General features: G+C 60.2%; 55 protein-coding genes, 1 tRNA gene and 6 pseudogenes (2 of these 62 cut by a window edge). 40 read left to right on the top strand and 22 right to left on the bottom strand.

The window, feature by feature from the left end; all coding sequences use genetic code 11:
* The 5 genes from frc to U5805_RS03005 form a co-directional block, all read left to right on the top strand.
* On the top strand, positions 1-33 hold the 3' end of the coding sequence (frc, locus tag U5805_RS03025) for a formyl-CoA transferase (RefSeq protein ID WP_322101952.1). 1,218 nt of this gene lie to the left of the window's left edge; only the last 33 of its 1,251 coding nucleotides appear in the window; its start codon lies off the left edge, out of view; its stop codon occupies positions 31-33.
* Between the two features lie 127 nt (positions 34-160).
* A complete protein-coding gene (locus tag U5805_RS03020) occupies positions 161-595 on the top strand; it encodes a PAS domain S-box protein (RefSeq protein WP_322101951.1) in 435 nt (144 codons plus the stop codon).
* A 16-nt stretch (positions 596-611) separates the two neighbouring features.
* Positions 612-875, top strand: coding sequence for a hypothetical protein (locus tag U5805_RS03015; RefSeq protein WP_322101950.1), 264 nt, complete (start codon positions 612-614; stop codon positions 873-875).
* 302 nt (positions 876-1,177) lie between these two features.
* Positions 1,178-2,728: a Re/Si-specific NAD(P)(+) transhydrogenase subunit alpha gene (locus U5805_RS03010; protein WP_322101949.1), complete on the top strand. Its 1,551-nt coding sequence runs from the start codon at positions 1,178-1,180 to the stop codon at positions 2,726-2,728.
* 9 nt (positions 2,729-2,737) lie between these two features.
* Complete coding sequence (locus U5805_RS03005) at positions 2,738-4,132, top strand: NAD(P)(+) transhydrogenase (Re/Si-specific) subunit beta (RefSeq protein ID WP_322101948.1); 1,395 nt, start codon at positions 2,738-2,740, stop codon at positions 4,130-4,132.
* A gap of 68 nt (positions 4,133-4,200) precedes the next feature.
* Here the strand turns inward: U5805_RS03005 and U5805_RS03000 are convergent, their stop codons facing one another.
* Entirely contained in the window at positions 4,201-4,527 is a 327-nt protein-coding gene (locus U5805_RS03000; protein ID WP_322101947.1) for a hypothetical protein, read from the bottom strand.
* Positions 4,528-4,730: 203 nt separating this feature from the next.
* Between U5805_RS03000 and U5805_RS02995 the strand changes: the two genes are divergently transcribed.
* Positions 4,731-5,504, top strand: coding sequence for an alpha/beta hydrolase (locus tag U5805_RS02995; RefSeq protein WP_322101946.1), 774 nt, complete (start codon positions 4,731-4,733; stop codon positions 5,502-5,504).
* Positions 5,505-5,595: 91 nt separating this feature from the next.
* Here U5805_RS02995 and U5805_RS02990 read toward each other — a convergent pair.
* Both U5805_RS02990 and U5805_RS02985 read right to left on the bottom strand, forming a co-directional pair.
* Positions 5,596-5,682, bottom strand: a tRNA-Leu gene (locus tag U5805_RS02990).
* 592 nt (positions 5,683-6,274) lie between these two features.
* Positions 6,275-6,558 (bottom strand): annotated as a pseudogene (locus U5805_RS02985) (winged helix-turn-helix transcriptional regulator).
* A 126-nt stretch (positions 6,559-6,684) separates the two neighbouring features.
* Here U5805_RS02985 and U5805_RS02980 point away from each other — a divergent pair.
* From U5805_RS02980 to U5805_RS02970, 3 genes are all read left to right on the top strand, one after another.
* The gene (locus U5805_RS02980) at positions 6,685-7,308 is read left to right on the top strand and encodes a glutathione S-transferase C-terminal domain-containing protein (RefSeq protein WP_322101945.1); all 624 of its coding nucleotides are present in this window, start codon (positions 6,685-6,687) and stop codon (positions 7,306-7,308) included.
* 274 nt (positions 7,309-7,582) lie between these two features.
* Positions 7,583-7,903, top strand: a complete 321-nt coding sequence (locus tag U5805_RS02975; protein WP_322101944.1) for a nuclear transport factor 2 family protein — start codon at positions 7,583-7,585, stop codon at positions 7,901-7,903.
* A gap of 35 nt (positions 7,904-7,938) precedes the next feature.
* The gene (locus U5805_RS02970; RefSeq protein ID WP_415914529.1) at positions 7,939-8,184 is read left to right on the top strand and encodes a helix-turn-helix domain-containing protein; all 246 of its coding nucleotides are present in this window, start codon (positions 7,939-7,941) and stop codon (positions 8,182-8,184) included.
* A 294-nt stretch (positions 8,185-8,478) separates the two neighbouring features.
* Here U5805_RS02970 and U5805_RS02965 read toward each other — a convergent pair.
* Positions 8,479-8,706: pseudogene (locus tag U5805_RS02965) on the bottom strand (MFS transporter); the annotation flags it as partial.
* On the opposite strand from U5805_RS02965, the pseudogene U5805_RS02960 reads away from it, so the two are divergent.
* Positions 8,637-9,521: pseudogene (locus U5805_RS02960) on the top strand (IS110 family transposase); the annotation flags it as partial. The pseudogenes U5805_RS02965 and U5805_RS02960 sit on opposite strands and share 70 nt — an antisense overlap.
* Before the next feature lie 2 nt (positions 9,522-9,523).
* Positions 9,524-9,745 carry an alpha/beta hydrolase gene (locus U5805_RS02955; protein WP_322101943.1) on the top strand — a complete coding sequence of 74 codons (222 nt, stop codon included), beginning with the start codon at positions 9,524-9,526 and terminating at the stop codon, positions 9,743-9,745.
* An 85-nt stretch (positions 9,746-9,830) separates the two neighbouring features.
* Here U5805_RS02955 and U5805_RS02950 read toward each other — a convergent pair whose 3' ends face one another.
* Positions 9,831-10,883, bottom strand: coding sequence for a LacI family DNA-binding transcriptional regulator (locus tag U5805_RS02950; RefSeq protein WP_322101942.1), 1,053 nt, complete (start codon positions 10,881-10,883; stop codon positions 9,831-9,833).
* Between the two features lie 175 nt (positions 10,884-11,058).
* Here U5805_RS02950 and hisD point away from each other — a divergent pair, with 175 nt between their 5' ends.
* Both hisD and U5805_RS02940 read left to right on the top strand, forming a co-directional pair.
* On the top strand, positions 11,059-12,372 hold the full coding sequence (hisD, locus tag U5805_RS02945) for a histidinol dehydrogenase (RefSeq protein WP_322101941.1): 1,314 nt from the start codon (positions 11,059-11,061) through the stop codon (positions 12,370-12,372).
* 97 nt (positions 12,373-12,469) lie between these two features.
* Entirely contained in the window at positions 12,470-13,354 is an 885-nt protein-coding gene (locus tag U5805_RS02940; protein ID WP_322101940.1) for a sugar phosphate isomerase/epimerase family protein, read from the top strand.
* Positions 13,355-13,368: 14 nt separating this feature from the next.
* Here U5805_RS02940 and U5805_RS02935 read toward each other — a convergent pair whose 3' ends face one another.
* Positions 13,369-14,073 (bottom strand): GntR family transcriptional regulator, encoded by a 705-nt coding sequence (locus U5805_RS02935; RefSeq protein ID WP_322101939.1) that lies wholly within the window; start codon positions 14,071-14,073, stop codon positions 13,369-13,371.
* A gap of 212 nt (positions 14,074-14,285) precedes the next feature.
* The gene (locus tag U5805_RS02930) at positions 14,286-14,618 is read right to left on the bottom strand and encodes a hypothetical protein (protein WP_322101938.1); all 333 of its coding nucleotides are present in this window, start codon (positions 14,616-14,618) and stop codon (positions 14,286-14,288) included.
* Here U5805_RS02930 and U5805_RS02925 point away from each other — a divergent pair.
* The 11 genes from U5805_RS02925 (at position 14,596) to U5805_RS02875 (ending at position 26,022) form a co-directional block, all read left to right on the top strand.
* Positions 14,596-15,804: an MFS transporter gene (locus U5805_RS02925; RefSeq protein WP_322101937.1), complete on the top strand. Its 1,209-nt coding sequence runs from the start codon at positions 14,596-14,598 to the stop codon at positions 15,802-15,804. The genes U5805_RS02930 and U5805_RS02925 overlap by 23 nt on opposite strands.
* A gap of 67 nt (positions 15,805-15,871) precedes the next feature.
* On the top strand, positions 15,872-16,975 hold the full coding sequence (locus tag U5805_RS02920) for a sugar ABC transporter substrate-binding protein (protein ID WP_322101936.1): 1,104 nt from the start codon (positions 15,872-15,874) through the stop codon (positions 16,973-16,975).
* Positions 16,976-17,014: 39 nt separating this feature from the next.
* The gene (locus tag U5805_RS02915) at positions 17,015-17,980 is read left to right on the top strand and encodes an ABC transporter permease (RefSeq protein ID WP_322101935.1); all 966 of its coding nucleotides are present in this window, start codon (positions 17,015-17,017) and stop codon (positions 17,978-17,980) included.
* The gene (locus tag U5805_RS02910; protein ID WP_322101934.1) at positions 17,977-19,491 is read left to right on the top strand and encodes a sugar ABC transporter ATP-binding protein; all 1,515 of its coding nucleotides are present in this window, start codon (positions 17,977-17,979) and stop codon (positions 19,489-19,491) included. Before U5805_RS02915 ends, U5805_RS02910 begins: the two co-directional genes overlap by 4 nt.
* Positions 19,488-20,495 (top strand): ABC transporter permease, encoded by a 1,008-nt coding sequence (locus tag U5805_RS02905; RefSeq protein ID WP_322101933.1) that lies wholly within the window; start codon positions 19,488-19,490, stop codon positions 20,493-20,495. Before U5805_RS02910 ends, U5805_RS02905 begins: the two co-directional genes overlap by 4 nt.
* Before the next feature lie 54 nt (positions 20,496-20,549).
* A complete protein-coding gene (locus U5805_RS02900; RefSeq protein WP_322101932.1) occupies positions 20,550-21,425 on the top strand; it encodes a fumarylacetoacetate hydrolase family protein in 876 nt (291 codons plus the stop codon).
* A 12-nt stretch (positions 21,426-21,437) separates the two neighbouring features.
* Positions 21,438-22,466, top strand: a complete 1,029-nt coding sequence (locus U5805_RS02895; RefSeq protein WP_322101931.1) for a VOC family protein — start codon at positions 21,438-21,440, stop codon at positions 22,464-22,466.
* 20 nt (positions 22,467-22,486) lie between these two features.
* On the top strand, positions 22,487-23,293 hold the full coding sequence (locus tag U5805_RS02890) for a glucose 1-dehydrogenase (RefSeq protein WP_322101930.1): 807 nt from the start codon (positions 22,487-22,489) through the stop codon (positions 23,291-23,293).
* 39 nt (positions 23,294-23,332) lie between these two features.
* Positions 23,333-23,737 (top strand): cupin domain-containing protein, encoded by a 405-nt coding sequence (locus U5805_RS02885; protein ID WP_322101929.1) that lies wholly within the window; start codon positions 23,333-23,335, stop codon positions 23,735-23,737.
* A gap of 35 nt (positions 23,738-23,772) precedes the next feature.
* Positions 23,773-24,810 carry an inositol 2-dehydrogenase gene (gene iolG, locus U5805_RS02880; protein ID WP_322101928.1) on the top strand — a complete coding sequence of 346 codons (1,038 nt, stop codon included), beginning with the start codon at positions 23,773-23,775 and terminating at the stop codon, positions 24,808-24,810.
* Between the two features lie 66 nt (positions 24,811-24,876).
* On the top strand, positions 24,877-26,022 hold the full coding sequence (locus tag U5805_RS02875) for a Gfo/Idh/MocA family oxidoreductase (protein ID WP_322101927.1): 1,146 nt from the start codon (positions 24,877-24,879) through the stop codon (positions 26,020-26,022).
* A gap of 246 nt (positions 26,023-26,268) precedes the next feature.
* On the opposite strand, the pseudogene U5805_RS02870 reads toward U5805_RS02875, so the two are convergent.
* Together U5805_RS02870 and U5805_RS02865 are read right to left on the bottom strand one after the other, a co-directional pair.
* Positions 26,269-26,906 (bottom strand): annotated as a pseudogene (locus U5805_RS02870) (IS3 family transposase); the annotation flags it as partial.
* Positions 26,907-26,955: 49 nt separating this feature from the next.
* Positions 26,956-27,870, bottom strand: coding sequence for a LysR family transcriptional regulator (locus tag U5805_RS02865; RefSeq protein WP_322101926.1), 915 nt, complete (start codon positions 27,868-27,870; stop codon positions 26,956-26,958).
* A 150-nt stretch (positions 27,871-28,020) separates the two neighbouring features.
* Between U5805_RS02865 and U5805_RS02860 the strand changes: the two genes are divergently transcribed.
* Entirely contained in the window at positions 28,021-28,797 is a 777-nt protein-coding gene (locus U5805_RS02860) for a hypothetical protein (RefSeq protein ID WP_322101925.1), read from the top strand.
* Positions 28,784-29,659 (top strand): dienelactone hydrolase family protein, encoded by an 876-nt coding sequence (locus U5805_RS02855; protein WP_322101924.1) that lies wholly within the window; start codon positions 28,784-28,786, stop codon positions 29,657-29,659. The genes U5805_RS02860 and U5805_RS02855 overlap by 14 nt, the downstream gene beginning before the upstream one ends.
* A 33-nt stretch (positions 29,660-29,692) precedes the next feature.
* On the opposite strand, the gene U5805_RS02850 is transcribed toward U5805_RS02855, so the two are convergent.
* From U5805_RS02850 to U5805_RS02820, 7 genes are all read right to left on the bottom strand, one after another.
* Positions 29,693-30,157 carry a hypothetical protein gene (locus tag U5805_RS02850; RefSeq protein WP_322101923.1) on the bottom strand — a complete coding sequence of 155 codons (465 nt, stop codon included), beginning with the start codon at positions 30,155-30,157 and terminating at the stop codon, positions 29,693-29,695.
* Between the two features lie 116 nt (positions 30,158-30,273).
* Positions 30,274-31,017, bottom strand: a complete 744-nt coding sequence (locus U5805_RS02845) for a TetR/AcrR family transcriptional regulator (RefSeq protein WP_322101922.1) — start codon at positions 31,015-31,017, stop codon at positions 30,274-30,276.
* A gap of 89 nt (positions 31,018-31,106) precedes the next feature.
* Positions 31,107-31,766, bottom strand: coding sequence for a TetR/AcrR family transcriptional regulator (locus U5805_RS02840; protein WP_322101921.1), 660 nt, complete (start codon positions 31,764-31,766; stop codon positions 31,107-31,109).
* A 48-nt stretch (positions 31,767-31,814) separates the two neighbouring features.
* A complete protein-coding gene (locus U5805_RS02835) occupies positions 31,815-32,768 on the bottom strand; it encodes a PDR/VanB family oxidoreductase (RefSeq protein ID WP_322101920.1) in 954 nt (317 codons plus the stop codon).
* A gap of 108 nt (positions 32,769-32,876) precedes the next feature.
* On the bottom strand, positions 32,877-34,034 hold the full coding sequence (locus tag U5805_RS02830) for an aromatic ring-hydroxylating dioxygenase subunit alpha (protein ID WP_322101919.1): 1,158 nt from the start codon (positions 34,032-34,034) through the stop codon (positions 32,877-32,879).
* A gap of 6 nt (positions 34,035-34,040) precedes the next feature.
* A complete protein-coding gene (locus U5805_RS02825) occupies positions 34,041-34,952 on the bottom strand; it encodes an SMP-30/gluconolactonase/LRE family protein (protein WP_322101918.1) in 912 nt (303 codons plus the stop codon).
* Positions 34,953-34,999: 47 nt separating this feature from the next.
* Positions 35,000-35,761: an enoyl-CoA hydratase/isomerase family protein gene (locus tag U5805_RS02820; protein ID WP_322101917.1), complete on the bottom strand. Its 762-nt coding sequence runs from the start codon at positions 35,759-35,761 to the stop codon at positions 35,000-35,002.
* A 472-nt stretch (positions 35,762-36,233) separates the two neighbouring features.
* Here U5805_RS02820 and U5805_RS02815 point away from each other — a divergent pair, with 472 nt between their 5' ends.
* Both U5805_RS02815 and U5805_RS02810 read left to right on the top strand, forming a co-directional pair.
* The gene (locus U5805_RS02815; protein WP_322101916.1) at positions 36,234-37,604 is read left to right on the top strand and encodes an MFS transporter; all 1,371 of its coding nucleotides are present in this window, start codon (positions 36,234-36,236) and stop codon (positions 37,602-37,604) included.
* A 70-nt stretch (positions 37,605-37,674) separates the two neighbouring features.
* Positions 37,675-38,046 carry an NAD(P)-binding domain-containing protein gene (locus U5805_RS02810; protein WP_322101915.1) on the top strand — a complete coding sequence of 124 codons (372 nt, stop codon included), beginning with the start codon at positions 37,675-37,677 and terminating at the stop codon, positions 38,044-38,046.
* Positions 38,047-38,540: 494 nt separating this feature from the next.
* Here U5805_RS02810 and U5805_RS02805 read toward each other — a convergent pair.
* Together U5805_RS02805 and U5805_RS02800 are read right to left on the bottom strand one after the other, a co-directional pair.
* A pseudogene (locus U5805_RS02805) lies at positions 38,541-38,809 on the bottom strand (transposase); the annotation flags it as partial.
* Between the two features lie 144 nt (positions 38,810-38,953).
* Positions 38,954-39,613, bottom strand: a complete 660-nt coding sequence (locus U5805_RS02800; RefSeq protein ID WP_322101914.1) for a TetR/AcrR family transcriptional regulator — start codon at positions 39,611-39,613, stop codon at positions 38,954-38,956.
* A gap of 266 nt (positions 39,614-39,879) precedes the next feature.
* On the opposite strand from U5805_RS02800, the gene U5805_RS02795 reads away from it, so the two are divergent.
* From U5805_RS02795 to U5805_RS02765, 7 genes and pseudogenes are all read left to right on the top strand, one after another.
* Positions 39,880-41,100: an MFS transporter gene (locus U5805_RS02795; protein WP_322101913.1), complete on the top strand. Its 1,221-nt coding sequence runs from the start codon at positions 39,880-39,882 to the stop codon at positions 41,098-41,100.
* Positions 41,101-41,495: 395 nt separating this feature from the next.
* A complete protein-coding gene (locus U5805_RS02790; RefSeq protein WP_322101912.1) occupies positions 41,496-42,446 on the top strand; it encodes an alpha/beta hydrolase in 951 nt (316 codons plus the stop codon).
* Between the two features lie 63 nt (positions 42,447-42,509).
* Positions 42,510-42,806 (top strand): EthD family reductase, encoded by a 297-nt coding sequence (locus tag U5805_RS02785; protein WP_322101911.1) that lies wholly within the window; start codon positions 42,510-42,512, stop codon positions 42,804-42,806.
* Positions 42,807-42,825: 19 nt separating this feature from the next.
* Entirely contained in the window at positions 42,826-43,836 is a 1,011-nt protein-coding gene (locus tag U5805_RS02780; RefSeq protein ID WP_322101910.1) for an alpha/beta hydrolase, read from the top strand.
* 15 nt (positions 43,837-43,851) lie between these two features.
* Entirely contained in the window at positions 43,852-44,682 is an 831-nt protein-coding gene (locus U5805_RS02775; protein WP_322101909.1) for an oxidoreductase, read from the top strand.
* Between the two features lie 63 nt (positions 44,683-44,745).
* The gene (locus tag U5805_RS02770) at positions 44,746-45,597 is read left to right on the top strand and encodes an NAD(P)-dependent oxidoreductase (RefSeq protein WP_322101908.1); all 852 of its coding nucleotides are present in this window, start codon (positions 44,746-44,748) and stop codon (positions 45,595-45,597) included.
* 26 nt (positions 45,598-45,623) lie between these two features.
* Positions 45,624-45,707, top strand: a pseudogene (locus tag U5805_RS02765) (LysR family transcriptional regulator); the annotation flags it as partial.
* A 12-nt stretch (positions 45,708-45,719) separates the two neighbouring features.
* On the opposite strand, the gene U5805_RS02760 reads toward U5805_RS02765, so the two are convergent.
* From U5805_RS02760 to U5805_RS02750, 3 genes are all read right to left on the bottom strand, one after another.
* Positions 45,720-47,468 (bottom strand): ABC transporter permease subunit, encoded by a 1,749-nt coding sequence (locus tag U5805_RS02760; protein ID WP_322101907.1) that lies wholly within the window; start codon positions 47,466-47,468, stop codon positions 45,720-45,722.
* A 118-nt stretch (positions 47,469-47,586) separates the two neighbouring features.
* Complete coding sequence (locus tag U5805_RS02755; protein ID WP_322101906.1) at positions 47,587-48,645, bottom strand: ABC transporter substrate-binding protein; 1,059 nt, start codon at positions 48,643-48,645, stop codon at positions 47,587-47,589.
* Between the two features lie 16 nt (positions 48,646-48,661).
* Positions 48,662-49,846, bottom strand: a complete 1,185-nt coding sequence (locus U5805_RS02750) for an ABC transporter ATP-binding protein (RefSeq protein ID WP_322101905.1) — start codon at positions 49,844-49,846, stop codon at positions 48,662-48,664.
* 447 nt (positions 49,847-50,293) lie between these two features.
* Here U5805_RS02750 and U5805_RS02745 point away from each other — a divergent pair, with 447 nt between their 5' ends.
* The 5 genes from U5805_RS02745 (at position 50,294) to U5805_RS02725 (ending at position 55,447) form a co-directional block, all read left to right on the top strand.
* Positions 50,294-51,334, top strand: coding sequence for a TauD/TfdA family dioxygenase (locus U5805_RS02745; RefSeq protein ID WP_322101904.1), 1,041 nt, complete (start codon positions 50,294-50,296; stop codon positions 51,332-51,334).
* Between the two features lie 152 nt (positions 51,335-51,486).
* Positions 51,487-52,587 carry an ABC transporter ATP-binding protein gene (locus U5805_RS02740; RefSeq protein ID WP_322101903.1) on the top strand — a complete coding sequence of 367 codons (1,101 nt, stop codon included), beginning with the start codon at positions 51,487-51,489 and terminating at the stop codon, positions 52,585-52,587.
* On the top strand, positions 52,584-53,501 hold the full coding sequence (locus tag U5805_RS02735) for an ABC transporter permease (protein ID WP_322101902.1): 918 nt from the start codon (positions 52,584-52,586) through the stop codon (positions 53,499-53,501). The genes U5805_RS02740 and U5805_RS02735 overlap by 4 nt, the downstream gene beginning before the upstream one ends.
* Entirely contained in the window at positions 53,494-54,324 is an 831-nt protein-coding gene (locus U5805_RS02730; RefSeq protein ID WP_322101901.1) for an ABC transporter permease, read from the top strand. Before U5805_RS02735 ends, U5805_RS02730 begins: the two co-directional genes overlap by 8 nt.
* Before the next feature lie 94 nt (positions 54,325-54,418).
* Positions 54,419-55,447 carry an extracellular solute-binding protein gene (locus U5805_RS02725; RefSeq protein ID WP_322101900.1) on the top strand — a complete coding sequence of 343 codons (1,029 nt, stop codon included), beginning with the start codon at positions 54,419-54,421 and terminating at the stop codon, positions 55,445-55,447.
* A 58-nt stretch (positions 55,448-55,505) separates the two neighbouring features.
* Here the strand turns inward: U5805_RS02725 and U5805_RS02720 are convergent, their stop codons facing one another.
* On the bottom strand, positions 55,506-56,533 hold the 3' portion of the coding sequence (locus U5805_RS02720; RefSeq protein WP_322101899.1) for an isopenicillin N synthase family dioxygenase. 1 nt of this gene lie beyond the right edge of the window; the window shows 1,028 of its 1,029 coding nt (coding positions 2-1,029); only part of the start codon is in view: it crosses the right edge, with 2 bases visible at positions 56,532-56,533; its stop codon occupies positions 55,506-55,508.

The raw sequence follows: 56,533 nt of genomic DNA, 5'->3' as shown, positions 1-56,533 counted from the left end.
ATCGCGGCACTGCATGAAACGCGGGCGGTTTAACGTCTCGCGGTAGTAGCGAGCAGGAACGGACGCGGCGCGACCGCGTTCGAGCAGGACGACGCGCGGCGCGGGCCGAACATCCCGCACCGCGCGGCGCATACCAACGTCTTCCCACCCGGGCACGCCCATGTCATCCGCCATCGATTTCGAACAGCTCGTCGACGCAGTCGGCGACGCCATCATCATTTCCGATGCCGCCGGCGACATCACGCTATGGAATCCGGCCGCCGCGCGCATGTTCGGCTATACGCAGGAGGAAGCGCTCGGCAAGACGCTCGATCTCATCATTCCGGAACGTTTGCGCGGGCGTCATTGGGACGGCTATCACAAGACCATGGCGACGGGACAAACGCGCTACGGCCACGACCTGTTGCGCGTGCCGGCCGTCGACAAGGCGGGACGCGCGCTGTCGATTGCTTTCACGGTCGCGCTGCTGCATTCGCCACAAGGCGAGATCACGGGCATCGTGGCCGTGATTCGCGACGAGACGGCGCGCTTCCAGGAGGAGCGCGCGCTCAAGAAGCGCATCACCGAACTCGAAATGCAAGCTCAGCAATCCTGATCAATGGGAGACGTCGATGCATACCGAACAACTCGGTCACTACGAGGTCGAGCTCTCGGCCCGGCAATTGATTCACAACGGCGGTTGGGCCGGATTCGCGTCGGTTCATACGCGCGCGCCCGCGCAGGACGCCGATAATGCGGCGTTCTCCCGCGAATGGATGATCGACGAAACCGTCTTCGCGAGCGAGGCGGCGGCGATCGAAGGCGCGCGCCAGTCAGCACTCGATTTTCTCAGGAGCGGCAATATTTTTGGCGCGCGAATCATTCAGGATAGCTAACGGTAGCAGATCGGCGGGTTAGCCAATCGGTGGGTTAGCCGATCGGTGGCTGGCCGGAGACAAGCGAATCGCACTACCGTCGCGGCGCGTTCCGCGCGCGACTTCTCTACAGAATTCAAACATCAGGCCCGAGAAAGACGCTGGCGCGTCGACGAGGGCCGACACAGGAGACGTTTCATGAAATGGCCTCGCTGCCGGCGCACCAGGTTTCCTGGCGCGCCGTCGATCTCGTATTGTCCCGCGCATGACGCGCGTCACGTCTCGCCCCATGCTTCGCCCCATGCTTCGCAGGGAGGTGCGTCATGCCGATGACGATTGCCGTTCCGCGCGAAATTCACGAAGGCGAGCGGCGCGTCGCGGCGACGCCGGAAAGCGTCGCGCAACTGATCAAGCTCGGTTATGCGGTCGAGGTCGAAACCGGCGCGGGCGCGCTCGCCTCATATACGGACGACGCGTACGTCAAAGCCGGCGCGCGTATCGTCGGCGATGCGCAAGCGCTGTGGCGCGAAGCCGATATCGTCATCAAGGTGCGGCCGCCGGCGCTCGATGAGGTCCAGGCGCTCAAGCCGGGGGCGACGCTGATCGGCTTCGTGTGGCCCGCGCAAAACGCGGCGCTGCTCGATGCGCTGGCCGCGCGCGAGGCCACCGTGCTCGCGATGGATTGCGTGCCGCGCATCTCGCGCGCGCAAAAGCTCGACGCCTTGAGTTCGATGGCGAACATGGCCGGCTATCGCGCCGTGATCGAAGCCGCGCAGCATTTCGGCCGCCTTTTCACGGGACAAATCACGGCGGCGGGCAAGATGCCGCCCGCGAAGGTGCTCGTGATCGGCGCGGGCGTCGCGGGGCTGGCGGCGATCGGCGCGGCGCGCGGGTTGGGCGCAATCGTGCGCGCCTTCGACACGCGTCCCGAAGTGGGGCAGCAGGTCGAGAGCATGGGCGCGGAATTCCTGAGCGTCGATGTGGAGGAGGAAGGCGGCGGCACGGGCGGCTACGCGAAGCAGATGAGCGCGAAATTCATCGAAGCCGAGATGGCGCTGTTCGAGGCGCAGGCGCGCGAAGTCGACATCATCATCACCACGGCGCTGATTCCCGGCAAGCCGGCGCCGCGTCTTATCGACGCGAAAATGGCGGCATGCATGCGCGCGGGCAGCGTGATCGTCGACATGGCGGCCGAGCAGGGCGGCAACTGCGAACTCACGCGCGCGGGCGAAGTGGTGAGCGTGAACGGCGTGACCGTGATTGGCTATACCGATCTGCCGAGCCGCATGGCGAATCAGTCGAGCCAGTTGTATGCAACCAATGTGCGCCATCTGCTCACCGACCTCACGCCCGCGAAGGACGGCGTGCTTCAACTCAATATGGACGACGTCGTGCAGCGCGGCACCACGGTGATGCAGCATGGCACCGTGTGCTGGCCGCCGCCGCCCGTGCAGGTCACGGTGGCGCCGCAAACGGCCGCGCCGTTGAGCGTGGCCATTGATAAGGATGCCGAAACGAATGCGCGCCGCAGCGGCGTGGGACCGCTCGTGGCGCTCGCCGTCATCGCGCTCGGTTTGCTGGCGCTGGGCGGCGTGGCGCCGCCGTCGTTCGTCGCGCACTTCACGGTGTTCGTGCTGGCGGTGTTCGTCGGCTATCAGGTGGTCTGGAACGTGACGCCCGCCTTGCATACGCCGCTCATGAGCGTGACGAATGCGATCAGCGGCATCATCGTGATCGGCGCTCTGCTGCATCCGGGCAACGCGAGTGCGGTCGTGAGCGTGCTGGCGGGTATCGCGCTGGTGGTCGCGACCATCAACATCGCCGGTGGCTTTCTCGTCACGCAGCGCATGTTGAAGATGTTCCAACGAACCTGAGGAGACGTCATGCTTAACGGAATCGGCAACATGGCGTGGCTCGGTGCGGCAACGCTCTTTATCCTCAGCCTGCGCGGCTTGAGTCATCCCGCGAGCGCGCGGCGCGGCAATCTATACGGCGTGTGCGGCATGGTGATCGCCGTGCTGGCCACGCTGCTCGTGACGGGCGGCGCCGGGCTGGAGATCGCGCTGGCCGCGGCGCTCGTGGGCGGCGGTCTCGGTGCATTGCTTGCGAGGCGTGTGGAGATGACGCAGATGCCGCAACTCGTCGCGGTGCTGCATAGCTTCGTGGGTCTCGCGGCCACGTTGATCAGCTTTGCCAACTATCTTTCGCCCGCCACGGCGATGAGCGGCGTGGAGCGCGCGATCCACGAAACCGAAATATTCGTGGGCGCGTTTATCGGCACGGTCACGTTCAGCGGTTCGATCGTCGCGTTCCTCAAGCTGCAAGGCACGGTGAGCGGCAAGCCGCTCGTGCTGCCCGCGCGGCATCTGCTCAATGCGGTCGTGCTGGGCGCGTGCGTCGTGCTCGGCTATCGGTTCGTGAGCGCACCCGACGGCGCCGACGCGCTCTATGCGCTCATCGTGATGTGCGTGCTTGCGGCGGCGCTGGGCGTGCATCTGGTGATGGCGATCGGCGGGGCGGACATGCCCGTGGTCGTGTCGATGCTCAACAGCTATTCGGGTTGGGCCGCGGCCGCGACGGGCTTCATGCTCGACAACGACTTGCTCGTCACGACGGGTGCGCTGGTGGGATCGAGCGGCGCGATTCTCAGCTACATCATGTGCCGGGCGATGAATCGCAGCTTTGTTTCGGTGATTCTGGGCGGTTTCGGCGCGGTGAGCGCGGCGGCGAGCGCGACGCCGCAAGGCGAGGTGGTGGCGACCACCGTCGACGAAGTGGGCTCGCTGCTGCGCGACGCGACGGAAGTGGTGATCGTGCCGGGTTACGGCATGGCGGTCGCGCAGGCGCAAGGCACCATCAGCGAGATCACGCGGCGGCTGCGCGCGCTCGACATCCGCGTGCGCTTCGGCATTCATCCCGTGGCGGGGCGCTTGCCGGGCCACATGAACGTGCTGCTCGCCGAGGCGAAAGTGCCGTACGACATCGTGCTCGAAATGGACGAGATCAACGACGACTTCACGAGCACCGACGTCGTGCTGGTGATCGGCGCGAACGATATCGTGAACCCCGGCGCGCAGGAAGACGCCGCGAGTCCCATCGCGGGCATGCCGGTGCTCGAGGTGTGGAAGGCGCGCACCGTGGTCGTTTCGAAGCGCAGCATGGCGACGGGCTATGCGGGCGTCGACAATCCGCTCTTTTATAAGGACAACACACGAATGTTGTTCGGCGATGCGAAGGGCAGCGTCGACGCGTTGCTGAGGCAACTCGAAGCTGCGTGAGCGTAGCGGGAGGTTAGAGGCGGGAAGAAAGGAGGGAAGAGAGAAGCACGCAAGTGAAAGACGCGCGCTTAGGCGCGCGTTTTCTCATTGTGCTCCATCAGCGTGCGATCGCCGCAATGGCCGCGATCGCGATGGCGCAGCGTGCGCATCATCTGCGCGGCACGCTGAAAATGCCAGCGCGCGCGAGCGCGGCGCACGCGCCGGACCTCGGTGCGCGCTTGCGCGCGGCGCGAGTCCGCTTCCTCAGGCGCGGTGTCGTCGACGCCAAGATGCGCATAGCGGCCTTCGTTGGCGCTATGTTCGAGCCAGCTCGCGGGCAGGCGCGTTGCCAGCAGCCAGGTCGCGGCGGCGCCGAAACTCACGGCGATGATCGCGGCGACGACAACGATTTCCATCCGGGTCTCCCTCATTGCACTTTCATGGTACTGGCGCGCATGCGGCGTGCCTCCGGCGGCGCGCCCAGTGCCTTGCGCCATGCCGAAAGCAATGTATACCATGAAATATAACGATGGGCATCAGTTACGGGTGGCGGCACGGGCGGCGGCACGTGGCGTGCGGGACTAGCGCCGGAGAGGCGGTGCCGAGGAGGGCGCGACGCATGGAATTCGTGGAAATCGACGGGCGTCGTCTCGCGTATCTGGCGAGCGGCGCGGGCAGCCCGAGCGTGGTGCTGGAAACCGGCCTGGGCGCGCAAAGCGCGGACTGGCAGCCGGTGCAGGCCGCGCTCGAACGCACCTGCCGTGTGTTTCGCTACGACCGCGCCGGGCGCGGCGAAAGCGATCCGGTCCAGGGACCGCGCGACGCTACGCAAATCGTCGATGAACTGCATGCGCTGCTTCAGGCCGCGCGCGTGCCGGCGCCTTATCTGCTCGTCGGTCATTCGTTCGGCGGGTTGCTGGCGCGGCTTTTCGCCCAGCGATACCCCGAGATAGTGTGCGGTCTCGTCCTGGTCGAGCCGATGCACGAGGCGCAGTTCGAGCGCCTCGGCCCGGCGTTTCCCCCGGCGGCAAGCGGCGATCCGGCGGCGCTCGTGCGCATGCGGGAGCTATGGACGCGCGGTTGGCGCAACCCCGCGACGACGCCCGAATCGATCGACTTTCCGGCGAGTTTTCGTGCTGTGCGCGCTGCTGCCTTGCCGCCGGATTTGCCGCTCGCGGTGATGACGGCGGGTTCGTTTCAGAACGCGTCGATTTTGCCGCCGGAGCGACGGCCGGCGATGCAGCAGGCTTGGGAGCGCATGCATGCGGAATTGCTGGCGCTTTCGGCGCGCGCGAGGCACGTCAGTCTGCCGGCGTGCGAGCACTTCGTGCAGCGCGAGGCGCCGGAGGCGATCGTCGAGGCTGTGGAAGCGATGGCGAATGCGCGCGATTGATGCGCAAGGAGCGGTGCGGATGATGCGCCGCTGGAAAACAAAAAAGCCCGCGATTGCGGGCTTTTTTGATAAATCTTTAGCAGGAAGAGCGTGGTGCCCAAGAGAGGACTCGAACCTCCACAGTGTCGCCACCGCCAGGACCTGAACCTGGTGCGTCTACCAATTCCGCCACCTGGGCACGTCTTCAAGCTAGAAGAAGATTATGTTGCGAATTCAGCATCCTGTCAACAGATGTTTTCAGAAAACGCCCGAAGAGGAAACCAGCGTGCGAAATCCGGCGACAAGTATCCGGCAATGAGTTATCCGGCGATAAATCGTGGACTTGACGTGCTGACTCGCGCACTACGATCGCGCTGGCAAGTTTCGGATGATGCCGTACAAGGTACGGCGCCACGCGCGGCGCAAAAACAAAAAGGCCGGCGTAAAGCCGGCCTTTTCTGAATCTTGGTGCCCAGGAGAGGACTCGAAAAGAGCATATAAGTTGTTGATTAATAAAAGATGTGGCCAGAACAGGTGGTCGTCATGTACTTGCTGATGTACTAAGCTGTAGGACGAGACCTTCAATGTGATCGCATTTCTCGCTTACCCAACACGTGGTGTTGCGCACGCGCAACACGACTAGGCAGGCCGGGGGCGGCGGCGCTGGCATCTGACAATCACAAGTCCACCGCAAATTCCGGATGATATGGAGGAGCATCTCGCCTCATCCGCACTGTCGGCCCGGCTGTCAGGAGTCGGTGAAGTGCCGATCGTTGGGATCACCGCGAACCTCAGTGATGCCCGTCGTAGCGTGATCGGTTGTCCTGAATCGTCGTACGATGCGCACGAGCCCATTCAGCCAGTTGCCGGACCCGCTCGGCAAGCGATCGTCCAACCGCGGTCAACGCATACTCGACGTGTGGCTGTGCTGTCGTACGGACTGTGCGCCTGACCACCCGTCGCGCTCCAGCGTCTTCAGGGTTCGCGTCAACATCTGCGGCGAGAGCCCGTTCACGTTGCGCCTGATGTCGTTGAAGCGCCTCGGCTGGTCGCGAAGCGCTACCACTACCTGCATCGTCCATTTTTCGCCGATCTGGCCACGGATTTCGCTGACGTTGCGGCAATCGCGCGGCTCGTCGGGAGTCATGGTCATATCCGTATGACTAGGTCCTGAAAATATGCGTTTTCGGCAAACGGCGACATGTCGGATACTGAGTGTCCATCCGCCTTCCGCACGACAACTCGACGATATCATGAAGCTTTTCTATCATCCCGGCGCCTGCAGCCTTGCCTAATCGAGGGTGGACTGCCGTTTGAACGCGTCAGTATCACCCGCGACAAGCGCACCGCCGACGGGCGGGATTTCCTCAGTCTCAATCCGCACGGCTTCGTCCCGACTCTTGAACTTGACGACGGAATCGTGCTGACCGAAGCGCTGGCCAATCTCGTCTATATCGCCGAGCGAACCGGAAAGCTACTGCCGAAAGACGGTCCGATCCGCTGGCATGCAATCGAAGCGCTGTCGTTCATGACGACCGAACTTCATGGCGACTTCAAGCCGCTGTGGAAGCGTGCACCGGAGGGCGAGCAGAGCGCAGCGAAGCAACTGCTGACACAACATTTCGCTGTGCTGGCCCTCCAGTTGGGCGACAAACCGTTCGTCACAGGCAATGTGATTACCGTCGCAGACCCGTATCTGTTCGTCATGCTCAGATGGGCAGACAAACACCATATCGATGTGCCGAGGCGGCTCAACGCTTACCTCGAGCGAATGCAGAAGGTGGCCTCGGTCGCTCGCGCGCTAGCCGAAGAGGGGCTTGGCTAAGGCGGCCATAAAGAAGCCTCTCTCGTCGGCAGACATCACCGCGTGAAAAACGTACGCGCACGATTTTCAGCAAGGCTGCCTAACGGCGTAACTCTCCCACCCGAGTTTAAGAGGCAGGACACCTTTGTGCATCGCGACGCGCGGCTGTTCGGCGCCGCTTGCGTGCGGTCGATTGCCGCCATATTCGTCTTGCTCGTGATGACGGTGAAGCCGGATGAACGCATGCGGAACGAGTAGCAGGTCAGCGCGTCGCTTCCACTTGCACCGGCAGCGGATGCGCGCGCTCTATCAGGGCGAATTTGACGAGACTGATCGACATTTCGGTTCGGACTTCCGTCAGCGTGCAAACGGAAACTGGGACGACGGTTCTACTTTTCTGGCGCGTATTGCCCGGGTTCGAGAGGTCATCGAACATGCCACGATCACCGTTCTGGATGAGGTGAGCAATGGCAATCGCTATGCCGAACGTTTCGTCATCGACCTGTTGAAGTACGACGGGGCGCGGATTACGCAAGAAATATATGTCTCCGCGGAGCGGGACCTCGACGGGCGCTTTGTTCGAATCGAGGAGGGGACAGTCTTGCTCGAACAATGATCAGGTCGATCCCAATCTCATCGTGAGGATTCGTCATAGACCAGTGGCGCAGTGGTGGACTTGCCGGTCTGCATGATGAAGTCCGTCCAGGGCGGCCTCGCACGCATGATGACGAAACAGTAGCGGAATTGCTGGCGAGGATACTGCGGGCGAAGCCGGACCGGGCAAAGCACTGGAGCGTGCGGTCCGCTGCTGCACAGATAGGGATTTCGAAGAGTTCGGTGGCCCGATATCTGTCGTTGTGTACAGCCTCATCGGCCAAAAAGCTTCAGGCTGTCTAATGATCCATACTTCGTAGAGAAGGTGCGCGACATTGCTGTATTGTTCGGGTCTCTTTATAAAAAGTCTTATGAGTCAATGGTTTGGGTTTAATTTAACCACGAAAATATCGTCTGGCTACCCATCCGGTGCGCGATGAGATGACGGGACTATAGATCGCATGATAGCGGTTCATCCATGTCAAGCGCTTGCCGCAGAGTGTCCGCTTTGGCCGGGGGATTCACGTGTCTCGCCCATTCTGTCCGGGCGGTAATACACGCCGCCTTGCGAGGCCAGCGAAGTCGTGTCGTTCAATATTAGCGGGAGGCGTTCCCCTTGTGAAGATCGTCCCGCCGCGGCCGATGAATCTGCCGCGTCATGGTGTATAGGGCTACGAAGGCCGCGGCGATGCCCGATGCCGCGCCGACGCCAAGCGCCCAGCGTGGACCCAGATGGTTCGCCACCCACACGATCAGTGCACCGATCGGCATACCCCCGAGTGCGATGGCCACGCGCAGTGCCATCAGCCGTGCACACGGTAGCGGAGCCACAAGCGGTATCCCGCCTGCAGGCCGTGCTAACGTTGATCGGGCAGCAAAAGGAGAAATGGGCACTCCCAGCGGATGCACGAGTCGTCGTCAGCTATGAAGCGGGTCAGGACGCGTTCTGGATCTTTCGCGCGCTACAGGCTTGCGGGATCGAATGTCATGTCGTCGATCCTGCAAGTATCCCGGTTGAACGCCACAAACGGCGCGCGAAGACTGACCGGCTCGATGCGATCAAACTTGTCATCAGTCTGAGTGCGTGGTTGCGCGGCGAACGTGACCGCATGCGGGTGATCCGGGTGCCATCGGCGCAGGATGAAGCATCCCGCCATCTGATGCGCGATCGTGGGCAACTGCAGAAGGAAGTCCTCCAGCACCGTGACCGCATGCGCAAGTTGCTGGTCACGCTCGGTTGCTGGGATGAGGTCGATAGTAGAAAGTTCGCCGGCCGACTCGCCCGCGGGGAGTTACGGTGTCACGACGGCGCGCCACTCCCGGCCGAGCTCCACGAACGGTTGCTTCGCGAGTGCGCGCGGCTGACACTTGTTGAGCAACAACTGGTCACCTTGGAGAAGACGCGCGAAGCCAGTCTGCCCGAGCCTGCGCGTGAGCGGATCGATCGCCTCACGCGCCTGAGCGGCATCGGGCCGGTTGGTGGATCAAGACTGGCGTTAGAACTGTTCTGGCGGCAATTCAGCAACCGCCGTCAGGTCGGTGCATGCGTTGGCCTCGCGCCGCAACCCTTCGACAGCGGCGAGAGCCGTGTGGATCAGGGCATCAGCAAACAGGGCAACCGGCGAGTGCGTGCGTTACTGGCGTGATCGACAACAAGGAACTCGCCAGGCAGAAGATCGAAATCCCGATGCTTGCGATCGGCGGCGGCGGGAACGGCGGCATGGGCGAATACGAGAAGCGGGTCGTGAGCCGCTACGCGGATCATGTCACTGGGATGGCGCTGCCCGACTGCGGCCACTGGCTGCCCGAGGAGTGCGCTGCTCCGTTGAACGCGATGGTGATCGATTTCCTCGACAAGCGGTAAGGCGAAGATGCTGGCCCTTCGGCATTTTGCCGGAGCATCGGGCGTCTGAGCTTGCACCGTCTGCAGCGGTACGCGAGGCGTACCGCTATCTGTCTGCTCCCAACGCTGGCGCGGTCGACCCTCTGTCGACCAGCGTAATCGGCAGGATATCGTGACTGGGCAATTGTGGGACGCTATGCTGTATGCGCGCGATTAACCTGCGCGCGGCGATGCGTGCCATCATTTCGACGGGCTGGCGGATCGACGTCAGCCTGATTAACGTCGACGCGGCGAGCGGCACGTCGTCGAAACCGACTACCGACAACTGAGCGGGCACGCTGATCTTTCGTTTCCTGGCCGCATCCAGTACTCCCAGCGCGATGGTGTCGTTGCCGGCAATGATGCCGGTGACCGGCGAAGGTGCGTCAAGCATCGAGAGAGTGTTGGCGTAACCCGATTCGGTCGTGTAATCACCCCAGCGCACGCGGATCGACGTGTTTGAAGTTCCTTTTTCTGATAACCAGCGCCGGATGCCTTCCACGCGATCCCGGCTTGTCGATGTATTTTCCGGTCCCATAACCACGCCGATATGGCGATGCCCGAGCCCAAACAGATGCTCAACGGCCGTCGAACCCGCACGCGCATTGTCGATTTCGACGATGTCCACATTGAGGTTGTCGATTTTGCGCACGACGAGGACGAGCGGGATACCGCGTCGATGCATTTCCGGGACCACAGCTGAATCGAGCGTTGCAGTTGCGAAGATCAGACCGTCCAGGTAACCCTCGATCAGCGGACGAAAGGCGACCAGGTTTCTCGCATCGTTCATTGGATCGATCACCAGAGTCATCTGATAGCCGACGGACTGAAGTTCGTCGTGCAGGCAGGTCAGCAACTGAGTCATGAAACTGTTGTGCAGCGCGCCCACGACAACTCCGATCAGTCTGGTTGCCGACTTGCGAGGTTTTCTTCCAATCGATGGTAAGCGGAAGCCCATATCCGCGGCTGTGACCTGCACAGCCTGTCGCGTTGTTTCGCTGATGGCAGTGTGTCCACTCAAGGCGCGCGAGACGGTTGATATCGACAGCCCCAGTTTCATGGCGATATCGCCCAGCCGTACGCGATGGGAGGACCCATGGCCAATGTGTTTAACGGACATGCTCGGCTCCTGCGAGACACCGTTTTTTCACGTTTTCTGCAATCGATTTTCGATAGGGAAAGTCACTAGTTTTTGCATGAGGTTTGCAGAGTCCGCCGATGATAACTTTCGTACATCGATCTATATGCGACATCAACTTGCATACAGATCCAATCGCAACTGGATGGAAAAAACGATGGCAATTCAATTTCTCAAACATGGCCGTAGTGCGGAGAGTGCTGCGGAAGACGCCGCGAAAGTACGCGATGTAGTGACCCGAATTCTGGCGGACGTGTCGAAACGGGGCGATGCCGCCGTGCGCGCTTTCTCGGAGCAGTTCGACAAATGGTCGCCAGCCTCCTTTCGTCTCAGCGACGACGAGATCGCAGCCTGCATTCGGCATCTCTCGCCGGGCCAGCTCGAGGACATCAGGTTCGCGCAATCGCAGGTCCGCAACTTTGCCCAGGTGCAACGCGAGGCCATCCGTGATGTCGAGACTGAGACGCTGCCGGGTGTGGTCCTCGGGCACAAGAACATGCCAGTCGATAGTGTTGCGTGTTATGTGCCAGGTGGAAAGTTCCCATTGGTTGCGTCCGCGCATATGGGCGTGGTAACGGCAAAAGTCGCCGGCGTGTCCCGCATTCTGGCTGCGTCGCCGCCAGTCCAGGGTGAGCCGAATCCAGCCGTCGTTGCAGCGATGCATCTCGGCGGTGCGGATGAGATCTATACCTTCGGTGGCGTGCAGGCGATCGCCGCCATGGCGCTCGGCACCGAATCGATCGACCCCGTCGCGATGGTGGTCGGCCCCGGTAATGCTTTCGTTGCCGAAGCCAAGCGCCAGCTGTTCGGACGTATCGGTATCGATCTGATCGCCGGACCCTCGGAGACCCTCATCATCGCGGACGACAGCGTCGATGCGGAAATGTGTGCAACCGACCTGCTCGGCCAGGCTGAACATGGCTTCAATACGCCGGCGATCCTGCTGACGAACTCGCTCAAGCTGGCTCGGGAGACCATCGCCGAAGTCGAGCGACTGCTCAGGGTACTGCCGACGGCCAACACCGCCGGCGTGTCCTGGCGTGACTACGGCGCCGTGATCGTCGTTGACACAGTCGATGAGCTGGTCAGCGAGGCGGATCGCATTGCTTCCGAGCACGTGCAGGTCATGACGCGTGATCCGGATTATTTCCTCACGCACATGAAGAACTACGGCGCGCTGTTTCTCGGGCCGCGAACAAACGTGGCCTTCGGCGACAAGGTGATCGGTACGAATCACACCCTGCCAACGGGGCGCGCGGCGCGTTATACCGGCGGCCTCTGGGTCGGCAAATTCATCAAGACCTGCACGTACCAGAAGGTCCTTACCGACGAGGCAAGTGCGCTGATCGGCAGCTATTGCTCGCGCCTCTGCGCTATCGAAGGCATGGTCGCACATGGGGAGCAGGCGAATCTGCGCGTGCGTCGGTATGGTCATCAGGACGTCCCGTATGCGGGTGTCGCAGCGCGATGACGCGGCGGTGATGACCAACGCGCGGCATCAGTGAATTATCGTTGACAGATCGGGGCGCATTCGAAAGCGCCCTCGAACGGCAAGAGAGTAGAACTTCATGAATTCGACTATAGATTTCGTGTTTTGGCCTGCGCCGATCCGACATTTGCGATTCCACGATCACGTCGCTGCTGCGGCGGCGGGCGGATTTTCCAGCGTGGCGATTTCGCCCATCACTTATCTCGACGAGCTCGCCCATGGTGAAAGCGCTCGCGATCTCCGCGACTACGCCGAGAGCAACGGGGTGTCTGTTCGGCATCTGGACTCGCTGACGGGCTGGGCGCCGAGCGGAAAGATGGAGGGCTACGACGACGAAATGCGCGCGCGCTACATGATCTCGCTCGATCAGTCGATTCAGATCTGTGAGGAGATGGGCATCGAGAGCATCCTTGCATGCGCCGCTTTCGAAGCCGGCATGGTGCCGCACAGCGTGGTGGTCGAAGGCTTCGCTGATCTGTGCCGGCGGGCGGGCGATCTCGGCATTTGGGTTGACCTCGAACCGATGCCATTTCTTGGGGTGCCAGACTTGCAGGCTACGCTCACGATCCTCGACGCGGTGGGCGCACCCAATACCGGCATCGTGCTCGATACGTGGCACTTCAGCCGCGGAAATCCGGATTTCGCACTGCTGCGTTCGTTGCCACCGGGCAAGATTACTACCTTGCAGATCAGCGATGCACTCTACAAGCTGCAAGCTCCGACCATGATGGAAGACACGCTGCGCTTCCGGCGCTTCGCAGGCGAGGGCGAATTGCCTATCACAGCCATCCTTGAGGTGCTCCGGGAGAAGGGGGGATTGACGCGGGCGGGCGCGGAAGTGTTCTCCGATGTGGCCGCTACCTTGAGTCCAGCGGAAGCCGGACGAAAAAGCGCGTTGTCTGTACGGCGCGCGATGGAGCTGGCTGGCTTCGACCTGAGCGGGACCAGCCTGTTCGCGGGTTGACGGCATATCGGCGGCTAGGCAGTCACGGCCTGCCTGCCAGTCGCATCGCTGCCGAGAAGCGCTTGTAAGCCTTGGACGAGGATGGTCGACGTCATACGCAGATGGTCGGCCATCAGCGTGGTGGCCTTATCCGAGTCGTGCTCAAGTGCTGCGGTCACGATAGCGGAATGTTCCGCGTGGACATCGCGGTCCTGGTGGTATAGCGGCACGGACAGACGGCGATAGCGTTCGCCCTGCTCATACATCTGCGCACGAACGCGCAGCAGGCGCTCGCTGCCACAAGCCGAGACAAGCGACTCGTGCAAGGAATAATGTGCGTCCACCCACAGGTCGCTAAGGCGTGATGGATCGTCGGCTGTGCGGTAACTGGTTCGTCCGAGCCGATGCATGGCGGCAACGACGCGTGTTTCCCAATCGATGGTGCCTCGCGCAATCGATCTGGCAAGGCAAAGCGTCTCGAGTTCGATGCGCGTTTCGGTCAAGTCCGCGAGATCTTCCAGCGAAACGGGCGCGACCCTGAAGCCACGCTGCGGCTCCGAGATCACCAGGCCCTCGGCGGAGAGTCTGGACAGCGCTTCACGGACTGCGGGGAGGCTGACCTCGAATCGCTCGCAGAAATCACTGATGCGGAGTCGTGTGCCGGGTGCAAGACGACAACTGAGGATATCTGCTCTCAGTCCGTCAAAGACAGTCTCCGACAAGGTCTTTTTTGTAGCCATGAAAGTAATCCGCATGTGAACGCGCCGACCTCGTGTGCTTCCGATCGCCACGCATGGAAAATATATTTTGAAAGAAAATTGTACATCATGCTGTTATGAGCGGGCAAACAGCCGGGTTTCCCCTACTTAATGTATTCTTACATGAATAATATATTTTAACCCTCGCGTCAGCCATCATGTCGGAGGCGATCGTGTCAACGGTACCGTCAGACTCAGGAAAACAGCGGAACAGCAGCCCGGGAAGCGCCGCTTGCCGCATGCTCGCCCACGCGATAGAAGCGGCTCAGCTGGCGCCCGGTACCGCCTTGGACGTGCGCGTCCTCGCTCATGTCGGCGCGTCGAATCTGCCCGACGAGCGCGAACTGGCGGCGCTTGTTGACCATGGCCTGCTCGAGAACACAGGGCGAGGACTGACGGTGGCTCGCGCCGGCATCGACAGCATCGTCCACTTTCTTGCTTCTTCGCATGATGTGCCCGGAATCCGGCCCCACAGATCGGCTCGGTGAATCGGAGGCGTTGGCAATGACCGCTTCAAAACGAAACATTGAATCGGCCTATACGCTGGCCGAAGCATCGCTGGCGCTGGGCGCGCTTGCGATAGGCGTCGGCGAATTCGCTTCGATGACAATCGTCCCGGCCGTTGCAAACACGATGGCCATATCGCTCTCAAAGGCGGCGACCATCGTGAGCGCTTACGCTTTGGGCGTGGTCGTCGGATCGCCGGTCCTTACCATACTGTTTCCTCGCGTCGAACGGCGCACGCTACTTGTCGTGCTTATGTTCGCGTACGCCCTGGGCAACCTGATGAGCGCACTCGCTCCGGGTTATCGCTCGCTGCTAGGCGCGCGGCTGATTGCTGGTTTTCCGCATGGAGCCTATTTTGGAGTCGCTTCACTGGTTGCTGCCGGCATGGGTCCGCGGGAACGTCGCGGCCGCGCGATCGCGCATGTCATGCTGGGATTAACCGTCGCGAATATCGTTGGTGTGCCGCTGGTCAACTGGGTCAGTCAACTGCTGGGATGGCGCATCGTGTATGTGCTTGTCGCAACGGTTGCGCTAGCGACATGCGTCGCGATCGTGGTCGCCGTCCCTCGATCGCAGTCGGACACGTCCACAGTTAGAGGTGAGTTGACGGCATTCCGCAACGTGCAGGTGTGGCTCACGCTGAGCATCATCGCTGTGGGGTTTGGCGGCATGTTTGCGTTTTATACGTACCTCACACCCATCCTGACTGGCGTCACCGGCGTGTCGCCGCTTGCCGTTCCATGGTGTCTCGCCCTGCTGGGCGTGGGAATGACTGTTGGCTCGCTGATTGGCGGCCGACTTGCTGACTGGTCCACCGATATCACGATCGCGTCCTCGCTGATCTTTGGTGCGACTGTCCTAGCGGCCTTTTCGGTAACCAGCACGCGTCTATTCACAGCGATCCCAAACATCTTCGCGATAGGCGGTTTTCTTGCCATTGTTCCCGCAGTGCAGGCGCGTCTCATGGACGTCGCTGGACGTGCGCAGACCCTTGCGTCGGCGCTAAATCATTCGGCGTTCAATATCGCCAACGGCTTGGGCGCATGGCTGGCGGGCGTTGCCATAGCGTCGGGCTTCCGGTTGGTCAGCGCCGTATGGATCGGTGCGGCGCTGGCCCTCTGCGGCTGCATTCCGCTTGTCATTTCGATTGCCCTGCGTTCGCGAACGGGGCTGCGGCCTTGCACATCGACCAGAAACGTCTGTTAGGCCGATGGGGGCAGAAACACGAAATCTTCCCGAACAAAAGAACCAGATTCCATCAAGGAGACACCAAATGAAGACCAGTCCTTCATCGCTGAAGCAGCACCACCAAAAGTTGATCAAGCGCTTGCTCTACGTCGCGCTGGCGGTCACGGGCGTCGCGCAACTACCCGCGTTCGCCGCGAAAGTGCCTGGTATCTATTACGGCATTGCGACCGAGTCGAGCGAATACTGCAACGCGCAGGTGCAGGGCGCGAAGGCAGTCGCGGATTCGGTCAACACCAAACTCACCGTTCTCGTCAGCGAGTTCCAGGGGCAAAAGTTCTTGCAGGACTATGGCGCAATCTTTTCGGCTGGATGCAAGGACTGCGTGGCGATGATGGACCCTGTTTCCAACGCCTTCACCAAGGCGATCGTGGATCGGGCCAGCCGGGCGGATGCGAAGGTAATCACGTTCTGGAACAGACCGGAGAACATTCATCCATGGGATACGGACCCGCAGAGCTGGGTCGCTCACATTTCGTTCGACGGGGTGGATTCCGGATATCAGAACGGAATGGCGCTGTGCAAGGCAATCGGAGGCAAAGGCGGTGTGCTGGTGCTACAGGGTGTTGCCGACAATCCGCCTACGAAACAGCGCTTCGCCGGCTTTCAGCGCGCGGTCAAGGAATGCCCCGGGATGACGATCCTCGATAACCAATACGCCGACTGGGGGCAAACGAAAGCGCAAACCATTGTGCGAGGGCAACTCGCCAAGTACGGCGATCAGGTTAAGGGCATCTTCTCGGAGAACGACCTCATGGCGCTCGGCGCGCTGGCAGCGCTTCGCGAAAAGGGCCTTGCGGGGAAAGTGCCTGTGACGGGCAGCGACGGTCAGTCCGATGTCCTGCAGCTCATCAAGTCCGGAGAGATGGTGTCGACGATGAAAGTCGACGGTGCGGCGCTCGGCGCGGTGTCGACGGCGCTGGCCTATGGCGTAGCGACGGGTGATATCGACCTGTCGAAGCTGACTCACGCACAGCGCAATTTCTATCTCAAGCAGACGCTGGTTACGAAAGCGAACGTCGACCAGTTTCTTGATCAGAAGTTTGATCCGGCGAGGTTCACATACCAGAAGCTGAAAAGCGACATGTGGACCTATTCGTCCGGGCCCATCACGGATTCGCCGTCGAAGTAGGCATAGGGTTCTCGAGTTGACCGTTGAGCAGGAAGGATCATGTCACCCAAAATCACTTTTTCGGTTCGCAACGCTGGACCTCTAGTCGCGCTTGTGGCACTCGTTGTGTTCTTCAGCTTGACGGGCAGCAATTTTGCCAGCGTTGCGAATTTTATTGCGATCGTCGAGTCCAGTGCCATTCCCTGCATTGCCGTAGTGGGACTCACGTTCGTCATCGTCCAGGGGTCCATCGACTTGTCGATCGAAGGCGTTGTCTCGCTGTCCTGCATCCTGACAGGTCTTTTTGTAGCTAACTCCGTCAACGCTCACGCCAGTCTGGGCACCGCGCTGATCCTGGCGGTGGGAAGCGGCCTGGCCGTTGGACTGTTCAACGGAATCGTGTACGCAAAAGTCAAAGTGCCTTCGTTGATCGTGACCCTCGGCACCTGGTTTGCCGCGCGAGGTCTGGCAACGATGTTGTTTCCGTCGATGCAGCCGCAGATCAAGGACGCCGCGTTCCTCTCTATCGCACTGGACAAACATCTCGGCCTCAGCGGAATCGTCTACTGCGCGATCTTCATTGTTCTGGTGGGCCTGTTGATTGAGAAACGGACCACCCTCGGACGTGTGAGCTACGGCATCGGCGGAGACGAAAACCTGTGCCGCCTGGGCGGGCTGCACGTCGATCGGATGAAGATCGCTGTCTTCGCGATCTCGGGTGCGCTCTCTGGTGTATGCGGCGTTTTGCTCGCAGCGCAGCTCGGAGTGGGTAGTTCTCAGGCGGGTGAAGGTCTGCTCTTCCCGTCGATCAGCGGCGCTGTCATCGGCGGCACGCTTTTGAGCGGCGGCAAAGGCGGCATTCTCCAATCGCTGACGGGCGTGCTCATTCTTAATGTTATTCAGAATGGCCTGCTTCAGGTCGGGGTTGACCCATTGATTACGCAGGTCGTAGAAGGCGCCACGATCATCCTCGCTGTCATTGGCGGCTCGTGGAGCTTGCGAGAAAAGTTGAGGGTTGCCAAATGACGAACGCAGTCTACGAAGTCAGGAACCTGAGCAAGCGGTTCGGTCCTGTCACAGCGCTCGAAGACGTAAGCCTGAGCTTGCGCCGCAACGAGGTCGTGGGCCTCATCGGTCAGAATGGCTCGGGCAAGTCGACGCTAATGAAAACGATGGCGGGCGTTCAGCGCCCCGATACCGGCAACATGGTCCTCAGGGGACAGGCGGTCTCGTTCAGGTCCACGGTCGATGCCGCAAAGAGCGGCGTCGGACTGGTGCATCAGGAGCAATCACTCATTCCCAATCTGACGGTCGCGGAAAACATTTTCATCGACAAGTCGGCATCGTATGTCCGGAGCGGCTGGTACAGGTGGCGGGAGCTGCTTAACGCAGCCCGCCGGCAACTGGACAAGATCGAGCTCGATATTCGTCCCGATACGCCGGTGGAAAAGCTTTCGTTTGGGCAGCGCCAGATGGTGGAGCTGGCCAAGGTGCTTGCGCTGGAGGAGATGATGGAAGAAGACCTGGTCATCATGTTCGACGAACCCACGTCCATGCTGACATCCAGGGAAATCGATGACCTCTTCAAACAGATCAACCGCATTCGTTCGCGCGCGTCGATCGTATTTATCAGTCACCGGATGGACGAGGTGCTGACGTTGTCAGACCGCGTATACGTAATGAGCGACGGGCGTCGTGTCGCCGAGCGGGAACGCGGCCAGGTCGACGCGGACGAGCTCTATGAGCTGATGGTCGGCAAGCAGCGCAGCACGGCGACGCGCGAGGACGAAATGCCCCGTTCGTCGAAGCCAAGGCTCGTTCTCGATCGTGCCCGGTTCAACAGGGATGTGGGCCCTTTCTCTATTACCGTTAACGAGGGCGAAATACTCGGACTGATCGGTGTGCAGCGATCGGGCGCCGAAGTGCTCTGCCGCGGTCTGTTCGGTATCGACGAAGTAACTGACGGTGAAATCGTCCTTGACGGCAAGCCTTTCCGTCCCACGAGCCCTAGGGGCGCCGTGCACCGAGGCGTTGGATACCTACCGGCAGAGCGCAAGAAGGAGGGGATGCTCACGGGCATGTCCGTGCTGGAGAACATGACACTCAGTTTCGGGTTCGACTTCGGATTCGGCGGTTTCATTGCGAACAGGGCAAAGGAACACGCGGTCGCCAGCGACTGGGCCAGACGGCTGAAAGTCAAGACACCGTCGCTCCATGCGGACATTTCGAAGCTGAGCGGCGGCAATCAGCAAAAGGCTGTCCTTGGAAAATGGCTTATGGGTAAAAACCTGAAGCTCCTGCTGCTCGACCACCCCACGCGCGGGCTCGACCCTGGAGCCCGGTCCGATCTGTTTGAAACCATGAGGCATCTCGCCAGAGAAGGACTTTCGATTGTGTTCGTCGCCGATACGCTGGACGAAGTGTTACTCCTGAGCGATACGGTTGCCGTGATGAAAGACGGGCAGTTCTCTGACGTCTTCAGGGACATCAGTCGAAACAGGCCGGCAGAAGAGCAGATTGTGAGGGCAATGGTATGAGACTCAACGAGCTTCCGATCGCGAGCAGCGATGCAACCTTGAGCGGGGTCCATGAGCGCGGATATGGCCATGTCAGGCGGATGGCGAGGCATTTCGCTCCGGCGAGCGTCCTTGTGATCATGCTTGCGGTCGTTGGCACTATCTCACCCGGGACACTGTCTCCCGGCTCGCTCGCGTCATTTTCTATCGATGCTGCGCCTCTCTTGCTGCTTGTCCTCGGCAGTACGTTGCCGATACTCCTGGGCGGGATCGACCTGTCTGCCGCCGCGATGGCCAGCATCTCGGGCGTCGTGGTCAGTCTCGCCGCGCCGCACCTCGGTTCATGGGCGGTTCCGTTGGCCGTCGCTCTGGCAGGGCTGGTGGGTGGCGCGCAAGGATATATCCATGCGAAGTATCAGGTTCCGTCGTTTGCCATCAGCCTCGGTACGTTGGGGCTGCTGTCGGGCCTGGCGCTGTTCGTCACCAAGGCCACGGCACTTCCGGTGGCCGGTGATCTATGGGTTATCGACGTGCTTACGGGGTCGCTATTCGGCGTGCCCGCGTGCGTGTATCTGGTTGCCTTCGTCTGGCTCCTTCTTTCGTTGACGCTCCGGTATCTTCGTCTGGGAAGGCACATTTATGCGATCGGCACGGCGGAACGGGCGGCGTCCATGTCGGGTATCGATGCGTTGAAGGTCCGGGTCATCGTGTTCGCCATTTGTTCCATGTGCGCCTCTCTGGCCGGTGTCCTTTACGTTTCGCAGACCCTGTTCAGTTCTCCAACGCTCGCTCAGACGATGCTGCTGCCAGCCATCGTGGGCGTAGTACTGGGCGGTACGTCGATTTCGGGCGGCATCGGAGGAGTCGGGGCGAGTGTAATCGGCGGTATTTCCGCGGCCTTTCTGCGTGTCGGCTCGGTGGTCGTGGGATTGCCGCCCACGAGCCAGGACCTCGTGTATGGCGTCGTGATCCTGGTGGCGGTAATAGCGACGATCGACCGGCGAAAGATGAGCATTGTGAAGTGAAGGAATGTGGGCCGCTATCTGCGCTCTGTCAGAACAACTTGTGGATTGTCAAACATGAAATTTATCCGTTATAGCAATGAGGATGGTGAAGGGCTAGCTGTCTGTGTCGATGGAGATTGGCGCGGCCTGCCCGTGAGCGACGGGCGGCTGTCGACGACGCTGGACGAGATAATTCGGAATCCTGAGTCTATGTCGAGCGCTTTCGATGTGCTGGCAAGCGCCGGGGAACATCTGGACATGCAGAACGTAATCTGTCTTCCGCCGATATCCACCAGCAGAAAGATCATCTGCGTAGGTCTCAATTATCACGATCATTCGGCGGAATCCGGCTTTAAACAGCCCGATTATCCGACACTGTTTTTCCGTGTCGGAACCAGTATCACCGCGCACGGCAGCAAGATCGTCAGGCCCGCGCTCAGCGACTCCCTCGATTTCGAGGGAGAACTTGCGGCAGTTATTGGAAAAGGTGGCAATCATATCGCCGCGTCGAACGCCTACGACCATGTGGCCGGATATTCGATCTTCAATGATGTGACGGTTCGCGAATTCCAGTTCAAGACGCCGCAGTGGACGGTCGGGAAGAACTTCGATGGAACGGGGGCATTCGGACCATGGTTCGTCACCAAGGACGAGTTCCCTGATGGCGGCCGCGGGCGCGCGCTGGAGACGCGACTCAACGGTACGGTGATGCAGCGCGCCATGCTCGACGATATGGTCTTCGACGTGCCATCGCTCATTGAAACGATCAGTAAGGCCATCACGCTCGAACCTGGCGACGTCATTGTCACGGGCACCCCATCCGGTGTCGGTCACGCCCGCAATCCGCGGTTGTATATGAAGGCCGGCGATGTGGTCGAAGTAGAGATCGAGGGGCTTGGCATGTTGAGCAATACGATCGTCGAAGAGGCGTCGTCGAGCAAAGCCGCCTGAGAAAGGTGCCTTATGGAAAACCTTGCATCGCGAGAATCTGGTTTTTCGACTGCTCGCTCGGACCGGCTGGGATCGGTGCATTCGATCGACCGCGTTGTGATGACTGTGCCCAATCTGTCCGAGGCAAAAAGCTTCTTCGAGGCGTTTGGCTTGCGGTGCATTCAGGACACCGTTGGCGCACCCCTGGATATAGGTACCTGCGGGCATCCGCATGTATGGCTAACCTTGCTTCCGGGTGCGAAGAAGCAACTTCTCTACGTTCGATACGGCGCTTACGTGACTGACTACATCGCCATTCAAGAGCGGGTCGCCTCGCTTCATCTGTCGGGGAATGCGCCGCATGAGCGGGCGTTGGAGGTCACTGGAACCGACGGGCTGTGGCTGACGGACCCCGATGGCGTGCAGGTGCAGATAGTCGTAGCGGGAAAATCGTCTCCCGACTTCAAAACGCGCCTTGCCGAGAGCAAAGAAATAGCTGCCGGCAAAGGCGCAGCCCCGAGCAGAAGTACTGCACCCAAAGTGCATCCGCGCTACCTGTCGCATGTGTTGTTCTTCACAGCAGACGTGCAGAAAGCGCTGGATTTCTACGTCGGTGTTTTGGGACTGCGATTATCCGACCGTTCCGAAATGGACATTGCGTTTTTGCATGGAGCGTATGGAAGTGACCACCACCTCGCAGCGTTTGTCAAGGCAGATGGGCCGGGGGTGCATCACCTGTCGTGGGACGTCGGGAGTGTGCACGAAGTCGGCCTCGGCTCCGAGCAGATGAGACGGAACGGCTATACGCGCGGCTGGGGCGTCGGCCGGCATGTGCTGGGATCGAACTACTTCTACTATGTGCGCGATCCGTGGGGCAGTTACGCCGAGTACTCGTTCGATATTGACTACATTCCCGCCGACCTCGATTGGCCTGCCGCTAATCATCCCGGTGAAGATTCATTCTATGTCTGGGGGCCCGAGCCGCCTCAGGACTTCGCGACCAACTACGAGGTTCCCCGTGAAGCGGGCACGGCAATGATTGATGCCGGGAAAATCAATTGATTTGAAGGAAGACATTCTCCGTGAATTTATCTCAGCCTACGTATCAGGCCTCGATCCTTCCGCGCGCGCCGGATTTTTCCCTTACGCACAAGCGCGCGCTCGTAACGGGCGCGAGCAGGGGAATCGGCGTCGCCGCGGCTTCATCGCTCTGTGAATACGGCGCCGACGTCACTTTGGTCGCGCGATCGCTGGATGAAGCCGAAATCGTCGCCGACGAATTGCGCAAGCGCGGTGGGCGGGCTCGTGCAGCAAAGCTGGACGTGACGGATCTGGCGAATTTGCCGCATGCCTTGCAAGCGATCGTCGGCGACGGCGAACCGTTCGACATTCTGGTGAACAACGCGGGAACGAATCGGCCTGCTCCGTTCGTGGATGTGACAGTCGACGATTTCGACGCAGTGATGGGTTTGAACGTGCGGAGCGCTTTTTTTGTGGCCCAGTTTGTCGCAGCGGCGTTGATCCGGTCGGGACGTGCCGGCTCGATCATCAACATGTCGTCGCAGATGGGCCACGTGGGGGCGCCAATGAGGACGGTCTACTGCACCTCCAAACATGCCGTTCAAGGTTTGACCAAGGCGATGGCTGTCGAGCTTGGGCATCACGGCATTCGCGTGAACGCGATATGCCCGACGTTCATTGAGACGCCGATGACGCGAGACTTTCTGGCATCGGATGGCTTCAGACTGGACGTGCTGTCCCGTATCAAGCTCGGGCGCGTGGCGACGCTGGAAGACGTGACGGGCGCGGTGCTGTACCTCGCGAGCGATGCGTCGTCAATGGTGACGGGGAGCTCGTTGATGGTTGATGGCGGATGGACCGCTGAATGAAGGGCAGAATTCACTAACCTCACATCAAGGAAGCGAGCAATGGATATTCGATCAACAAACACTGTGGTGCCGGTCTCGATGCATGACAACGTGAAGGTTTGGGGGCTGTTTCCCAAATTTTCACTGTTCGAGCAGACACGCGGAACGTACCTTGAAGCGATCGAAGAGTGGACGATCGCGCCGCATACGAAGGCGACGCCTCATTCGCATGATACGCACGAGTTTTACTACATTCTCGTTGGCGAGGCCGTCGTGCAGATTGAGGAGGAGGCCAGACGGGTCAAGCCTGGCGATCTCATCTATATCCCGCCCAAGGTCCCGCACAGTATCTGGCCGACAACGGACGACGGCGTGCGGGCGTTCTCTTTTTCCGTAAGTTACCAGGAGCCGGTCGAACCCGGTTACAAGGACGAGGTGCTCGAGGAAGTTCCGGTTATTGACTGACGCAGCAGGCAGCGTTCATTGGTCGAGCACTGAAGATGACTACAGAGGAGCCGAAGGTGACAGGTCACAAAGAGTCAGGAAGAAAGGTGGCGTTACTGGGTGCCGGAAGAATCGGTGTCGTTCATGCAAAAGCGCTTTCTCAACTGCGCGATGTTGAGTTGAAGTACGTGGTCGACGTAGACAAGGCGCGTTGCGAGGCGCTGACCGCAAGTTTCGGTGGGGTGCCTGGCTCGGTAGACGCGGTGCTGTCTGACCCGCAGGTATCGGCCGTCATAATCGCAACACCTACGGATACCCACGCCGAGCTGATTGTGGCAACGGCGCGCGCCGGTAAGGCTATTTTTTGCGAAAAACCCGTCGATATCGCGCGTGAACGGGTGCTGTCTTCGCTGCGCGTTATCGAAGAGACGGGCGTTCCCTTTGCCCTCGGTTTCATGCGCAGGTATGACCCTACCTACCTTGACCTGCACAGGCGGATACGGGACGGAGAGATTGGCGTTCCCGAGCAGGTGACAATCTTCAACCGGGACATTGCGCCACCGTCAATCGACTTCATTCGCGGTTCCGGAGGTCTGGTCCGGGACATGACCAGTCATGACGTGGACCTCGCGAGCTGGTTGCTCGGCGAAGACTTCTCGACTGTTTTTGCCTCGGGGAGCTGCCTTATCGACCCCCGTATCGGAGCATTAGGCGATGTGGATTCGCTGGCTGTCGTGCTAACCACGACTTCTGGAAAGCTGATTCAGATTTCCGAGAGTCGCAGGTCAGCATACGGTTATGACCAGCGTATTGAAGTGTTGGGTTCGGATGGCATGTTACGGGCGGAAAACAAACTTGAATCTTTGGTTCGCCACGGCGGCCCGCGAGGGCTCACTACCGCGAAGCCGTTGAATTTCTTCCTTGAACGCTACGCGGATGCATACAGTGCGCAACTGGGAGATTTCTTTGAGTCGTTGGATGCTGGTCGCAAGCCGGCCGTGGGTATTGTCGAAGCCCGGCGTGCATTGAACGCAACCGAGGCCGTGCTCGAATCGCTCAAGACGGGCAGGCGCGTGGAAATCGAACGCGAATGACGCGTTACGCGGTCGCGCTCGTCAATGGCGCAACCGTCCAAGAACTTATGCAAGGAGAAAGGCGAGATGGGGACACCTCTCAAGATCGGCGTGGTGGGAGTCGGCACAGTTAGCCTTAGAGGCGTGATTCCACACCTGATCCAACCCGACATTGCACACAGAGTGCAGCTGACCGCGCTATGCGATCCCGTTGAGGCGAGAGTTCGCGGTGCGGCTGAGAAGTTTGGAATCGTTCAAGCGTTCACCAGTTATGATCAGTTCCTGAAAGAAGCGGACATTGACGCCGTAACGCTCGCGACACCGATCGGGGTTCACTTTGAACAAGGAAGAGCGGCGCTCCTGGCTGGAAAGCATGTTCACTTCAACAAGACGATGGCCGTCAGGACTGCTGAAGCTGACGAACTGATTGTCTTGGCCAGGGAACGCAATCTGAAGATCGTGGCATCGCCGGGAGAAATGCTCAGGCCACACAATCAGGCCATTAAACGCATGGTGGAGGACGGTACTATTGGGACGCTCGCGTGGGCGATCTGCGGAGCGGCATTCGAGAATTACCACGAGGACGAGCCTGAACGGGACAATGCGCCTGGCAAGACGCCAATCGATCCTGGCTGGTACTTCAAGAAGCCGGGCGGTGGACCGCTTTATGATATGACCGTCTATGCGCTGCATGGGTTGACCGGGATTCTCGGTGCTGCGCGGAGCGTAACCGCGCTGTCAGGCGTTCGCCTGCCTGAAAGAACCTTCAAAGGCAAGACGATCGCCACGGAGTGTGATGACAACACGATCATGTTGCTGGACTTCGGAAACGGTTTGTTTGCGGTCGTATATGGCACTGCAGCGGGCGGGTTGCGTGATCCGCTGGACTTTAGCGGAAGCTATTTCGGCACGCGGGGAACAATCGCTGGCCTGATGCTCAACGGAAAGCCGTTTGACTACGAGAACAGGGAAATAGCGGTTTCTGCTCCCGATGAAGGCAAACATGCCGGGTTCGGAGGTAACGAGTGGATTCTTCCCAATATCACCGGCGCACACCGCGACATTCCGGAGCAGCACGTCTTTGCTGATGTCATGCAACTTGTCGACTGGGTGCTTGACGGAAAGCCATCGGTTGCGAACGCGGAGCATGCTCGACATGTCATTGAAATCATAGAGGCTGCGTTTCGGTCGGCCGAAACTGGGGTTGTTCAGGCACTTCGGACCCGTTTCTAGCCAATTCGATCAGGTGTGAAAGCCTTGATTGCTCAGCAGTTCTGCCGCCCTTAAGAGGATAAATACAGAGTAGAAAGCGGCTGCTGAGCTATCCAAACGGTTTCTTCTTTTCTTCTGGACATCCGACGGATCCTCTCTCTCGTTCGTGCCATTCGGGACGGCTGATGTTCCTGCGAGTTTGGACAGCCAGCAACTTGAGACGTTTAGCGCAGTGAGCGGCCCCGGCTTTCAGTGCCAAAGGCAATGTTAGTCTTCGGCATTCAGTTGCTCCGTCAGTTGGGCCTGTAGGCCCACCTGACGGACATATTCGGCAGGTGACACTTCGCCGAGGGCACTGTGAGGCCGACTCTCGTTGTTTCCACCCGCCATTGCTCAATCTGTTCTTTGGCGTCCGTCAGTGACGTGAACCAGCGTGCGTTCAGACATTCGTCGCGAAGCGTGCCGTTGAAGGACTCCACAAACGCATTATCCGTTGGCTTGCCGGGCCGGCTGAAGGCAATTTCGACCTTGTGATGGTAAGCCCACAGGTCCATCACCTGACTGATAAGTTCCGAGCCGTAGTTATCGCACAACAGCGTGCGCGGTGTTCCACGCCTGAGGCGCAGTTCCTCCAGCACACGCACGACGTCCGACGCTCCCAGCCGCTGACCAACATCGATTGCCAGCGCTTCGCGCGTAAAGACATCGACGATGGTCAGCGCACGAAATCGCTGACCGCCTGCCAGCAGGTCCGCAACGAAGTCCAGACTCCACGCGTGATTCGCCGCTGTGGCCCTGGCGCGGGCGGGGTGACTCATTTGTGCCCGTCGCTTGCGGTTCGGCCTGTAGCGTAGCGACAGGCTTTCTTCCCGATACAAACGATACAACCGGTTTTTGCTGACCTGTCCCGTCCCCTTTTGCACGGTGCGATGACTTGCTGTGGTGTTCATCCGCTTACGTTGTCATGCCCATTACAGCAAAGAGGCGCTCCCTCAACCACCGATTGGCCCCATCGTCATGAACGCGGTCATGCCACAGTGCGACCAACGTAAATGGTTCGATTTCGAGCGGTGGTTCGAACAAATCGAGATCTACAGCATACTGATCGAGCAATCTCCGGGGTAAGGTCCCCAATAGATCGCTGCGTGCGATCACGAGCGGCGCCAGCGTATAGCTGTGTAAAGACAACGCGACCTGCCGCGTGCGGCCGAGCGCTCGCAATTGCTCATCGACAACGCCGCTAAACGAGCCGCTTTCACCGGATACGAGCAAATGAATCGCCGCGCAGAATCCGTCGAGGTTGAGTGGAGTGCTGCCGCGCGGATGGCCTTTACGTTGTGCGGTGACGAACCGGTCGAGCAGTATCGGTCGTCGATGCAGGCGTTCACCGCCGGGTAGCGTGCGGTCGAGCGCGATCGCGATATCCGCATCGCCTGCCTCCAGCCGTTCGGCGAGCGGTTTTTCATTTGGCCGCAGCAATGCGATCCGGATGCGTCGCGCACCGTGCGCGATTATTTCAGCGAGCATCGACGGAAGCATCAGCGCCGCGCTGTTGTCGTTGGCGATGATGCGCAGCGTCGCGTGACTGGTATCGGGCTCGAATGCTGGTGCGGCGCGGAGCGCCGCCTCCGCCTGCCGGAGCGCTTCTCGCGCCTGAATTCGCAGCCGTGTAGCCGATGGTGTCAAGACCATGCCGCGCCCAGATCCTGACGGCACCAGTAACGGGTCACCGGTTAATACACGCAGACGCGCGAGTTTTGCTGACAGGGAGGGCTGGCTGATGCCAAGGCGCTCCGCAGCGCGCGTGACATTGGCTTCGTCGAGTAGCGCATCGAGCGCAGGTAATAAACTGAGATCGGCGATGTTCATTATAGGGCTGAGCTATAGGTGCCTTAAAGAAGCTGATATAGCCACCGTCCCAGCGGCCACTCTATCCTTGGTCGCATGGATGGGGTGGGATGTGTCGGTGATATCGCTCATTCCGTCCGCATACAGGTTTGTCAACGACCGGGATTGTTAATGAATTTCAAGAGCAAGAAAGATCGCAGTGTGGCGATTCAGCAGAGCCTGATGAACGGCGGTGCACTATATCCTCTATCGTTTTTCGATTCGCGACGCTATATACAGCACAACCCCGTTATCGAAGACGGGGTCGGGCCGATTTTGCAATTCATGGATCGACTGCCGGCCGGCGAACGTAGCGTTAGAAGCTATCGTGCGATCGAAGACGGTGACTATAGTGTCGTCCACAACGACTATCGACTCGGCGAGTGGGGCGCGATGGCAGCGTTCGAAGTGCATCGTTGGGAAAACGACCGCATCGTCGAGCACTGGGATAACTTGCAGGCGCTATCGACCGAGCCCAATGTGAGCGGTCGCACCATGATCGATGGTGCATCACAAGTCACAGATCACGCAAGTACTGCCTCGAACAAGGCTTTGATCGAGCGTTTCATACGCGAAGTGCTTATCGGGGGAAGCCGCACGCTCGCCTCATTTTTCGCTGGCAACGCACTTATTCAACACAGTCCACATTATGGCGATGGCGTGGACGCGCTGTTGAATGAGCTGTCAAGCCGAAATTATATCTACGAGCGCTTACACAAAGTTTTGGGCGAAGGTAACTTCGTCCTTGCGATGAGTGAAGGCATTGGCAGTCGAGACAGCTCGCCGCCAAAGCAGACCTCTTTTTACGATCTGTATCGCCTCGCCGACGGCGTAATCGCCGAGCACTGGGAGGTCGTCGAAACGATCGCACCGCTCGACCAGTGGCGGAACACCAATGGCAAATTTTAAAGGCACCAAGATGAACAGTCCGGAAGAGAAGTCACGATATGGCGGTGCGTCGGGGCCCGTTGCGTATGAGACATTGATCGAAACCGATGCCGACGGCCTGCGAATCGAGAGCACGACGATTGAAAGCCGTGGTACCGAGATGCCCGTCTACGTAGCGCGTCCCGCGAACTCGAAGGAAGTGCCCGTTGTTCTGGTGATCTGCGAGGCATTCGGTCTTAATGAGCACATCAAGGACATCACGCGACGTTTTGGCCATCAAGGTTATCTGGCGATCGCCCCAGACTTGATGATCCGCCAGGGTGATGCGCTGTCGTTCGATAAGATCGACGACCTACTGCGGCATTTACTGCTACGGATTCCCGACGCGCAGGTCATGGCTGACCTGGATGCTTGTGTTGAATGGGCGTCGCGTGCCGGTGGCGACACTACACGGCTGGCGGCGACCGGTTTCTGCTGGGGTGGGCGCTGGACATGGCTATTCGCTGCGCATCGGGCTTTTTCCGCCGCTGTCGCGTGGTATGGCGTTCTCGACGGCCGGGTAAACAACCTCTTCCCTGCCGATGTGACGCGCTTCCCTTCACACCCGCTTGAGCGTGCAAGAGATCTGAAAACACCCGTTCTGGGACTTTACGCTGAGCGTGACGCCGCTATTCCGCTGCAGACTGTCGAGCATATGAGCAGAGGATTGGCGGACGGTAGTGCGGCCGCGCGAGCGTCGTACATCAAGGTGTATCCGAATGTAGGCCACGCGTTCTTCGCGGATTACCGACAGTCGTTTGATCGGGAGGCAGCGACGGACGGCTGGGAACGCTGTCTTGGGTGGATCGCGCGTGGTTTCGGAGAGCCGGCACGGACCACTTGATCCAATACTCCGGAATGGCGCTGCCCCATCCCGTTACCCCATTGACTGATGATGGCGTTCGCACCCGATCCGGGTTGATTCGAATCTCTGGCATTCCTTCATGAGCCAGGACGCGACCAGCGCGGAACGCCGCTCATCGAGCGAGCACAGCAACACGTAGCGTGCCGACGCCGTCGCGCACATGTCCAGCGCCTTGACGAGGCGTCCTGTCCGCAACTCTTCCTGAATCAGAGCTGTCCGCCCCATTGCGACACCTTGGTGATTGAGCGCCGCCGAGATTGCAAGACTCGAAAGAGTAAATTGCGGTCCGCCAATGCGATTTATCCATTCGGGCATGCATGTTCGCGCCCACGTATGCCACTCAACGAATTCCGGCGCACCGTCCCACGGCGCACCGTCGTGCAGGAACTCCACGTCTGGAGAGAGCTTGCCTTCCATTAGCGACGGATGGGACAGAAGATACTCAGGTGTACAGACGGGGACAAGATATTCGAGCATCAATTGTCGCGCCAGCGTCGGGTCATATTCGACCGGGTCAACAGGATTGAGCGCCCGTATAAACCTGATCTGCTAACTCCGCGTGAGGCGAAGCAGTGCGGTCGACATTAGTCCAGTTAAACCCGCTCTTTACGTTTTACCGTTGAAGATTTCGAGGCCGTATCCCGAGTCGTCCCAACGAGGGCTCGGACACCGGCAGCGGCAAATCGTACCAGTTGCTCGTAGTGCGCGATAGACTTCGATGTGCGCTCCGGCGCACCGAGGCGGGCAGCGCGCCCATTGAGCGCGTGGGCTTGTTGTCGCGCTCCAACGGAGAACAGGTAGGCCCAGGTGGCATGTTCGTGCGAGATGCCTGGCAGGACCGTATGCAACGCATCGATGACTCGCTCCGCGATGGGGTCGTAGTACTTTTCGCGAACCCGCCGCGAACGTTCATCACTGCCCAAGCTGATAGTCGCCACCAATTGCACGTACAGTGCGAGATTGTCAGCATCCTCGCCATGAAAGATTTTTGACAGCGGAGTGAAGGCAATAGTCAGCACATCTTCGACGGTCGCTGAGCGCCCGCTCGAAAACAGGTCGTCAAGCAGCTTGCCACGATACTGGTTGATCTTCGAAGAGCGTCGCTCGAACACGGCCTCGAAGAGTTTATCTTTGGATGCGTAGTGGTAGTGAACGAGCGCCTGCGCAACGCCCGCTTCCTCAGCGATATTGCGCATGCTGGCGCCGGCGTATCCGTGTTCGCCGAACACACGCTCGGCGGCGTTCAGGATTGCTGAGACGCGAGAACTGGGCGCCTGATCTGCCTCTTGTATCACGCCCGATTTTGCTGATGCCTTTTTTGCACGCTCTGACCTCATGTCGTCCGTCCCCTTACATCCTATTCGATCGATCAGTCAGTATAACCCGAACTTTCCCGGTGGCAGTCATTTGTTAAGGCGCAAAACAATCACGTCTTCTGAGCGACCGATCTTTGCTGAACTAGCTCGCGAACACCAGCGGCCGCGAAGCGCACGAGCTCCGCGTAATGTGCTGTCGATGTCGCGGCGCGTTCGGCCGCACCTAAGTGTATTGCGCGACCGTTCAAAGCGTGGGCCTGTTGCCTTGCGCCAACGGCAAAGAGATAGGCCCACACCGCCTGCTCGCGCGTGATGTCGGGCACGACGATATGCAACGCGTCAATGAAACGCTCCGCGGATGGATCGTAGAACCGCTCGCGCAGTCTGCGTGAGCGCGCGTCGTTGCCCAAGCTGATCGCGGCCACCATCTGCACATAAAACGCGAGATTTTCTGTTTCGTCTTTGTGAAAAATGCTGGTAAGCGGCGTGAAAGCGATAGTCAGCACGTCTTCGATGATGGCGGGCGTGTCACACTCAAACAGCGCGTCGAGCAACCGTTCGCGATGGCGGTTGATTGCCAGCGATCGCCGCTCGAATACGGCTTCATAGAGCTTTTCCTTGGATGCGTAATGGTAGTGAAGCGATGCCTGCGCTACACACGCGTCTTCGGCGATCTGGCGCATGCTGGCGCCCGCGTAGCCGAAAGTACCAAATACGCGCTCGGCAGCGTCCAGAATCGTCGCGGTTCTCGCGTATGGCGTGTTGTCCATCGGCGCCCGCGGTCTTTTTGCAGAGACCATGTCCGATTTCCCTTGGGGTCAGAGGTCTAGGATCAATTCGTCGGTGAGCGATCGAGACACACACAGCGCGATCATGCTGCACGAAGCGCGTGCGGTGTCGGACAGCACTTCGTCCCGATGATCCGGAACGCCTTCGATGACGCCTGTGAGACACGTGCCGCATACGCCCTGCTCGCAGGAAACCGGCACGTCGACACCGTTCTCACGTAAGACCTGTGCAATGCTCTTGCCAGGTGGTACGGTGAGCGTCGTCCCGGTGCGAGCCAGCACGACGTTAAATGGGCGGTCTGCTTCGTCGTTCGCTTCGCCTCTAGCGGCGAACAACTCGTGGTGAAATGCTTCCGGAGGCAACAGCCTGCCGGCTTTTTCCGCGACGAGATCAATCATGCCCACGGGGCCGCACACGTAAACATGCGCACCCGCTCGACTCGTCGCGATAACATGCTCGATGGTTTCGGCAACAGCGTCCGAATTCGCGAAGTAAATCCGCGCGCGTTCGCCGAACGCCTGAGTGATCTCGTCAGCGAAGACCGCATGCTCAGCAGAACGGCAAAAATAGTGCAGTTCGAATGATGCGTGCTCTTTAACCATTCGATAGGCCATGCTGAGCATTGGCGTGATTCCAATGCCGCCGGCGAGAAGAATGTGGTGGCTGGCCGACCAAGCGATCTCGAAGTTGTTACGTGGTTGGCTGACGGTCAGATTATCGCCCACACATAACTCGCGATGGGCATGGCGCGACCCGCCGCGCGATTCAGCTTCGAGCTTGATCGCGAGACGCAGCCTGCGATCGTCGGGTCGCCCGCACGACGAATACTGGCGAATCAGGGACGAGGTGATGTGCAGGTCGACATGTGAACCCGGCTCGAAGACAGGGAACGTTGTGCCGTCTACGGTTTCGAATTCGAATACCTTTATATCCGGGGCGCCGTCGATAATGCTGACTACTTTCACTGGGATGGTCGAGGCCACGCGGAGAACTCCTATGAATGCATCGCTGCGCACGTTGTGCATCGATACCCAACGCACGACGCGCGTGGAAAAGCCGCATAACCTTGGCTATGCAGCGTCGCGACATCCTCACTGGGGAGGAAAAATGCGATTGAGGTAGCCACTAAGTACCTGTTGCACGCCTTTTTCGATCGGCGCCATCCGGCCCGGAGTGAAGCGACTCGAATGCAGGCTGGTCTGGACGGACTCGAGCATCGCCCGGTCTTCGTCCATTACGCGCGCCTGGCATTCGCGATAAGCCTCGACCCGTTCGGCGAATTCCGGTTCATCGAAATAAACCTTGGGTAGGAGGGTGTACACGATGATGCGGCTTTTTTCCGGCCCGAGCGGCCACACGATGTAAGGGTGGATCGTGTCGATGCGGGCAAAGAGCGTGAAGTTCGGCGGCAGCAGGCCCGAGACAGAGAATTCCTTTGTCTTGCCTTCCAGCCAAGGCAGCGGGCCGAACACGGGCTCGCCGGAGAAGGTGGAGGGGCCTGAATTGTATTCCGACACGTAACCGCCATGCTCGCGTGCGCCAAATTTGAAGGCTTCCTTCCTGAACCTTCGGCCATTGGTAGTCGTATGAACGACGTTCAGATGGTAGAAGTCGATCAGATTTTCGACGATGAGCTTCCAGTTGCAGTTGAGCTCGCCAACAGTCTGCACGGCGAGCTGGCAGTCCTGCTGACGCAGATAACCGAAGTCCTCTTCAAACGATGCCACTGAAGCCGAGAGCGGCGGCGCGGCCTCGTCGAAGTTGATGAAGATCCAACCGCTCCATGTTTCCAACCGGATCGGGGGCAGCGCGCACTTCGATGTATCGAAATTTTCCGCTTCATTCATTCCGGGTGCGCCCATCAGCTTGCCCGTTAAGTCATAAGTCCAGCCGTGAAACGGGCAATTGAACACGCGCTTGTTGCCCTTGCCAAACGCGACTTCGACGCCCCGGTGAGCGCACATGTTCGACATGGCAGCGATTTCTGTCGTGCTGGTGCGCACCACCAGTACGGGTTCGTCAACGACTCGTAGCGCAACATAGTCACCGACATTCTTTAACTCTTCTTCGCGGCCCACGCAGAGCCACTCCTTCATGAAAATTTGATCCTTCTCTAGCCGATAGATGTCTTCAGACGTGTAGATGGCGCCCGGCGCGTGCGTGGCCCGATGCGCGGGCAGGCGGGTCAGGGCGAAACTTTGCGCGTTTAATGAGTTCACGGTTTTGCTCTCGACGAATTGGGTTGACAATGTGCCTTATCCGAGGAATTCGGGCTCGGGCAAGCCTTTCACGCCCGGGCGGACCGCCAGGACGTTCCCAGCGAGCGGCTGCTGCGCTAGCTCTTTTTCATTCATGCGGCGGCGCGCCGTAGTGATGAACAGCGTGTCGAGATCCGGACCGCCGAAGCACAGGCTGCTCACGCGACGAACCGGCAGGTTGATCACCATGTCTATCCGTCCGCGCGGGTCGTAGCGCGTGACGCACCAGCCGTCCATGTTGGCGCTCCAGAAGCAGCCGTCGGCGTCGACGGTCGAGCCATCGCAGATACCGCGGCCAAGTGGTACGTCGGCGAATTTTCTGCGGTTGTAAATCTCGCCATCCACCGAGTCATAGTCGAACACGTCGATCTGGCAACTGAACGAGTCGGTCATGTACATCAATCGGTTGTCGGGGCTGAAGCTGATGCCATTGATGCAGGTAATGCCTTCCATGATCAGACGCGGCTTGAGATCTGGGTCAAGTCTGAACAACCGGCCGCGCGGCGTATAAGCGGCGGCTTCGACGGTTCCCGACCAGTAGCGACCATGACGGTCGGTTTTGCCGTCGTTGAAGCGATTCTTCGGGCGCTCCGCATCCGGACGTGCGACTTCGGTCAGTTCGCCCGTTTCCGGCGAGAAAAAGTAGAAGCCCGAACGCATACCGACGATCAGCCCGCCCTTGGCGCGCAGTCCGATGCTGCCGATTTCCTCCTGCATCGACCAGCTCTTCTTGGCGCCGCTCGAAATGTCGAGCCGGTGGATTACCTGACCGATGCCGTCGACCCACCAGAGCAGTTGCGTTTTTTCATCCCAGATAATCGATTCGCCCAGCACGTCCGGATGGGGATCAATTACATCGATTACCGAACCGACCATGTCTATGGGACGGGTCAAGCTGCTGACTGTCATGTTGCCTCCTGTATGTCTAAAAATGGATGTGTTCTTTGCAATGGTGTTCAGGCCGACGTCTTCATGCGCGCAATGCCTTCGAGCGCGAGGCCGTAGCCCAGCACGTCGTGCAGCCGAGACTTGAGTTCCTGATTCAGGCAGGTTCGCGTATAACGGCGCACGAGGCGCGGTTGGCTCAGCATGAGTTGTGCGAGTTCACGCGCACGAGGCAGGAGATCCGACTGCGGCATGACCTCGTTGACGAGGCCCATGTCGAGCGCTTCAGTGGCTGAGATTGATTGACCGGTCAGCAGGAAGTAGTGACCGCGTGCGCGACCCATGAGAAGCGGCATGATCAGATGCATACCGTCGCCCGGAACCATGCCGCCCTGAAAGTGCGCCGTGTCCTGGATAATCGCGGTGTCCGACGCCAGCACGATGTCTCCAAGCAGCGGGATTTCCGCGTGCCGAACCGCCGGCCCATTAATGAGGCTGATGACAGGTGCTTCGATATTGAGCAAATTGATCAGCAGATGTTTGGCTTCCCAGTAAATCGGGTCGTAGATTGCCGGCGTCATTGAATTGCGGTTCTGATGCATGCCGGGCGCGATGGGAGGCCCGCTGAACGCGGGTCCGGTTCCCGTCATGATCACCACGTCGTTTTCCCGATCACGGGCTACATCAAGAAAGGCCTGTTCAAACTCCCGATGCGCGATCAGATTCCAAACGAGCGACTCTCCATTGGTATGGAAATGCATTTCGAGGACCCCGTCGGTCCGGTTCATGCGGATGGTCTCGAATTTCTCTGCGTATTCGTCGAAAGTACTCACAATGTCGCTCCTCACAAAAGAAAACATCTTGGCGCCGCGCCGCACGGGGCGCGTTGAGCATCGACATCACATGAGCCGATGCTCAACGTGATGTCGATGCTAGACCTGACTGATCGATCAGTCAACGAGGGTAAATCTCGAGTGCCCCGATGCTGATTTCGGTTGACCGCTCTCGTAGGGTTTCAGTATTTTAATACTGTTCGATCGATCAGTCAGGATTGGTGAGGCGATGTGGCGGTTCGACGGGGCGGGGTTGAAGCGAAATGCGGTGCGATCTGCGCATGTCAACGCCGCCGGAGCCGCAATCCGAATGAATCAGTTGAAACCTAATGCCCCGCATGCGCCGCATGCGGCGGATACAACGATCAGGAGACGGTACTCGTGAATTGGATCGAAACCTTGCGCTCGCCGCTCGCGGGCACCAATTTTCCATCACGCCGTGCATCGGCATGCGAGAGATAGGAGGCCTATCATGTCGCGCAAAATTGCCATCGATCCCGACGCGTCGACGTCGCTTCCACACGATCAAGGCACGCGTCGCGTGCTGTACGCGAAAGTCGCGATGCGACTGGTACCGCTTCTGATCGTCTGCTATATCGTTGCATATCTCGACCGCATTAACGTGGGTTTCGCGAAACTGCAGATGCAGGACGACCTTGGTTTCAGCGACGCCGTGTACGGCTTTGGCGCCGGCATTTTCTTCATTGGCTATTTCTTGTTCGAAGTACCGAGCAATTTGCTGATGAAATGCATCGGCGCGCGCAAGACCATCACGCGCATCATGATTCTGTGGGGAATCACGGGTTGTTGCATGGCGTATGTGTCCAACGCGACGAGCTTTTGCGTGCTTCGATTTTTGCTCGGCGTTTTCGAAGCGGGTTTTTTCCCAGGTGTCGTCTACTACCTGAGCAACTGGTTTCCAAGGCAACGGCGCGGCCAGATTCTCGGTCTCTTCATGACGGGCTTTCCCTTGGCAGGCTTGATCGGCGGCCCTGTGTCCGGCTGGACGATGACGCACCTCACTAATGTCGCCAATCTCGCCGGTTGGCAATGGGTTTATATCGTCGAAGCGTCGCCGGCAATCTTGCTCGGAATCGTCACGTGGTTCACGCTCGACGACGGATACGAGCACGCAAAGTGGCTGAGCCCGTCAGAGCAGGAGATACTGCGCGATGCGTTGCGTGCCGAGATCGAACCGATGCAGAAGGGGCGCACAGGGTTGCTCTCAGGCGTACTCTGTGACCCCCGTGTGTATCTGATGAGCTTCGCGTATTTCACGTTCATCTGCGGCACGTATGCGCTCAGTTTCTGGTTGCCAACGGTGCTGCATAGCGCCGGGGTGGCAAGCATCGAACGGGTCGGCTGGCTGACGGCGATTCCATACGGTGTCGCGGCAGTCGGAATGGTTGCGATCTGCCGAAGCTCGGATCGCTTGCTGGAACGGCGGTGGCACGGTGCGGTGTGTGCACTGACAGGCGCGATTTCTCTATCGCTGTTGCCATTGCTAGCTCACGATCTGACGGCAACGTTGGTACTGTTGATCGTTGCTTCGATATCCGTATTCGTGACGATTCCGCTGCTGTGGGCCTTGGCGTCGGATTACTTTGCCGGATCGGCCGCCGCAGCCGGCGCAATCGCGCTGGTCAATAGTCTCGGCTTGCTAGGCGGCTTCGTGAGCCCATTTGCGATGGGTTGGCTCAAACAGGCGAGCGGTTCGCTTAACAGCGGACTCTATCTGATGACAGGGCTGCTTGCGCTTGGCGCCCTGGCGATGCTGTGCATGCGTTTCTCTGACAGATCGAGGTACGAAAGATTGCAATCGGGCTTGGCGGCGCCGCGTTAACAAAACTGCGCGAAGTTGTTGCTCTCGGGTTCCCGCAGGGGTCGTTTTCATTTCCCAGGTGGAAGCATCGATGATGGATATCGGAATCGTTGGACTTGGCGCGATGGGGCGTGCGATCGCACGCAATCCAGCGCAGGTAGGACATCACGTCAAGGCGTGGAACCGATCGGCAGGATTGGTCGACGGGGGCATGGTGTTGGCGCTTGCCCAAGTTTTCGACGGCGACGCGGTCCTCACGATTTTGTCGGATGAGCACGCAATCCGGTCCGTCCTGCTCGCCCCAAGCGTGCTCGATCGGGCGAGGGCGGGGCTGATCCATGTCGTCGCATCGACATTTTTGTTTCTTTCGCCCGCGAACTGGTCACATTGCATGAAGCTACGAATATCAGGGCAGCCGAGCCGTTGGGAAAGCGGCTGTCGATGCCGGGGCACGGTCCACTAGCACACGGTCGCGACGGTGGAAGCAGGCAATCGTGATCGTGACCGGTCGGTACGGCGGCGTACACCATGTGGGCCGCCTCTGCGAAATCTGGACACTGGGTAACGCTTAAACTATGAAGTAGTCTTCTGAGCGGGTAAGGCCACGGCGCCGCCGCAGCAGCCTCCGCCAAGCTCATGCGCCCCAAAATCGACTCTACGAGTGACCGGTGCAAAATTCCAGCGTCCGCACATTGCAATGTCGAGGTTCTCCCGGCAAGGCGCAGGGCGCAGACACTGCGGGCAGTGCTCTCTCATGCTTCCCTCTGTGGAGTCTTTCGACCGCTCTACGCCGAGACACCGGCGGAACTCTGCGCGCTTTCGCGCGGGATAATGTTGGAACTTCTATCTGGGCGATTACAGCCCAGCATTTTGCAGTCGCTGGCGCAAGAGGCCGTTCCGGATGACCTGCTATTGTTCAATGAACTTCAGGAACTGGTTGCGGTGATCGTCGATCTAGGCGTACTTTACCGCGGCGCCTTCGCGAAGTACGTCGTCGCTTTTGAGAGAATTTCAATATCCAGTTTCGCACTGGCGAGCTCCTTTCGCAGCCGGCTGTTCTCTGCCTCCAGCTCGCTGATCGGGCGCGTCACACGTGCAGCGCTCACATCACTACCACTCGTCTCGACAACGCCTTCGGAACCGCGGCTACGCCGGCTCCAGTTCCCTAACGTCGCCACTGGCACCCCAAGCGTGCGCGCAGCTTCATGCTGCCCGACTGTTTCGGCACTGACTTCTCTGACATGCAATCCTCCGTACGAACAGGAACTAGCAAAATTCCTGCTATACGCAAAATCGAGCCAAGGTCATCCACATAGTGCCCTGAAATATCGGTCGCCACGAGAGTCTCGCCAGCGAGCAGATTTTCCAACCTAAGTTTGAACGCGTGTCCGGTCATGCAGGGGCAAGTCCAACTTCGACGCATCCCATACCGACATTGCTTGAGTGATGGAGGCATCCATCACCGCGTAACGAATACCATCGCGGGCCAAGGTAGAAAGCCCCAGTAGAAAGGCGTCGAACACGGTAGCCAGCGCCCGAGCATCGGTGTCGGCGCGCAGTTCACCACTGTCGATACCTCGTTGCACGCAGGAAATGATGCCTGCCCGCGTCCGAGCGCGAGAGCGCGTTAGGGGCGCGGTCACATCTGCATGTTCTTCGGATGGCGCACTCATGACGCCCAAACCAACCATACAGCCTTTCGGATGCCCTCGTTCACATTGCATCTTGGCTGAACTGCGCAGGGCAGTTTCGATGGCCTCGCGCGGAGGGAGATTGGCATCCCACAGGGATTCTGTCACCTGTGCATAAGTGGATAGGTAAAGTTGCATGCATTCTTGGAACAGCGCTTCCTTGGAGCCGAAGGCTGCGTAGAAACTCGGCGCAGAGATACCGTTGCCGATACCGGCCTTTAACTGGGTCAAAGATGTCGATTCATAGCCGTTCTGCCAGAAAATGTTCATGGCTTCTTCGACCGCCTTGTCCCGGTCGAAAGTTCGCGGACGCCCCATTACCGCCATGTCGGACTCCAAGAAATTCCCATGAGTAAGATACTAAACGATACAAAAGTTGTTGACAATGCCTCGTCTGCACGAGTATTGTATCGTTTAGTATATATATTGACGAATGGTCGAAGCTCGATATGACGTGCGAAGCCATTCACCCGTTCATTGCGCCCGCTGCGGCCTGCATACAGCGGGAAAATTTTCGTCGAAATATGTACTGATCGATACATATCGTGATTCTTCCATCAGAGGAATTGACTGACGAATCCATGCCTTCATCGAGAAAGTACGCTATGACTACCTTTACTTCAACAGTGACCAGTGTCAAGGACGAGCGCTTGCCGCTCGTTGCGCTACTAGCGCTCGCCATGACCGGCCTCGTGTGCATCATCACCGAAACCTTGCCGGCGGGACTGCTGCCACAGATGGCGGCGAGCCTCAGCATTTCGACTGCTCTGGCAGGCCAGACCGTCACGGCCTATGCGCTGGGTTCGCTGCTGGCTGCCATCCCTTTGACCATTGCCACTCAAGGCTGGCGTCGGCGCAACGTGTTGTTGCTGGCCGTCGTGGGTTTCCTCGTTTTCAACTCGATCACGGCATTCTCGTCGAACTACTGGCTGACACTTGCAGCGCGGTTCTTCGTGGGTGTTTCAGCGGGACTGGCGTGGAGTCTTTTGGCTGGCTATGCGCGCCGAATGGTGCCGGTACGTCAGCAAGGCAAGGCGTTGGCCGTGGCGATGGTCGGAACACCGATCGCGTTGTCGCTAGGTGTGCCCTTGGGCGCATGGCTCGGCACCGCAATCGGCTGGCACAGTGCATTCGCCGTCATGTCAGCGCTGACCTTGGTGTTGATCGTGTGGGTGCTTGCCAAGGTGCCGGATTATCCGGGACAGGCAGGCTATGAGCGTTTGCCTTTACGCAGGGTGTTCACGACGCCGGGTGTGCGGCCTGTGCTTGGCGTGGTGATCGCTTGGATGCTGGCGCACAACATTCTCTATACATATATCGCGCCCTTCGTTGCACAGGCGGGACTGGCGGCGCACGTGGATGTCGTGCTGCTCATATTCGGTCTGGCGGCGCTTGTCGCTATTGGCATTGCTGGTCACCTGGTCGATCATCATTTGCGAACTACGGTACTGAGCAGTCTGGCGATCTTCGCCATTGTGTCCCTGTTGTTTATTTGGCTGGCGCGCGTACCGGCGGCCATCTATGTCGGCGTGGCCGTCTGGGGTCTCACGTTCGGTGGCGCAGCAACGCTGTTGCAAACCGCATTGGCGGATACCGCTGGCGATGGTGCCGACGTGGCGCTGTCGATGAACGTCGTCGCTTGGAATAGCGCTATCGCGGGCGGCGGATTGGCTGGGGGTGCTCTGCTGGATGCGTGGGGTGTGGCGTCTTTCCCGCCAGCACTGTTGTTGCTGTTGGTAGTTGGATTCGTCATCGCGTGGTTGGCGCGAACGCACGGCTTCAAGGTCGGAACACGTCATACGCCCTGCAGGGACATTAAACGATGAAAGCTTACGTTGTGAAAGAGGCTGGGGTCCAGAGGCGCCGCGTCTCGAAAACGTGCCGGAGCCGGTGGCTGGCGAGGGCGAGATACGCATTGCCGTGAAGGTCATTGGGCTCAATCGTCTCGACCGCTGCGTGCGCAGTGGCGCATGGGCGTAACCGACCAGCCTCGCCAATTGGGCATAGAAGCCGTCGGTGAGGTGATCGAGGATAGTACTGGCACTTTGCAAACGGAAGCCCGCAACTGCCCCTCGAAGAGTTTCCCTCGCCGGCGATCGCCCACGGAGAGGGACCCGCTTGCAAAAGCGCATCGATAGCAGAATCGAACCACGCGTTTCGGAAAGATCGTCGTTGTTCTGTAGATTCAGAATCCATTCTCATCAATTTGGAGAAATATGCCATGCTAAGGAAATTGTTTTCAACCCTTGTTTTCTCGGCGGCGACATTGCTCTCGACATGGGCGTTCGCTGCGGACGAGTTTCCCATCCCCGCAGGTTTTTCCAGTGACTACCAGACTGTCGGTGGCGTTCGCCTTCACTACGTCAAAGGCGGTAGCGGGCCGCTGGTTTATCTGGTTCATGGCTTCGGCCAGACGTGGTACGAATGGCATCAATTGATGCCATTGCTGGCGAAGAATCACACCGTGGTGGCGGTCGATCTACCGGGCCTCGGGCAATCCGGAGTGCCAGCGTCGTACCGGGCGATCGATGTTGCTCCGTTGCTTTATCAGTTGGCAGAGCAATTCAGCGGTGGCCACAAGTTCGATCTGGTGGCGCATGACATCGGCATCTGGAATACCTATCCCATGCTGGTCAAGCATCAGGACAACATCCGGCGTGCCATTTACATGGAAGCGCCTATTCCCGATGACAGCATTTATAGCTTTCCGGCCTTCACGTCCAAGGGCGAATCGCTGGTCTGGCATTTCAGCTTCTTCGATGCGGACGATCAGCTTGCAGAAACGCTGATCGCCGGCAAGGAGCGCTTCTTCTTTGAGCACTTCATCAAGGTGCATGCCACGAACACGGCTGTCTTCACACCGCAAATTCTGGATCTGTATGGTAAGTCCTATGCGAAACCGCGAAGCCTGCATGCCGCGTTCGAGTATTACCGTGTGTTGAACCAGGATGTGCTCGATAACAAGGTTCTTTCGCAGCAGAAAATCGAGATTCCTATGCTCGCCATCGGTGGCGGCGGCAATGGCGGCATGGGCGAATACGAGGATCAGGTGGTTAGCCGCTATGCAGATCATGTCACGGGAGAGGTGCTGCCGGATTGTGGTCATTGGCTACCGGAGGAATGTGCCGGCCCCTTGAACCAAGCCGTGGAGAATTTCCTTGATGCACCTTGAGCACGAGCAATCCTTCTGCAAATCTCTGGGATTCATATGAATATACATACGAGTAGTACGCCAGTGGTGGTGTACGTCACCTATCAAGGTACGACGCAGACCCGGTTCGACCACGATTACTACGTCACCAGCCATTTGCCGTTGGTGATGAGGGCATGGAAGCAGTATGGCCTGGTTGGCGTGTCGGCATTTTTTCCTCCGATAGTGCAGGCCGGCACCATTGCCATTTGCGAATGTGTCTTTCGCGACGAAGTGGCGCTGAAGGCAGCATTTACTTCGGCGGAAGTTCCCGAAGTGATGGCGGATGTTCCGCGATTTACTGATTCGTCCCCGGCTCGCGTCCGCGCCGTTGGTCTTTAATTCTCAGGGAGTAAAAAGAATGGTAGATAAAAAAGTCTTTGCCCCGTGGATGACGTCGCTCGCAAGAACGGTACGGCGCGGACACTTTTGGATTCCAGGCGATCGTGTTGAACACGATGGGCGAACTTACCAGCGCGGCCCGATGTATGTGGAATGGGAAGCTCCGGAAACAGTGACCCGTCCATACCCCGTCGTCCTGATGCATGGCGGAGGTTTCCAGGGCACTGAATGGTTCGACACGCCGGATGGCCGGCCGGGTTGGGCCCAACGCTTTGTCGAAGCGGGTTACGCAGTGTTGGTGATTGATCGCCCCGGGCATGGCCGTTCGCCGTTTCATGTGCTTACGCTCGGCGACATGGGGCCGGCGTTTTCCTATGAAGGAGGCCAGCACATCTACTTTCCCGGCGACGATGAACGGCATACGGAATGGCCCTTTGCGTCGGACGATGCCAAGGCAATGGACGAGTTCATCGCTGGGTATGGGCCGTTGCCGGCGGACTTGGCGCTATCGCAGACCCTCGATTCCGACCGTACGGCGACGTTGCTCGATCGCATCGGGCCAGCGATCCTGATTACCCACTCGGCGTCCGGCCCGGACGGATGGCTGGTGGCCGACCGCCGGCCGACGCTTGTCAAGGCTATTGCCGCGATCGAGCCGATGGGGCCGCCGTTCGCGGACATCCCCAACATCGGGCCGATGATCTGGGGGCCGGTAGCCGCACCGTTGCGCTTCGAGCCTCCGGTGGCCGATGCCGCAGCTGTCCGCAATGCAGCGCCTGGCAGCTTGCGATTACCTTCGCTGGTCGGGCTGCCGATCCTGATCGTAACTGCCGAGGCGTCGGCTTTTGCCGCGGCCAGTCCGCCGACCGCGGACTTCCTTAATGCAGCGGGTGCGTCAGCCGAGCTGTTGCATTTACCCGATCACGGCGTCCATGGCAATGGCCACGGACTAATCTACGAGAAGAACTCCGATGATGCACTGGCGCCAGTGTTGAAGTGGCTTGTCCGACAGACGGAAACGCCGAGTTGAGTGAAAGGAGAATCCATGAAGAAGACCTGGCTGATTACCGGTTGCTCTAGTGGACTGGGCCAGCAGCTCGCGGAGGCTGTCGCGGCGCGAGACGACCAACTGGTTGCGACTGCTCGCAACCCGGCGGTACTGCAAGAACTGGTGCAGCGGTTCCCGGAAACAGTGCGCGTGTGCGCCCTGGATGTGACACGACCAGAGACAGCGCACGCGGCGGTGGCGCTGGCGGTAGAGTCCTTTGGTGGCCTGGACGTGCTGGTCAACAATGCGGGTTACGGCGTGTTTGGTGCAATCGAGGAAGCCATGCCCGACGAGTACCGACCGATGTTCGAGGTCAATGTGTTCGGGTTGATCGAAACGACCCGCGCAGCATTGCCAGCACTACGTCAGCGGTGCGGTGGGCGTATTGTCAACCTGTCTTCTACGGCGGGGATTACCGGCTCGGCAGGTTCGGGTTATTACGCTGCCACCAAGTTCGCCGTCGAAGGCTTGTCGGAGGCACTGGATCAGGAAGTGCGCCCGTTGGGGCTGCGCGTCGTCATTGTCGAACCCGGCCCATTCCGTACCGCGTTCCTGGGGCGCTCGATCACGATGGCCAGGCGGCAGATCAGCGAGTACGACCAGACGGCGGGTCAACGGCGCGTTTACCGAGACAGCAACGATGGCACGCAAGCGGGTGATCCGGCCAAGGCCGTTGCCATCATCTTGCGTGCGGTCGACAGCGAAGCGCCGCCGCTGCATCTGCCCTTGGGGCCAGTCGCGTTTAACGTTGCCGATCACAAGCTGGCGGCGTTCCGAGAGAACATCGAAGCATGGCGTCAGATCGCCATCGCTACTGACATCGATTGAAACTCAACAGACTTCGTTCATCCGGACGGCGGTCTGTCTTTAACTAATTGCCGGGAGAGTAAAATGGAAATCGGAATTATCGGTCTTGGAGCAATGGGTCGCGAAATTGCACGCAATCTCGGCGCAGCCGGCCATACAGTCACTGCATGGAATCGCTCGGGTGGACAGGTCGAAGGGGTGCATATGGTGGAAACACCTGCACAGGCGTTGCAAGCGGACGTGGCCTTGACGATGTTGTCCGACGATGCAGCGATCCGCAGTGTTTTGCTGGACGCGAATTTGTTGTCGCAGGTGCGGCCAGGTCTGGTGCACGTCGTGGCATCGACAATTTCCGTGGCGTTCGCCGAAGAACTGACGACAAGTCACCGCGCGGCGGGGATCGACTATGCGGCCGCGCCGGTACTGGGGCGGCCGGATGTTGCGGCTAAGGGTGAACTCAATGTTTTGGCCGCAGGCGCGCCGACTGTGCTGGAGAAGGTGCGGCCGGTGCTGGAAATTATCAGCAAACGCATTTGGTACATGGGTGAGGAGCCACCGACAGCTCATGCCGCAAAAATTGCCTGCAACATGATGATTACGATGGCGATCGAGGCGATGGCCGAGGCCGTGGTGTTGACCGAGGCTAATGGGTTGGCGCGAGAACGGTTCTTCGACCTGATTCTGAATACCTTGTTCGGTAGCCGTTCCTACCAAGTCTATTCGACGAACATTATCAACGATCGCTATGAGCCGGGATTCAAGGCCGTTCTCGGTCTGAAAGACCTGCGACTTGCCCATGCAGCGGCGGAACAGTTGGGACGAAATCTACCGATGCTCGAAGCCGTGCGCCACCAGATGACCGAGGCTGTCAACGCCGGTGGCGGTGACAGGGATTGGTCGGTAATGGCTGATTACACTATTCGGTCAGTAGAGTGAAACGCAGGTTTCGGAGAAACGAGGCAATGGAATTCCGACATCTGCGCTGCTCCCTGGCTGTTGCCGAAGAACTCCATTTCGCTCGCGCAGCGGAGAAGCTGCATATTGAATAGTCGTCGTTTTCACGCCCTTGTCCGTTCTCGCGGACGTAATTTCTCGCCGATGAGGAACAGCACCGCGACGACGGCCAGTACGATGACCGACGCCGCTGCTAGCGCAGGGGAAAACTGCAGGTTGATGTCGTCCCACATCTTGCGCGGCAGCGTCACGCAGATGCCGCCTCCGATGAATAGCGAAATCGTCAGTTCCTCGAAGGAACTGAGGAACGCGAAGATCAGCGCGGCGAACAGGCCGCCCTTGAGCATCGGCAGCATGATCCGGCGCAGCGTGTACAGCGAACGCGCGCCCATCGTTTCGGAAGCCTGATTCAGGCGCCAATCGTATTGCTTGAGTTGACCGAGCAGGATCGTGAAGACGAGCGGCGTCGCGACCACGGTATGACCCAACGCGATGCCGGTCCGCGTTGCGATGAGTCCCGCGGGTGCGAACAGGTAGAACAGTCCGATCGCAATCACCACATGCGGAATCATCACTGGCGACAGAAACAGCAGAAACACCGCCCGCGATGCCGCGCGCCGGCTGCGCGCTACGCCGAGCGCCGCCAGACCTGAGACCACGAGGGTCAACACCGCGGTGGCGATGCCGATCACGAACGAATTGAGCATCGCGTGAATCCACGTTTCGGACGCGAAGAACACCTTGAGCCAACGCAGCGAGAAGCCCGGCGTTGGCACCGAGAGGAAATCGGCGCTGCTGAATGCCATCGGCACGCACACGATGATCGGCACTAGCAGCAACACGATCAGCGCGATCGCATACCCGTCGAGCAGCCGGCCGAGCCACGCGCATTCGCCGGTGAGACGCCACAGCAGCGACGTCGCGCGGCCGAGCAGCCGCAGCAGCGACATGCCGCACCGGTGAACGAGCGTATGCGAGGCACGGCGGCGCGCGTCGCCGCCCAGGCTCGACAGCCCGAACACGAGGTCGTACGCGATGCACGACACCAGCGCGGCGCCGATCAGCATCGCGCTCAGCGCACCGGCAAACGCCCACGCCTGCTGGCTCATGATCTGATCGATGATGATCTGCGCGAGCACGGTGTCGCGGCGGCTGCCGACGAGCGCCGGCGTGATGAAAAAGCCGAGCGAGCCGATGAACACCAGCAAGCCGGTCGCCGCGACGCCTGGCAAAGTCGTGTGAAACGTGATGCGCCAGAACGCTTCGCCGGCATCGGCGCCCATCGTCGCGGCCGCACGGGATGGATTGCGGTCGAGGCTCAGCATCGTCGGCAGCATCGTGATGACGGCGAGCGGCAACATCGTGTGCGCCATCACCAGCACGACCGTCGCACGCGAGAACAGCAGATCAGGTGCTTTCGTCCGTCCGAGCAGATGGAACAGTTGCGCGATCGGCCCGCTTTGACCGAGCACGACGATCCAGATGAAGCTCTTGACGAGCGCACCGGTCCAGAACGGAAACAGCACCAGCATGACCAGCGCCGGACGCCGCCTAGCCGGTTGCCGCGCGAGCCAGTAAGCGAGCGGGTAGCCGAACACGAGACACAGCACAGTGGTGTAGAACGCGATCGAGAAGGTGTTGCCGAGCACGCGCAGGTAGATCGGCGTAGCGAGCGCGCGATGGAAGGCGTCGATCGACAGTGCGCCGGTAGCGCTGTCCTGCACGCTCAGCGTCAACACGCGCAGGCAAGGCACCAGCACGAGCAGCAGAAGCAGCACGACGCCGGGCAGTGCTAGCCACACGGGGTCGAACGGGCGGCGGGATACCTCGGGGATAGACTGGCTTGCTCTCACGATGCGTGGTGTCCTGCGGTTCCGGTGTGTAAAAAAGAGGCTTGGGTGGGCCTGCGATGATGTCGCTCACGGCGTCGCATGCGGTGTCGTCTCACGGTTGCGCGCAAAGCGCCGCGCGCTAGCTGAGCAACCAGTCCTGCAGCCGTTCGAGTACCTTGTCGCGGTTGTCGGCCCACCACAGCTGATCCGATGGCGCCATGCCGCGGATGTTTTCCGGCGACGTGGCCAGCATCCGCGCGCGGTCGGGCGAAATGAACTGGTATGCTTTGCGATTGGTGGGCGCGTTGACGATCTGGTTGGAAAAAATCGCCTGCAGCTCCGGCTTCATGCAAAACCGGATAAATTTGCGCCCCAGGTCGGCGCGTGGACAACCGGCGGGAATTGACCATCCATCCATCGAGTACAGCCCCTCACTCCACACTAGCCGAATCGGAGATCCGCTCTCGATCGCCGCGTAAGCGCGCGAGCCCCAAGTGTCGCTCATCGCCACTTCGCCGCTTTGCAGAATCTGCGTATTCTGCGCACCCGTTGTCCACCATACGTTCACGTAAGGCTTGATCTTGTCGAGCATACGGAACGCGCGGTCGACGTCGAGCGGATACAGCTTGCTGGCGGGCACACCGTCGGCCATCAGTGCGGCTTCGAGTGTGCCGTTGCCGTTCTTGTAGAGGCCGCGCCGTCCGGGAAATTTCTTCACGTTCCAGTAGTCAGCCCAGGTCTGCGGCCCTGCACCGTTGGGAAACTTGTCGGTACGGTATGCAAGATTGTTGCTCCACACCGAAAACCCAACCCACGTAGGCGTGATCATGCCTGGCAGCAGATCCGGAAAGTCGTCGGGACGCATGTTTAGGTTCTCGACATATGACTTGGGACGGCTCAGATACACGAGCTGCCCAGGCGTCACGCTGCACACGTCCCAGATGAAGCTGCGCGTGTCGACCGCGAGCTTGAATTGCGTGGTTGGATCCGAATCGTGCGCGACGCCGATCACCTTGATGCCCGTTTCCTTTTCGAACGGCTCATAAAACGCCTTGCGAATCGCGTCGCCGGGTGCGCCGCCGACATCAGCGACGGTGATCTGCTGTGCGCCGAACGCACGGGCGCCGGTCCACACGTAGGGCGCGACGATACCCGCCGCCGAGGCTGCGATGAGGGTGCGTCGGTTTTTGAAATGCATTGACATGGCTGGTCTCTCAGGATCTGGGCAACAGGCGCACGCGATCAGGCGCCCACGTGATGCCGACGTGTTGACCGATGGTGGGATGCGCGAGCTCGGCGGTGCGCCTCACCGTCACAACGAGCCCGGACGCGAGTTCGATCAGCACGCGCGATTCCGAGCCGGCGTAGATGATCTCGTTGACCTTGCCGGATAGCAGCGCGGGTCCGTCGCTGATCCGTGCGTGCTCGGGCCGGATCACCGCCGCGAGCGCCGCACCAGGTTCGGCGCCCGTGACAGGAATGCCGCCGTCGGCCGTGACGAGCGACGTGCCGCTCGCGTCGACGGTGCCGTGCAGGACATTGCTGATGCCGATGAATTGCGCGGCCAGTAGCGTGCGCGGGGCTTCGTACAACTGCGCGGGCGTGCCGAACTGCTCGACGCGTCCCGCGTGCATCAGACAGATGCGGTCCGACAGCGCGAGCGCTTCTTCCTGATCGTGCGTGACGAACAGAAAGGTCGCGCCGGTTTGGCGATGCAGCCGCTTGATCTCGATCTGTAGTGTTTCGCGCAGCTTGCGGTCGAGCGCGCCGAGCGGTTCGTCCATCAGGATCAGTGATGGCTGGTAGACGAAGCAGCGCGCGAGTGCGACGCGCTGCTGCTGGCCGCCCGACAGCTCGCGCGGATAGCGCGCGGCGAAGCTCGCGAGGCCGACCAGTTCGAGCGCGTCGCCGACCCGCCGGCGGATCTCGGCGGACGGAACGCGCCGCACGTCGAGCGCGAACGCGACGTTCTCGCTGACGGTCATCTGCGGAAACAGCGCGTAGTTTTGAAACACCACGCCCATGCTGCGATTGCGCGCGGGCGTGTGGGTATGATCGACGCCGTCGATTAGCAGTTGCCCGGCGGTCGGCGGGACGAGACCGCAGACGGTCTGCAGCAGCGTGGTCTTGCCCGAACCGGACGCGCCGAGCAGCGTCACGAATTCGCCGCCCTTGATATCGAGGTCGGTGGGATGTAGTGCGACGAAGTCGCCATAGTGCTTGCTCAAGCCGCGCGCGACGAGCTTGGGCGTATCGGCTGCAGCAGCGGATGCGTTGGCCGGCACTGAGGCGCGTGCCGGTTTGCGCCGCAACAGCAGCGCGCCCAGCGCGCCAACCGGGCGCCGCCGCCGCTCGAGCGACTCGGGCAGCGCTGCGGGTAAGAGATCCTTGCTGACCATTCAGTTTCTCCGTTTGCGGGGAAAGCGCGTCGAATGCGATCGCCTCGTGGGGCAATTGGTATTCCAATAAGGTGTTCTATACATAAAACAGTGTCAATCGATTTTTGTCCAGACTACCCTTGTTGGGGATCGCGATCGATCGTTCAAACCAACCCCCGGTTTGCTGGATTGCACAATCCGGCGGGGTTTATGCGGTGGTTTTGACACTGGACCGCGCGCCGTCAGCGACCGGCAGCCGCCAACATGGCGATGCAAACGCGAAAGGCGTGCGCTGCAAAGCGCTTGCAAAATAGGCAATAATATATACATATTGGTATGCCAATGAGCTATACTGATCTCGAGAAACCGCCGTACCGGATCGTGTGACGAACTCATGAGCGACGAACACGGCCCACGGTTATCTGCCGGCGGCGGCGCGAGCTGACGGCATCCCACAGAGAGAAAGACATGAATATCCTTCGCGATACGATCGACCACCCGGCCGCCTGGCGCGGCGCAGATATCCAGTCGAAAGACGACATCACGGTGCGCTTCGAGCCGAAGCATTTGCAGGAAATCGATGTGGCCGTGCGCGCCGCGTCGCAAGCTGGGCACACGCTGGACACACTGCAGAACGCGCATTTCCCGCTCGATGCGACCGCGGCGCTGCTCGCGCAGGTGCGGGAGACGTTACGCGATGGCGCTGGCATCGTCGTGTTGTCGGGCATCGACGTGCAGCGTTATACGCAGGCCGAGATCGAGATGATCTACTGGGGGCTCGGCACGTATCTGGGTACGGGCGTATCGCAAAGCGTACTGGGTGACCGGCTCGGGCACGTGAAGGACTTCACCAGAACGGATCCGCATGCGCGCGCGTACCGCAACAATCAGGAACTTACGCCCCATACCGACCAGTCCGACATCGTCGGGCTGATGTGTCTGCGCACCGCGCGCTCCGGCGGCATGTCGATCGCGACGAGTGCGATCGCGGTGCACAACGCGCTCGTCGAGCGCTTTCCCGAGTACCTCGAACCGCTGCACCTGGGTTTCCACTATCATCGGCGCGGCGAGCAATTGCCGGGCGAAGATCCGGTAACGCCGTATCGTGTGCCGGTGTTCTCGTGGCATGACGGACATCTGAGCTGTCGCTACGTGCGCTCGTACATCGAGACCGCAGCGCGCGAAAGCGGTGGTCCGCTGAGCAAATTGGAGACCGAGGCGCTGAATTGTCTCGAACGGCTGACCTACGAGCTCGCGTTCGGGTTCAGCCTCGCGCCAGGCGACATCTACCTGATCAACAACTACACCGTGCTGCACGCGCGCACGGCGTTCGAGAACTGGCCGGAGCCCGAGCGCAGCCGCCATTTACTGCGGCTGTGGCTGGTCGCCGACGGCTGGCGCCCACTCGATCCGCGCCTCGATGCTGCGCGGCACGGCATCAGTGCGCAGCCGGGCAAGACGCCTTCGTTCGAGCGTGCGTTCGGACAAGGGCGCATCGCGACCCGATAGCGTCGTTCGCGCGGCGCCGCTGAGCTGGGTCTAGCCGCCGCACCGCGCTCGCACATGTCGTTGGTCATCCTGATCTAAACAGAGTGGCCGCTGTGCCGATGTTGGCGGCGCGGCGACGCGCCGTGTCCCCCTCATTCGGAAGCGCAATCGGCATGAGCGAACCTATTCTGGAACTGGCCGGCGTGAGTATCTGCTACGGCGGCACGCAGGTCGTCTCCGACGTCAACCTGTCGGTCGCGGACGGCGAGTTCGTGTCGCTGCTCGGACCGAGCGGCAGCGGCAAGACCTCGCTGCTGCGCGCGATCGCAGGCTTCGTCACGCCGTCGACGGGAGATGTGCGACTGAACGGCAAGCGCATCAATGGTGTGCCCGCGTTCCGGCGCGACATCGGTATGGTGTTCCAGAGCTATGCGCTGTTTCCGCACATGACGGTCGAGCAGAACCTGAGCTTCGGCCCGCGGATGCTGGGCGTGCCGAAAGAACAGATCCGCCGCCGCGTCGACGAGGCGCTCGATCACGTTCGTCTGACAGGTCTGAAGGACCGCTATCCAAAGGATCTCTCGGGCGGCCAGCAGCAACGCGTCGCGATCGCGCGGGCGCTCGCGGTACGGCCCGCGCTGCTGCTGATGGACGAGCCGATGTCGAACCTCGACGAACGGCTGCGCGCGCAGATGCGCATCGACCTGATCGCGCTGCTCAGGCACGTCGGCATCACGACGGTCTGCGTCACGCACAACCAGCAGGAAGCGCTGGCGATGTCGGATCGCATCTTCGTGATGGTCGACGGCAGGATCCGCCAGAGCGGCACGCCGCTCGACGTCTATCGGCGTCCCGCCGACCGCTGCGTGGCGGATTTCGTCGGCGACATCAACGTGCTGAAGAGTGCGCGCAGCCGGCACGAGGCGGGCCGCGTGCGCTTCGAGACCACGCTCGGCGTTCACGTGATCGGCGTGCCGGCCGACGATCACCGCGACGGACCGAGCCTGTTGCTGATTCGCCCCGAAGATGTCGAGATCGTCCTCGATGCATGTTCCGGCGACGGCGCCAACGAGATCGACGGTGTGATCGCGGGATGCGCGTATATGGGCTCGCATCTGGAAATTCACGTCACGGCGTGCGCGCAGGCATTCGTCGCGCGCGTGCCGGCAACCGAAGCACATCGCGCGTTGCGCGCGCAGGACGCGGTGCGGCTGCGCTGGCGGCCGGAATCGGTGATCTGTCTGTTCGACGCCATCGCGCAGGTGAACGCATGATCGCCAACACACTGGTCGTCCAGACGGGGCGTGCCGCTCGCACTGGATGTTCGCCGCGCGTTCGCAGTGTTACCGCGCTGGCGATCCTGTTGCCGGTCGCGCTGTGTCTGCTGCTGTTCGGCATTGCGCTCGCTGGTCTGCTGATCGACGGCTTTCATGCGCCGGCAAGCGGTAGCGCGCAGCCGTCCGCGGCGTGGACGTTCGCGAACTTCAGCCGCGTGTTCGGCGATCCGCTGTACCGCGACACGATGACGAGCACGCTGCGGCTCTCGGTGCTAACCACTGCTGCGAGCCTCGTGCTGGGTTTGCCCATCAGCTTCTGGATGAACCGCGGTGAGTCGCGCCGTGTGCGCTCGGTGCTGATCATGCTGGTTGCGGTGCCGTTCCTGACGAGCCTCGTCGTGCGTCTGTACGCGCTGATGCTGCTGCTCGGCAACGCCGGCCTGATCAACCAGTTGTTGCGCGCGGGGGGCATCGTCGCGCCGGGCAGCTTTTTTCCACTGATCCGCAATCCATTGAGCGTGCTAATCGGCCTGACGTATTTCGTGTTGCCGTTCGTGATCTTCACGCTGTCCGGCAGTTTCCGCCGTCACGACCGCACGCTCGCCGAAGCGGCGCAGACGCTCGGCGCCGACGAGTGGATGACGCTGTGGCACGTGCAGTTGCCGCTGTTGATGCCGGGTATCGCGGCGGCCGGCACGCTCGCGTTCGTGCTCGCGAGCACCGCGTTCGCGACTCCACTGATCCTTGGCGGTAGCGCGGTGCGCATGCTCGGCAACGCGATCTACGACGAGGCGATGGTGTCACAGAACATGGCGACCGCCGCCTCGCTGAGCCTGATCGCGCTGGTGCTGACGGTCGGCTGTCTGGCTCTGGTGGCGTTGCTGGGCAGAAGGAGGCGCGCACATGGCTAGGTCCTGTTCCGCGCCACGCGCCGCGCTGCGCGTCACCGCGCTGTCCACTGCGTGGGCGCTGCGCATCGTCTGTCTGGTGTTGCTGCTCGCGCCGATCGTGTTGGTGATCTATCTCTCGTTCGGCGCGGACAGCTACACGGTGATACCGCCGAGCGCGTATTCGCTGCGCTGGTATCGCAACATCGCGGGGCAGGACGCCATCGTGTCCGGATTCCTGACGAGCGTGGAGGTCGCGGCCATCGCGACACCGGCGTCCGTGCTGATTGGCGCCGCCGCGGCGTATGGCGTGTGGCGTTCTCCGTCGCGTCACGCGCGGCGATGGATTCCGCTTTTCATGGCGCCGGTGATGCTGCCGCTGGTCGTGACCGGGCTCGCGTTGCTGTCGTTCTATGCGCGCATCCATTTCTATGGCGGCTTCGTCAACATCGTCATCGCGCACGTGCTGATCACGTTTCCGTACAGTCTGCGCGCGGTGCTCGCGGCGCTGGACCGCTACGACCGCCGGCTCGACGAAGCGGCGGCGAGCGTCGGCGTCGGCGAGTGGTCGACGGTGCTGCACGTCACGTTGCCGTCGATCCACGCCGGCGTGTTTGCCGCCGCGCTCTTCACGTTCGTGATGTCGTTCGACGACTTCGCGGCGACGATCTTCCTGATCACGCCCGACACCACGACCCTGCCGATCGCGATCTACCAGTACATGCAATTCAATCTCGATCCGACCGTGTCGGCGGTCTCGGCGGTTCAGATCGCCGTAATCCTGATCGCGGTGCTGATCGCGGACCGCTTCATCGGCCTGGAAAAAGTGGTCGGGCTGGAAGTGTGACGGGCGAGTTGTTCAATTAGGTCCGAGCCTTCACCTGATGTCAGGCGAGGTTCTTCACAGGAGTCTTCAGATGAAACGCAATCTGCTCGGCGGCATGCTCGCCGCGTTGAGTTGTCTGTTGGCCGTTCCTGCCGCGCATGCGGCCGATACGGAGATCGTGCTTGCAACGTGGGGCGGCAGCTGGGGCGCGGCGATCGATCGCAACGCGATCAAACCGTTCGAGCAGGAAACTGGCATCAAGGTGCGCGTGATTTCCGGCGTGTCACTGGCCAACATGCGGATGGTGGCGTCGCAGCGTGCCCATCCGCAGATCGACCTGATCATGTCGACGTCGCAGGACGAGGTGCGCGCATACAACGATGGGTTGCTCGATGCGATCGACGTGAAAGACGTGCCGAACCTCGCGGCGATTCCGCCGTTCGGCGTGCGCCGCGACGGGAAGGGCCGTGCGATGGGTGCGGGCATGTGGGTGTATCCGTACGGGATTGCCTATCGCACCGATCAGAAGCTGCCCGACGTCAAATGCTGGAACGATCTGTGGGGCCCGGCGTTCAAGGATAAGGTAGGCGTATCGTCGCCGCGATACATGAACGGCTATTTCCTGCTGATGATCAACCGCATCGCGGGCGGCACCGAGGCCAACGTGCAGCCGGGGCTCAATCGCATTCACCAGATGGGCGCCAATCTGCTCGCCGTGATCGACGATTCTGCGGCGCAGCAGCGTCTGCTCGCGTCGGGCGAGGTATCCGCCGTACCGATTATCTCGAGCGCCGCATACAAGCTGGTGGATTCAGGCGCGCCGGTGCGCTTCGTGATTCCGTGCGAAGGCGCGCCGGCCGGGCTCGATACCTTGTCGCTGGTGAAGAACGCACCACATCGGGACGCCGCGCTGAAGTTCATGGACTTCTACACGAGTGCGAAGATCATCGGCTCGGTCGCGGCGGAATTGCAGATCCAGCCGGTCAACGATCAGGTGACCGTGTCCGATGCCCAGCGGAAATACACGCTGACGAAAGATCAGATGGCAAAGCTTGTCTCGTTCGACGACCAGAGCGTGATCCGCAATCAGGATGCGTGGACCGCTGCGTGGGACCGCGAAATCGCCCCAATGACGAAGCGCTGATCGAGCCGATCGCCGTGCTGGCGGATCAGGGCCGCCGGCATGGCGAGGCGTTCATGCGTTATACGGTCTGCTGCCGGTCGCGCGACGGCCAGATGCGGTGATACAGGCGCGTCAGGATCTCGCCGCAGGTGTCGTTCGCGTCGGGATCGACGGTCGTGTGGAACACCGGCGCCGCAGTCGCCGCGCGCTTTTCGAGAATCGGCGCGATGATCGTGTCGTAGCCGGGATTGAGGAAAAACGGCAGCGAGTAGCGCTCCTTGCCGTAGCGGTTGATCACGCGATGCGGCGTGGCGAGGAAGCGTCCGTTCGACCACACCTTCATCATCTCGCCGAGGTTGATCACGAAGCTGCCGGCGAGCGGCGGCACGGCGACCCATTCGCCCTCGCGATCCATGATTTCCAGCCCGCCGGTATCGTCCTGCGCGAGCAGCGTAAACACGCCATTGTCGGTGTGCGGACGCGTGCCGAAACGTTCGACGTCGCTCACCGGCGGCTGCGGCGGATAGTGGATGAAACGGAGCAGCGAGATCGGACGTTCGAAATAGCGGACGAACGTGTCTTCCGGCAGATCGAGACCGAGCGCGATCACGCGCATCATGTCGCTGGCGAGCTGTGTGGCGGTGTGTGCATACGCGATTGCCTCGTCGCGCAGCGCTGGCAGCGCGGACGGCCACACGTTCGGTTCGTGGAGCGGTTTGCCCGCCAGCACGTCCGCGTCCTCGGGCGCGCGCTCGTGCCACACATGGAAGCTTTCGAGCAGGTTGCCCGTCATCTGCCGGTCGCCGCCGATCATTTTCATCGGTAGATAGCCGCGGTAGTCGCGCGAATTCGCCATCGACAGCGCGAGCTTGTCCTGTTGCGGCAGCGCGAAGAAGCGCTCGCCCAGCTCGAACATGCGCGCGATCCGAGCCGCGCTCACGCCATGATTGACGATGTAGAAGAAACCGACGTCCTCGCAGACAGCCGCGATCTGCTTGCCGAGCCGGCGGCGCACGCCGAGGTCGGCATCGCGAAGCGTGGCGAGATCGATTACGGGCACCGGGCGGTCCGTGGGGGCAGTATGGGCGGTGTGCGGAACGTCGTTCA

Origin of the sequence: Paraburkholderia sp. J41, from assembly GCF_905220235.1 — a bacterium.
Lineage (GTDB): Bacteria > Pseudomonadota > Gammaproteobacteria > Burkholderiales > Burkholderiaceae > Paraburkholderia.
This window is presented reverse-complemented; position numbering and strand designations above follow the sequence as displayed.

Bases quoted from the DNA above. Each gene is read 5' to 3' on its own strand.
- U5805_RS03020 (WP_322101951.1), top strand. From the start codon at position 161: ATGTCATCCGCCATCGATTTCGAACAGCTCGTCGACGCAGTCGGCGAC.
- U5805_RS03015 (WP_322101950.1), top strand. From the start codon at position 612: ATGCATACCGAACAACTCGGTCACTACGAGGTCGAGCTCTCGGCCCGG.
- U5805_RS03010 (WP_322101949.1), top strand. From the start codon at position 1,178: ATGCCGATGACGATTGCCGTTCCGCGCGAAATTCACGAAGGCGAGCGG.
- U5805_RS03005 (WP_322101948.1), top strand. From the start codon at position 2,738: ATGCTTAACGGAATCGGCAACATGGCGTGGCTCGGTGCGGCAACGCTC.
- U5805_RS03000 (WP_322101947.1), bottom strand. From the start codon at position 4,527: ATGGAAATCGTTGTCGTCGCCGCGATCATCGCCGTGAGTTTCGGCGCC.
- U5805_RS02995 (WP_322101946.1), top strand. From the start codon at position 4,731: ATGGAATTCGTGGAAATCGACGGGCGTCGTCTCGCGTATCTGGCGAGC.
- U5805_RS02980 (WP_322101945.1), top strand. From the start codon at position 6,685: ATGTCGGATACTGAGTGTCCATCCGCCTTCCGCACGACAACTCGACGA.
- U5805_RS02975 (WP_322101944.1), top strand. From the start codon at position 7,583: ATGCGCGCGCTCTATCAGGGCGAATTTGACGAGACTGATCGACATTTC.
- U5805_RS02950 (WP_322101942.1), bottom strand. From the start codon at position 10,883: ATGTCCGTTAAACACATTGGCCATGGGTCCTCCCATCGCGTACGGCTG.
- hisD (WP_322101941.1), top strand. From the start codon at position 11,059: ATGGCAATTCAATTTCTCAAACATGGCCGTAGTGCGGAGAGTGCTGCG.
- U5805_RS02940 (WP_322101940.1), top strand. From the start codon at position 12,470: ATGAATTCGACTATAGATTTCGTGTTTTGGCCTGCGCCGATCCGACAT.
- U5805_RS02935 (WP_322101939.1), bottom strand. From the start codon at position 14,073: ATGGCTACAAAAAAGACCTTGTCGGAGACTGTCTTTGACGGACTGAGA.
- U5805_RS02925 (WP_322101937.1), top strand. From the start codon at position 14,596: ATGACCGCTTCAAAACGAAACATTGAATCGGCCTATACGCTGGCCGAA.
- U5805_RS02930 (WP_322101938.1), bottom strand. From the start codon at position 14,618: ATGTTTCGTTTTGAAGCGGTCATTGCCAACGCCTCCGATTCACCGAGC.
- U5805_RS02920 (WP_322101936.1), top strand. From the start codon at position 15,872: ATGAAGACCAGTCCTTCATCGCTGAAGCAGCACCACCAAAAGTTGATC.
- U5805_RS02915 (WP_322101935.1), top strand. From the start codon at position 17,015: ATGTCACCCAAAATCACTTTTTCGGTTCGCAACGCTGGACCTCTAGTC.
- U5805_RS02910 (WP_322101934.1), top strand. From the start codon at position 17,977: ATGACGAACGCAGTCTACGAAGTCAGGAACCTGAGCAAGCGGTTCGGT.
- U5805_RS02905 (WP_322101933.1), top strand. From the start codon at position 19,488: ATGAGACTCAACGAGCTTCCGATCGCGAGCAGCGATGCAACCTTGAGC.
- U5805_RS02900 (WP_322101932.1), top strand. From the start codon at position 20,550: ATGAAATTTATCCGTTATAGCAATGAGGATGGTGAAGGGCTAGCTGTC.
- U5805_RS02895 (WP_322101931.1), top strand. From the start codon at position 21,438: ATGGAAAACCTTGCATCGCGAGAATCTGGTTTTTCGACTGCTCGCTCG.
- U5805_RS02885 (WP_322101929.1), top strand. From the start codon at position 23,333: ATGGATATTCGATCAACAAACACTGTGGTGCCGGTCTCGATGCATGAC.
- iolG (WP_322101928.1), top strand. From the start codon at position 23,773: ATGACTACAGAGGAGCCGAAGGTGACAGGTCACAAAGAGTCAGGAAGA.
- U5805_RS02875 (WP_322101927.1), top strand. From the start codon at position 24,877: ATGGGGACACCTCTCAAGATCGGCGTGGTGGGAGTCGGCACAGTTAGC.
- U5805_RS02865 (WP_322101926.1), bottom strand. From the start codon at position 27,870: ATGAACATCGCCGATCTCAGTTTATTACCTGCGCTCGATGCGCTACTC.
- U5805_RS02860 (WP_322101925.1), top strand. From the start codon at position 28,021: ATGAATTTCAAGAGCAAGAAAGATCGCAGTGTGGCGATTCAGCAGAGC.
- U5805_RS02855 (WP_322101924.1), top strand. From the start codon at position 28,784: ATGGCAAATTTTAAAGGCACCAAGATGAACAGTCCGGAAGAGAAGTCA.
- U5805_RS02850 (WP_322101923.1), bottom strand. From the start codon at position 30,157: ATGCTCGAATATCTTGTCCCCGTCTGTACACCTGAGTATCTTCTGTCC.
- U5805_RS02845 (WP_322101922.1), bottom strand. From the start codon at position 31,017: ATGAGGTCAGAGCGTGCAAAAAAGGCATCAGCAAAATCGGGCGTGATA.
- U5805_RS02840 (WP_322101921.1), bottom strand. From the start codon at position 31,766: ATGGACAACACGCCATACGCGAGAACCGCGACGATTCTGGACGCTGCC.
- U5805_RS02825 (WP_322101918.1), bottom strand. From the start codon at position 34,952: ATGACAGTCAGCAGCTTGACCCGTCCCATAGACATGGTCGGTTCGGTA.
- U5805_RS02815 (WP_322101916.1), top strand. From the start codon at position 36,234: ATGTCGCGCAAAATTGCCATCGATCCCGACGCGTCGACGTCGCTTCCA.
- U5805_RS02810 (WP_322101915.1), top strand. From the start codon at position 37,675: ATGATGGATATCGGAATCGTTGGACTTGGCGCGATGGGGCGTGCGATC.
- U5805_RS02795 (WP_322101913.1), top strand. From the start codon at position 39,880: ATGACTACCTTTACTTCAACAGTGACCAGTGTCAAGGACGAGCGCTTG.
- U5805_RS02790 (WP_322101912.1), top strand. From the start codon at position 41,496: ATGCTAAGGAAATTGTTTTCAACCCTTGTTTTCTCGGCGGCGACATTG.
- U5805_RS02780 (WP_322101910.1), top strand. From the start codon at position 42,826: ATGGTAGATAAAAAAGTCTTTGCCCCGTGGATGACGTCGCTCGCAAGA.
- U5805_RS02775 (WP_322101909.1), top strand. From the start codon at position 43,852: ATGAAGAAGACCTGGCTGATTACCGGTTGCTCTAGTGGACTGGGCCAG.
- U5805_RS02770 (WP_322101908.1), top strand. From the start codon at position 44,746: ATGGAAATCGGAATTATCGGTCTTGGAGCAATGGGTCGCGAAATTGCA.
- U5805_RS02755 (WP_322101906.1), bottom strand. From the start codon at position 48,645: ATGCATTTCAAAAACCGACGCACCCTCATCGCAGCCTCGGCGGCGGGT.
- U5805_RS02750 (WP_322101905.1), bottom strand. From the start codon at position 49,846: ATGGTCAGCAAGGATCTCTTACCCGCAGCGCTGCCCGAGTCGCTCGAG.
- U5805_RS02745 (WP_322101904.1), top strand. From the start codon at position 50,294: ATGAATATCCTTCGCGATACGATCGACCACCCGGCCGCCTGGCGCGGC.
- U5805_RS02740 (WP_322101903.1), top strand. From the start codon at position 51,487: ATGAGCGAACCTATTCTGGAACTGGCCGGCGTGAGTATCTGCTACGGC.
- U5805_RS02735 (WP_322101902.1), top strand. From the start codon at position 52,584: ATGATCGCCAACACACTGGTCGTCCAGACGGGGCGTGCCGCTCGCACT.
- U5805_RS02730 (WP_322101901.1), top strand. From the start codon at position 53,494: ATGGCTAGGTCCTGTTCCGCGCCACGCGCCGCGCTGCGCGTCACCGCG.
- U5805_RS02725 (WP_322101900.1), top strand. From the start codon at position 54,419: ATGCTCGCCGCGTTGAGTTGTCTGTTGGCCGTTCCTGCCGCGCATGCG.